Annotated in this window: 55 protein-coding genes (2 of these 55 cut by a window edge); 23 read left to right on the top strand and 32 right to left on the bottom strand. The window is 42.4% G+C overall.

Annotated features, from left to right (window positions below; all coding sequences use genetic code 11):
* On the bottom strand, positions 1 to 219 hold the start of the coding sequence (locus NSTC731_RS25075; RefSeq protein WP_445627296.1) for a thiopeptide-type bacteriocin biosynthesis protein. The gene continues 624 nt to the left of window position 1, outside the view; only the first 219 of its 843 coding nucleotides appear in the window; the start codon lies at positions 217 to 219; the stop codon falls past the left edge of the window.
* A 104-nt stretch (positions 220 to 323) separates the two neighbouring features.
* Here NSTC731_RS25075 and NSTC731_RS25070 point away from each other — a divergent pair, with 104 nt between their 5' ends.
* Positions 324 to 1,331: a cupin-like domain-containing protein gene (locus tag NSTC731_RS25070; protein ID WP_445627295.1), complete on the top strand. Its 1,008-nt coding sequence runs from the start codon at positions 324 to 326 to the stop codon at positions 1,329 to 1,331.
* Positions 1,332 to 1,417: 86 nt separating this feature from the next.
* Here NSTC731_RS25070 and NSTC731_RS25065 read toward each other — a convergent pair whose 3' ends face one another.
* The 3 genes from NSTC731_RS25065 to NSTC731_RS25055 form a co-directional block, all read right to left on the bottom strand.
* The gene (locus tag NSTC731_RS25065; protein ID WP_445632168.1) at positions 1,418 to 3,547 is read right to left on the bottom strand and encodes an NHLP family bacteriocin export ABC transporter peptidase/permease/ATPase subunit; all 2,130 of its coding nucleotides are present in this window, start codon (positions 3,545 to 3,547) and stop codon (positions 1,418 to 1,420) included.
* A 376-nt stretch (positions 3,548 to 3,923) separates the two neighbouring features.
* Positions 3,924 to 5,366 (bottom strand): NHLP bacteriocin system secretion protein, encoded by a 1,443-nt coding sequence (locus tag NSTC731_RS25060; protein ID WP_445627294.1) that lies wholly within the window; start codon positions 5,364 to 5,366, stop codon positions 3,924 to 3,926.
* Positions 5,367 to 5,505: 139 nt separating this feature from the next.
* Positions 5,506 to 6,534, bottom strand: a complete 1,029-nt coding sequence (locus tag NSTC731_RS25055; protein ID WP_445627293.1) for a cyclic nucleotide-binding domain-containing protein — start codon at positions 6,532 to 6,534, stop codon at positions 5,506 to 5,508.
* Positions 6,535 to 7,051: 517 nt separating this feature from the next.
* Here NSTC731_RS25055 and NSTC731_RS25050 point away from each other — a divergent pair.
* From NSTC731_RS25050 to NSTC731_RS25040, 3 genes are all read left to right on the top strand, one after another.
* The gene (locus tag NSTC731_RS25050; RefSeq protein ID WP_445627292.1) at positions 7,052 to 7,822 is read left to right on the top strand and encodes a DUF928 domain-containing protein; all 771 of its coding nucleotides are present in this window, start codon (positions 7,052 to 7,054) and stop codon (positions 7,820 to 7,822) included.
* 341 nt (positions 7,823 to 8,163) lie between these two features.
* A complete protein-coding gene (locus NSTC731_RS25045) occupies positions 8,164 to 10,440 on the top strand; it encodes a CHASE2 domain-containing protein (protein WP_445627291.1) in 2,277 nt (758 codons plus the stop codon).
* Complete coding sequence (locus NSTC731_RS25040; protein ID WP_445627290.1) at positions 10,433 to 13,150, top strand: NHLP bacteriocin export ABC transporter permease/ATPase subunit; 2,718 nt, start codon at positions 10,433 to 10,435, stop codon at positions 13,148 to 13,150. The genes NSTC731_RS25045 and NSTC731_RS25040 overlap by 8 nt, the downstream gene beginning before the upstream one ends.
* Before the next feature lie 103 nt (positions 13,151 to 13,253).
* Here the strand turns inward: NSTC731_RS25040 and NSTC731_RS25035 are convergent, their stop codons facing one another.
* From NSTC731_RS25035 to NSTC731_RS25015, 5 genes are all read right to left on the bottom strand, one after another.
* Positions 13,254 to 13,712, bottom strand: a complete 459-nt coding sequence (locus NSTC731_RS25035) for a cupin domain-containing protein (protein WP_445627289.1) — start codon at positions 13,710 to 13,712, stop codon at positions 13,254 to 13,256.
* Between the two features lie 55 nt (positions 13,713 to 13,767).
* Complete coding sequence (locus NSTC731_RS25030; RefSeq protein WP_445627288.1) at positions 13,768 to 15,363, bottom strand: glycoside hydrolase family 15 protein; 1,596 nt, start codon at positions 15,361 to 15,363, stop codon at positions 13,768 to 13,770.
* Positions 15,327 to 16,166 carry a hypothetical protein gene (locus tag NSTC731_RS25025; protein WP_445627287.1) on the bottom strand — a complete coding sequence of 280 codons (840 nt, stop codon included), beginning with the start codon at positions 16,164 to 16,166 and terminating at the stop codon, positions 15,327 to 15,329. The genes NSTC731_RS25030 and NSTC731_RS25025 overlap by 37 nt, the downstream gene beginning before the upstream one ends.
* A 73-nt stretch (positions 16,167 to 16,239) precedes the next feature.
* On the bottom strand, positions 16,240 to 17,178 hold the full coding sequence (locus NSTC731_RS25020) for a cation diffusion facilitator family transporter (RefSeq protein WP_445627286.1): 939 nt from the start codon (positions 17,176 to 17,178) through the stop codon (positions 16,240 to 16,242).
* 162 nt (positions 17,179 to 17,340) lie between these two features.
* Entirely contained in the window at positions 17,341 to 18,153 is an 813-nt protein-coding gene (locus tag NSTC731_RS25015) for an SDR family oxidoreductase (protein WP_445627285.1), read from the bottom strand.
* 756 nt (positions 18,154 to 18,909) lie between these two features.
* On the opposite strand from NSTC731_RS25015, the gene NSTC731_RS25010 reads away from it, so the two are divergent.
* The 9 genes from NSTC731_RS25010 (at position 18,910) to NSTC731_RS24970 (ending at position 26,835) form a co-directional block, all read left to right on the top strand.
* Positions 18,910 to 19,404 (top strand): DUF2231 domain-containing protein, encoded by a 495-nt coding sequence (locus tag NSTC731_RS25010; protein ID WP_445627284.1) that lies wholly within the window; start codon positions 18,910 to 18,912, stop codon positions 19,402 to 19,404.
* The gene (locus NSTC731_RS25005; protein WP_445627283.1) at positions 19,401 to 20,006 is read left to right on the top strand and encodes a DUF2231 domain-containing protein; all 606 of its coding nucleotides are present in this window, start codon (positions 19,401 to 19,403) and stop codon (positions 20,004 to 20,006) included. The genes NSTC731_RS25010 and NSTC731_RS25005 overlap by 4 nt, the downstream gene beginning before the upstream one ends.
* Before the next feature lie 32 nt (positions 20,007 to 20,038).
* On the top strand, positions 20,039 to 20,959 hold the full coding sequence (locus tag NSTC731_RS25000; protein WP_445627282.1) for a cytochrome c oxidase subunit II: 921 nt from the start codon (positions 20,039 to 20,041) through the stop codon (positions 20,957 to 20,959).
* A complete protein-coding gene (gene ctaD, locus NSTC731_RS24995; protein WP_445627281.1) occupies positions 20,949 to 22,610 on the top strand; it encodes a cytochrome c oxidase subunit I in 1,662 nt (553 codons plus the stop codon). Before NSTC731_RS25000 ends, ctaD begins: the two co-directional genes overlap by 11 nt.
* A gap of 112 nt (positions 22,611 to 22,722) precedes the next feature.
* Positions 22,723 to 23,388 carry a cytochrome c oxidase subunit 3 gene (locus NSTC731_RS24990; protein WP_445632167.1) on the top strand — a complete coding sequence of 222 codons (666 nt, stop codon included), beginning with the start codon at positions 22,723 to 22,725 and terminating at the stop codon, positions 23,386 to 23,388.
* Between the two features lie 38 nt (positions 23,389 to 23,426).
* Positions 23,427 to 23,672, top strand: coding sequence for a hypothetical protein (locus NSTC731_RS24985; RefSeq protein WP_445627280.1), 246 nt, complete (start codon positions 23,427 to 23,429; stop codon positions 23,670 to 23,672).
* Between the two features lie 463 nt (positions 23,673 to 24,135).
* Entirely contained in the window at positions 24,136 to 24,435 is a 300-nt protein-coding gene (locus tag NSTC731_RS24980) for a hypothetical protein (protein ID WP_445627279.1), read from the top strand.
* Between the two features lie 173 nt (positions 24,436 to 24,608).
* Positions 24,609 to 25,976, top strand: coding sequence for an NAD(P)/FAD-dependent oxidoreductase (locus tag NSTC731_RS24975; protein WP_445627278.1), 1,368 nt, complete (start codon positions 24,609 to 24,611; stop codon positions 25,974 to 25,976).
* A gap of 448 nt (positions 25,977 to 26,424) precedes the next feature.
* Positions 26,425 to 26,835 (top strand): peptidoglycan-binding domain-containing protein, encoded by a 411-nt coding sequence (locus NSTC731_RS24970; protein ID WP_445627277.1) that lies wholly within the window; start codon positions 26,425 to 26,427, stop codon positions 26,833 to 26,835.
* An 883-nt stretch (positions 26,836 to 27,718) separates the two neighbouring features.
* Here the strand turns inward: NSTC731_RS24970 and NSTC731_RS24965 are convergent.
* The 4 genes from NSTC731_RS24965 to NSTC731_RS24950 all read right to left on the bottom strand — a co-directional run bounded on the left by NSTC731_RS24965 (position 27,719) and on the right by NSTC731_RS24950 (position 30,604).
* Positions 27,719 to 28,354: a nucleotidyltransferase family protein gene (locus NSTC731_RS24965; RefSeq protein ID WP_445627276.1), complete on the bottom strand. Its 636-nt coding sequence runs from the start codon at positions 28,352 to 28,354 to the stop codon at positions 27,719 to 27,721.
* Positions 28,355 to 28,359: 5 nt separating this feature from the next.
* The gene (locus NSTC731_RS24960) at positions 28,360 to 29,517 is read right to left on the bottom strand and encodes an XdhC family protein (RefSeq protein WP_445627275.1); all 1,158 of its coding nucleotides are present in this window, start codon (positions 29,515 to 29,517) and stop codon (positions 28,360 to 28,362) included.
* A 400-nt stretch (positions 29,518 to 29,917) separates the two neighbouring features.
* Positions 29,918 to 30,091, bottom strand: a complete 174-nt coding sequence (locus NSTC731_RS24955; protein WP_445627274.1) for a TetR/AcrR family transcriptional regulator — start codon at positions 30,089 to 30,091, stop codon at positions 29,918 to 29,920.
* A gap of 114 nt (positions 30,092 to 30,205) precedes the next feature.
* The gene (locus NSTC731_RS24950) at positions 30,206 to 30,604 is read right to left on the bottom strand and encodes a hypothetical protein (RefSeq protein ID WP_445627273.1); all 399 of its coding nucleotides are present in this window, start codon (positions 30,602 to 30,604) and stop codon (positions 30,206 to 30,208) included.
* A gap of 342 nt (positions 30,605 to 30,946) precedes the next feature.
* Here NSTC731_RS24950 and NSTC731_RS24945 point away from each other — a divergent pair, with 342 nt between their 5' ends.
* The 6 genes from NSTC731_RS24945 to NSTC731_RS24920 are packed head-to-tail and all read left to right on the top strand — an operon-like array spanning position 30,947 to position 35,242.
* A complete protein-coding gene (locus NSTC731_RS24945) occupies positions 30,947 to 31,246 on the top strand; it encodes an ArsR/SmtB family transcription factor (RefSeq protein WP_445627272.1) in 300 nt (99 codons plus the stop codon).
* Positions 31,247 to 31,274: 28 nt separating this feature from the next.
* Positions 31,275 to 32,123: a phosphate ABC transporter substrate-binding protein gene (locus NSTC731_RS24940; protein ID WP_445627271.1), complete on the top strand. Its 849-nt coding sequence runs from the start codon at positions 31,275 to 31,277 to the stop codon at positions 32,121 to 32,123.
* Positions 32,080 to 32,958 (top strand): phosphate ABC transporter permease subunit PstC, encoded by an 879-nt coding sequence (gene pstC / locus NSTC731_RS24935; protein WP_445627270.1) that lies wholly within the window; start codon positions 32,080 to 32,082, stop codon positions 32,956 to 32,958. The genes NSTC731_RS24940 and pstC overlap by 44 nt, the downstream gene beginning before the upstream one ends.
* On the top strand, positions 32,951 to 33,805 hold the full coding sequence (gene pstA / locus NSTC731_RS24930; RefSeq protein WP_445627269.1) for a phosphate ABC transporter permease PstA: 855 nt from the start codon (positions 32,951 to 32,953) through the stop codon (positions 33,803 to 33,805). Before pstC ends, pstA begins: the two co-directional genes overlap by 8 nt.
* Positions 33,802 to 34,596 (top strand): phosphate ABC transporter ATP-binding protein, encoded by a 795-nt coding sequence (locus NSTC731_RS24925; RefSeq protein WP_445627268.1) that lies wholly within the window; start codon positions 33,802 to 33,804, stop codon positions 34,594 to 34,596. Before pstA ends, NSTC731_RS24925 begins: the two co-directional genes overlap by 4 nt.
* Positions 34,597 to 34,624: 28 nt before the next feature.
* Positions 34,625 to 35,242, top strand: coding sequence for a flavin reductase family protein (locus NSTC731_RS24920; RefSeq protein ID WP_445627267.1), 618 nt, complete (start codon positions 34,625 to 34,627; stop codon positions 35,240 to 35,242).
* Between the two features lie 354 nt (positions 35,243 to 35,596).
* On the opposite strand, the gene NSTC731_RS24915 is transcribed toward NSTC731_RS24920, so the two are convergent.
* The 4 genes from NSTC731_RS24915 to NSTC731_RS24900 form a co-directional block, all read right to left on the bottom strand.
* A complete protein-coding gene (locus NSTC731_RS24915; protein WP_445627266.1) occupies positions 35,597 to 37,168 on the bottom strand; it encodes an MFS transporter in 1,572 nt (523 codons plus the stop codon).
* Between the two features lie 168 nt (positions 37,169 to 37,336).
* On the bottom strand, positions 37,337 to 38,653 hold the full coding sequence (locus NSTC731_RS24910; protein WP_445627265.1) for a Gfo/Idh/MocA family protein: 1,317 nt from the start codon (positions 38,651 to 38,653) through the stop codon (positions 37,337 to 37,339).
* A 245-nt stretch (positions 38,654 to 38,898) separates the two neighbouring features.
* Complete coding sequence (locus NSTC731_RS24905) at positions 38,899 to 39,594, bottom strand: DUF4142 domain-containing protein (RefSeq protein ID WP_445627264.1); 696 nt, start codon at positions 39,592 to 39,594, stop codon at positions 38,899 to 38,901.
* 138 nt (positions 39,595 to 39,732) lie between these two features.
* The gene (locus NSTC731_RS24900) at positions 39,733 to 39,885 is read right to left on the bottom strand and encodes a twin-arginine translocation signal domain-containing protein (protein WP_445627263.1); all 153 of its coding nucleotides are present in this window, start codon (positions 39,883 to 39,885) and stop codon (positions 39,733 to 39,735) included.
* A 593-nt stretch (positions 39,886 to 40,478) separates the two neighbouring features.
* On the opposite strand from NSTC731_RS24900, the gene NSTC731_RS24895 reads away from it, so the two are divergent.
* Entirely contained in the window at positions 40,479 to 41,051 is a 573-nt protein-coding gene (locus tag NSTC731_RS24895; RefSeq protein ID WP_445627262.1) for a DUF3611 family protein, read from the top strand.
* Between the two features lie 141 nt (positions 41,052 to 41,192).
* Here NSTC731_RS24895 and NSTC731_RS24890 read toward each other — a convergent pair whose 3' ends face one another.
* Both NSTC731_RS24890 and NSTC731_RS24885 read right to left on the bottom strand, forming a co-directional pair.
* Entirely contained in the window at positions 41,193 to 41,318 is a 126-nt protein-coding gene (locus tag NSTC731_RS24890) for a hypothetical protein (RefSeq protein WP_445627261.1), read from the bottom strand.
* Between the two features lie 51 nt (positions 41,319 to 41,369).
* Complete coding sequence (locus NSTC731_RS24885) at positions 41,370 to 41,507, bottom strand: hypothetical protein (protein ID WP_445627260.1); 138 nt, start codon at positions 41,505 to 41,507, stop codon at positions 41,370 to 41,372.
* A gap of 369 nt (positions 41,508 to 41,876) precedes the next feature.
* Here NSTC731_RS24885 and NSTC731_RS24880 point away from each other — a divergent pair, with 369 nt between their 5' ends.
* Positions 41,877 to 42,248: a hypothetical protein gene (locus NSTC731_RS24880; protein ID WP_445632166.1), complete on the top strand. Its 372-nt coding sequence runs from the start codon at positions 41,877 to 41,879 to the stop codon at positions 42,246 to 42,248.
* A 238-nt stretch (positions 42,249 to 42,486) separates the two neighbouring features.
* Here NSTC731_RS24880 and NSTC731_RS24875 read toward each other — a convergent pair whose 3' ends face one another.
* From NSTC731_RS24875 to NSTC731_RS24830, 10 genes are all read right to left on the bottom strand, one after another.
* Positions 42,487 to 43,404 carry a cation diffusion facilitator family transporter gene (locus NSTC731_RS24875; RefSeq protein ID WP_445627259.1) on the bottom strand — a complete coding sequence of 306 codons (918 nt, stop codon included), beginning with the start codon at positions 43,402 to 43,404 and terminating at the stop codon, positions 42,487 to 42,489.
* 157 nt (positions 43,405 to 43,561) lie between these two features.
* A complete protein-coding gene (locus tag NSTC731_RS24870) occupies positions 43,562 to 45,775 on the bottom strand; it encodes a xanthine dehydrogenase family protein molybdopterin-binding subunit (RefSeq protein ID WP_445627258.1) in 2,214 nt (737 codons plus the stop codon).
* A complete protein-coding gene (locus NSTC731_RS24865; protein WP_445627257.1) occupies positions 45,772 to 46,755 on the bottom strand; it encodes an FAD binding domain-containing protein in 984 nt (327 codons plus the stop codon). Before NSTC731_RS24865 ends, NSTC731_RS24870 begins: the two co-directional genes overlap by 4 nt.
* The gene (locus tag NSTC731_RS24860; protein WP_099103683.1) at positions 46,742 to 47,365 is read right to left on the bottom strand and encodes a (2Fe-2S)-binding protein; all 624 of its coding nucleotides are present in this window, start codon (positions 47,363 to 47,365) and stop codon (positions 46,742 to 46,744) included. Before NSTC731_RS24860 ends, NSTC731_RS24865 begins: the two co-directional genes overlap by 14 nt.
* 678 nt (positions 47,366 to 48,043) lie before the next feature.
* Positions 48,044 to 48,385, bottom strand: a complete 342-nt coding sequence (locus NSTC731_RS24855) for a cupin domain-containing protein (RefSeq protein ID WP_445627256.1) — start codon at positions 48,383 to 48,385, stop codon at positions 48,044 to 48,046.
* Positions 48,386 to 48,506: 121 nt separating this feature from the next.
* The gene (locus tag NSTC731_RS24850) at positions 48,507 to 49,676 is read right to left on the bottom strand and encodes a zinc-dependent alcohol dehydrogenase (protein WP_445627255.1); all 1,170 of its coding nucleotides are present in this window, start codon (positions 49,674 to 49,676) and stop codon (positions 48,507 to 48,509) included.
* A 166-nt stretch (positions 49,677 to 49,842) separates the two neighbouring features.
* Positions 49,843 to 50,232 (bottom strand): hypothetical protein, encoded by a 390-nt coding sequence (locus tag NSTC731_RS24845; protein ID WP_445627254.1) that lies wholly within the window; start codon positions 50,230 to 50,232, stop codon positions 49,843 to 49,845.
* Between the two features lie 62 nt (positions 50,233 to 50,294).
* A complete protein-coding gene (locus NSTC731_RS24840; RefSeq protein WP_445627253.1) occupies positions 50,295 to 51,464 on the bottom strand; it encodes a zinc-dependent alcohol dehydrogenase in 1,170 nt (389 codons plus the stop codon).
* Positions 51,465 to 51,564: 100 nt separating this feature from the next.
* A complete protein-coding gene (locus NSTC731_RS24835; protein WP_445627252.1) occupies positions 51,565 to 52,263 on the bottom strand; it encodes an SRPBCC family protein in 699 nt (232 codons plus the stop codon).
* A 143-nt stretch (positions 52,264 to 52,406) separates the two neighbouring features.
* On the bottom strand, positions 52,407 to 53,504 hold the full coding sequence (locus NSTC731_RS24830; RefSeq protein WP_445627251.1) for a DJ-1/PfpI/YhbO family deglycase/protease: 1,098 nt from the start codon (positions 53,502 to 53,504) through the stop codon (positions 52,407 to 52,409).
* Positions 53,505 to 53,987: 483 nt separating this feature from the next.
* Here NSTC731_RS24830 and NSTC731_RS24825 point away from each other — a divergent pair, with 483 nt between their 5' ends.
* A complete protein-coding gene (locus NSTC731_RS24825) occupies positions 53,988 to 54,386 on the top strand; it encodes a DUF6335 family protein (protein ID WP_445627250.1) in 399 nt (132 codons plus the stop codon).
* On the opposite strand, the gene NSTC731_RS24820 is transcribed toward NSTC731_RS24825, so the two are convergent.
* Together NSTC731_RS24820 and NSTC731_RS24815 are read right to left on the bottom strand one after the other, a co-directional pair.
* A complete protein-coding gene (locus tag NSTC731_RS24820; protein ID WP_445627249.1) occupies positions 54,387 to 54,803 on the bottom strand; it encodes a response regulator in 417 nt (138 codons plus the stop codon).
* A 906-nt stretch (positions 54,804 to 55,709) separates the two neighbouring features.
* Positions 55,710 to 56,513, bottom strand: a complete 804-nt coding sequence (locus NSTC731_RS24815; RefSeq protein ID WP_445627248.1) for a peroxiredoxin-like family protein — start codon at positions 56,511 to 56,513, stop codon at positions 55,710 to 55,712.
* A gap of 264 nt (positions 56,514 to 56,777) precedes the next feature.
* On the opposite strand from NSTC731_RS24815, the gene NSTC731_RS24810 reads away from it, so the two are divergent.
* Positions 56,778 to 56,975 (top strand): NblA/ycf18 family protein, encoded by a 198-nt coding sequence (locus NSTC731_RS24810; protein WP_445627247.1) that lies wholly within the window; start codon positions 56,778 to 56,780, stop codon positions 56,973 to 56,975.
* Between the two features lie 520 nt (positions 56,976 to 57,495).
* Here NSTC731_RS24810 and NSTC731_RS24805 read toward each other — a convergent pair.
* Positions 57,496 to 57,671 carry the 3' portion of a GFA family protein gene (locus NSTC731_RS24805; RefSeq protein ID WP_445627246.1) on the bottom strand. 259 nt of this gene lie beyond the right edge of the window, so 176 of the gene's 435 nt are visible here — the last part of the coding sequence; its start codon lies beyond the right edge, outside the window — the gene reads right to left on this strand; its stop codon occupies positions 57,496 to 57,498.

The raw sequence follows: 57,671 nt of genomic DNA, 5'->3' as shown, positions 1-57,671 counted from the left end.
CGCCCGGACATCTGGCGGTTTTCTCATAAAGAAGAAACAGCGCAACAAATCATTACTTTGCCAGTGAGTAACTAACGGTTCCAGTCGGGCAAACAGGGCACGGGCACTCGATAGTGCATTACCCTGATGCCTGACGAGTCCCACATTAAGTTGCACCCAATTCCCATTTTCCCAGTCTTGACTACTAGCTTGTGTAGTTGAAGTTGATTCGTCGGTCATGAAATAACTTTTACCACAGTTCACTGATGTTAAATCAAGAAAAGAAAGGTTGACAATAGAAGCTGGCCTAAAGCAGCATTACGGCATATTAGCAATCAAAAAACGTGGTTCTCGACAACATCGACCGTATCGAAGCACCTCCAGCAGATATCTTTTACCGAGAGTATATTCTGCCCCAGCGTCCAGTGATTATCACCAATCTCTTTGAAAATTCACCACTGCGTCCAATGGATACCCTTGAAAAGGTAAAAACAGGGCTGACTGACATCCCACTTGAAATCTGTGCAAATTACATCGCCAATCTGCTAAATTCGACATCCGCTGATATTCCCCGAATGATGAATTTAGGTGAATATCTTGATTTCCTACAAGCACAACCCACAACTCTTGATATCTGTGTTGAATATCCTACGCCCCAAAAGTTACTTCAGTTATTGCCCCTGAATTCATACCAACATTTAAATGATGAAAGCGACTTGTACTCCAATATGTTTGTCGCTGCCAGCAATAATTATGCTCATTTGCACTATGATGCCGATCAACGTAATGTTTTGTTGTTTCAAGTTTTTGGCACAAAGCGATTTGTATTGATTCATCCGCGTGAAACTCAAAAGCTAGATGCGATCGATCGGCTTAATCTCTGCCGTACCAGTGGTATCTTCCTGGAAAATTTCTCAGAAGCCGAGAAAACGGATTTTCTCCGATATACCAACGCTTATGATGCGGTACTTTATCCTGGTGAAACTATTTTCATGCCGATGATGATCTGGCACTACATAGAGTACTTGGAACCAGCCATGTCAATTGCTTATCGTTTGGGACGCAACGCTTATAATCGGCGATTGGCTAAACTTTTTCCAGCCCCCTCGGTTGATGTTCAGTCTTTATCGCTGTTGCTGCAAGACGAGACACAAGCGCGATCGCATCATCTAGAATGGTTAAATAAACTAGAGGCTGTAAGCGATTCATGGTCGGGGAGTGAAAGCGATCGCAGGGACACTTTAAACTACCTTTGCCTAAGAATTCGGGGGCAATATCTTGGTCTTGAGCCGATCAAGAATATTCGAGAGTTGAGAAGACGTGAAGCCATGCTAAGTAAGTCGGTGAAATAAACCAAAATATGTTGGGAAACGTAAATGGGCTTAAAACCCTTACTAATGACAGCCTCCGCCAGTTAGCTTTAATTGCGCCGACCTACTTAAACACTTGCCTGCTCTGACCGAATCAATCGTGCATAGGAACCATCAAGCTGCAACATTTCATTGTGCGTACCGCGTTGCACTACTTTACCCTTTTCTAGAACAATAATTTCATCACAGTCGCGGATGGTACTGAGACGGTGAGCCACAATAATGCAAGAACAGCCCCGATAGCGCAGATTTCGGTCAATAATTTTTTCCGTATCAGCATCTAAGGCACTGGTTGCTTCATCCATGATCAGAATTGTGGGATCGTTGACTAATGCACGGGCAATTTCTAAACGCTGGCGCTGTCCGCCACTGAAATTAGCAGCACCCTCAAGTAAGTTACCTTCATACCCTCCAGATAAAGCTAAAATCACTTCATGAATAACTGCATCTTTACAAGCTCGGACTAATTGAGAATTAGACACTGTATCATCCCACAAAGTCAAATTATCTCGGACACTGCCAGCGAACAGAAAAATTTCCTGTTCTACCATTGCCAAAGAATTAGAAAGTATCGCCCTAGTAATTTGCTCTCTAGGGATACCATCAAAGAGAATTTCTCCCGACCAAGGTTGATATAGCCCCGCTACCAATTTGGCAACTGTTGATTTACCAGAACCACTACTACCAACTAGGGCTACCCTCTGTCCTGGTTTCAGTTGAAGACTCAGGTCTTGAATTAGAGGCCCATCTGTCCGTGAGTAGCCAAATGTGACATTTTTTAATTCGACATATCCCTTAAGTTCGCAAGCTGAAGCATACTGTGAGGTATGTAAATTATGATTATCCAATTCGGAATCGGTTGCGTTTTGCAATACATCATCGAGGCGATTTAAGTCTCCTTCTAGTTCCTGTAAGGTACTGCCGAAATTGACTAGAGAGTTGACTGGAGTCAAAAAGCTAGTCATTAAACTTTGGAAAGCAATCAACATCCCAATGCTGAGATGCCCATCCATGACTCGTAGACCACCAATAACTAAAACTGCTAAGGAGCTTAAACTAGTTAAGAAAACAGGTAAAACACCTAGTACTTGATTAGTAATACCTAACTCTTGCTGACCGTTAATAAATTTTGTATAGTAACCCGACCAACGGGAGAAAAAATCAGATTCCAACGCTGATGCTTTCAGAGTTTCCATACTTTGAAGGGCAGCAATTTCTGTTCCGGCAACTTTGCCTCTATCTTGGATGATTCGCATATAAATATCTGTGCGCTGTCGGGAAATCCACTGCAAAGTCAAAATATTAATCGCAGCAAAACAGATACCGATCGCAGTCAGCACTCCATCATAAGCAAACATGACTAAGGCATAAAATACTACCATGACGGTATCAATTACAGTCCTGGCTAACTGTCCGGATAGCACTTCGGCAACTTTAGTATTGATATTGATTCGGCTGCTAATTTCTCCGGCAAATCTTTGGGCATAAAACGCCACTGGCAAGCGAAGAATATGGTGGATGAATTGCCCTGACATTTCCACCGATAATTTAATATTTAGTTTTCTCAAAAAACGTCTTTGTAGTAATGTCAGTAACACCTGAATAATCACTGTAATTGTCATTCCCAAAACCAATGGACGCAACCAGTCTGTGCGATTTTCTACCAAAATGTTATCAACAAAAATTTGATTAAAGACTGGTAAAACTAACCCTGGAATGACTAGAAAAAATCCTGCTAATAAACAATAGAGAATAGCTCCCCAAGAACCCCGTAAACGGTCAAAGAGTGCGCCTATTAAGCTCGGTTTGCGACCCCCACGTTGAAATTCTGGGCCTGGTTCCATTACCAGAACAACCCCTGTATAGGCTTCATCAAATTCTTTAAAGGAAATTCGTCTTGGCCCGGTAGCTGGGTCATTGAGATAAACCCAATTTTTTTTAAATCCTTCTACTACTAAGAAATGATTAAAATTCCAAAACACAATGTATGGCGGACGAAGTTCTTGTAATTGTGCCAATTGCTTTTTAAAACCTTTGGCTTGCATTCCATAGTTTCTCGCAGCTTTGATCATGTTAGAGGCTTTGCTACCATCACGAGAAACACCGCAATTTTGCCGCAGTTCTGCTAAAGGCACAATTTTACGATGGTAGGCCAAAATAATCCCGAAAGCTGCTGCTCCACACTCTACAGCTTCCATTTGTAATAGAGTGGGAGTTTTGACGCGAGAAAAGATGTGAGTTTCTGCGGTTTCTAAATCTAATAATGGGGGTTTTTGGCGGAAGGGATTAAGGTTTTGAATTAAGGATATTAACTGCTGAATCAATTGCACAAGAGCATTCTCCTAAGAGGTTGTTTGAAAAGTATTTTGCTGTGATTTTAGGCACTTATTGATCCCCCCTAACCCACGCCAGTCGCTTATGGGGGAAACCACGCCAGATGCTCCATTTGGGGAAACCCCAGACGCTCGCGGACTCGCTAACGGGGAAGGGGAAAAGGTTCTGTATTGTCCCTTTCCCCTTTAACCTTTACCCTTTTCCCCAAGAGTGCAAAAAGCACAAATGCCAAGAGGTCTTTTAGTTAATGCCAGTAAATTCTCTAAGAATAGGCAAGACATAAGTAATTGGTGCTTGCTCTGCTACTTTAACCCGGACGCTGGTAGTTGTTCCGGGAGAAATGTTTAATTTTGGCCCTTGGGAAGAAGACCAGCGATAACCGCTAAAGTTGGATGGAGCTAGTTCCATTTCTGTTCGCACTTCTATGTCTCCGCCTCCAGTTAGCAAGATGTTTGTGACTAGATCGGGATTGCCAATCACAGACTTTGCACCTTCTTTAGTCACAGGTAAGGGGGAAACAGAGGTAACTTTACCGACAATACCGCCAAAGCGTTCTCTTTTCACGGAAGTGGGGGTAATTTGCACGAGCATTCCTGGTTGAATTTGTTTACCATCTTCGACACGAAAGTAGGAGACGGCAATTAGTGAAGTCTTTTTGTCACCGACGTTCAAGGTGACGAGCGGAGTTTTCGGACTAGTAACTTGTCCGACAAAACCAGCCACTTCTAATACACAGCCGCTACTAGGGCTAAGAATTTGACTATTTTCTAATATTTGTTTTTCTAGTTGCGCGATCGCTCGATTAACTTCTTGAATTTGATTAATTTTGGTATTCAGATTTTCTACGTTTTCTTGATCGATACGTTGGCTCTTAGTCTCTAAATCTTTTAACTGCGCTTGCAGTTCGCCTACAGAACTCAAATTTTGTAAGTATCTCTGCTGGGCTTCTGTTTCTTCTACATCTAATTGCTTGAGCTGCACTTTGATATCAGACACGGTTTGCGTTGCCTGTTTATATTCTTGCTCTGCTTGTAAATATGTATCTTTGGCAATGGCTCCCACATCTACGAGTTGCTGGCGCTTGTGTAATCGATCTTTGAGTATAGGTACGACAGTTACAGCATCATTCAGGCGTTGCTGCAAACTAAGGCGCTGTTCGCGGATGGCATTTAAGCCTTTTTCATAAAATGCAGGCGTGAGAGTTTGAGTATCCCGCAAACGTTGAGTATAATTAGCTTTAGCAGATGCGATCGCCTCTTTTTCTTTAGCGGTACGTTGTCGCTGAAGCAGGGATGAATTTTGTTCTTGTGTTTGTAATTGCCCCAGTTTTGAGCGTTGCAGTTGCAATTGCTGTTTGAGATCCGTCGGATCGATCGTTGCTATGACATATCCTCGATCTATACATTGTCCTGTTTTCACATTCAGACTTTTTAACTGTCCTGAGATTGGCGACTCAAAAGTGACAACTTGATTGGGTTGAATAAGTATTCCCTTTCCTGTGACTGTGACGGGAATACGTCCAACAATACTCCAAATTAATCCCAATAAAACAAAAGTACCCAGCGTCGCCAAAGGTAGCCAATCTACAGGATTGACTACTTGCATTAACCGATCCAATCTTTCTGGAGAAGATAAACGCTCCAGCGATTCTTTGCGAAATATACTATCTTGTTCTTCAGCCATTCATTTGTTAATTCGTAATACTTCGACTGCGCTCAGTACAAGTTCGTAATTAAGACTGGAATTAGAGACTAATAAAGCTATTTCCTACCTACTTTCTGCCTCCTGCCTCCTGCCTTCTGCCTCCTGCCTTCTGCCTCTTTCAAGATTGTCGATTCAAACGTTTAATCATCCAGTCAAATCTAGCACCTGCTAAGGCGGTGTTGTCTAATGTATCTAAGTTGAGTTCATCTTCAACTTCGATATCTTCTGCTAAGAGTCGATCTAGTTGGTAAGCCAATTTTCCAAATCCACGGCGGAACAGGCGATCGCGAATTCGATCTACTAAAACTACAGCGATCGCTCGATAAAAACGAGCTGTGAATCCTGTATTTTGCTTTAATTGTTTAGCTAGTTTCTCTTGTGGTAAAGCTAGTAATATAGAAGATTCTATCGCCTTGACTGTGGCAGAGGCAGTTGTTGCTTCTACAAAAGACATTTCCCCTAAAATTTCGCCTTTTACAGATTGAGCAATTTCTTTTTCGGCAACTTGATTCTGTGGGGTGGAAACAAAAATCCCTAACTTCCCATCTAATAATATATATAATGCTTCAACAGGTTTCCCTTCTTCAATTATTACTTTACCTGGATTAACTTTAGTTCTTACTCCTTGGGAAATCATCCAATCAATATCGCTATCGTTCAAAATAGCAAACACAAACAAAACCTTTCGCAGTGATTCTCCTGGAACTACTTTGTTTTTGGCAAGAAAATCAGTGAGTCCCCGCAACTGCTGTGACAGCAAAACAGCCATTTTTTGATAAAAATGCGCGGCGAATTCTGTATCTTGCTCCAGTTTTTTGAGTAATAATTCTCTTGGCAGTGCTAATATCCGTGAGGATTCTAGAGCGATAAAAGTAGTAGACGGAGGACGATTATCTATAAATGATAAAGTTTCTACAAATTCCCCTGGCGATACGCGATCGATTTCTTGTGCGTCTTTAACATTACCTGTGAGAGAGACACAAATGCTTAATGCTCCCTCTAACAAAATTTCTACTGTATCAATAATCTCTTCACCTTCTTGAATGAGAATTTGATTAGGAAGATACTCTTTACATCTGCCTACACTGAACATCCAATCAATATCACTTTCCCTAAAGGCAGAAAAATTGGGAGTATTAACCAGCATTTCTTTAAACATACAATTTAAGCTTGATTAGGAGTGAAATTCATTTTTTACAGCAAAATCCAGCCTTTTATTAGTTTTATAGAAGTTTTTAACCTGGCTGACAGAAGTAGTAAAAAGTCAGTAAAAACAAGGTTTTTCAGAAAAGAGGTGGACTTCTGTAAAAGGGTAAAGTTACTAGACAACTAGCTTCTTACTTATACTAAGTACACAATTTCGCAAATTGGTAGCCAATTTAGGTTTGAAATTTCAAGGCATAGACGCTTTACTTCCTCCAGGTTAGGGGTACAGAGTTTCGCATATCGGCGCGCGAAGCTTGTTTCGGTTAATTCGCTATGAATTCATAGAATAGCGTGCTAAGTTATACTTACTTCCATTTTTGGTAAAATCTTTAACAAAGTATTTAGACAAAAGTTAATATAGATTTTATCATTGGTAGTTAATTTAACTAAATATCGCCTTTTCGTGCGATCGCAAATATTTATCTTTGTTAGATACTTGAAAATTAATAGGACTTAATATGAGTTGGATACAAAAATTTGTAAACATGGCAGCAGTTCCTATATCTATGACAGTATTGGTAATGTCTAGTTTGCCCAGAATGGCGATCGCTGAATCACCAGTAGCACTCAAATTCCAAAAATTTCAGAATTGGCAAATCAGTCAAAAGTTTATCCCACCAAATCGAAATGCGCCACAAACTACCTCTGGTGGGGCGACTCGTCGCGGTTCCCGGTATTTGGAGAGTAAAGAAACTTTAACTGCCTTAATGCCTCTAAATAAAATAGGTTTAACCCTTGCAGAACGTCCCACATTTTACTGGTTTATCCCGCAGATACCAGTAGAAACTGCTCGCTTTTCACTTCTAGATGGTGAGGATATAGTTTATGAGACGACTTTTAAACTTCCTAAACAATTAGGAATTATTGGTTTTACTCTGCCAACAAAAGCGCCAAGTCTGAAAGTAGGTAAAAAATATCACTGGTATATGTCAATCGCTGACAATTCAGAAGAAGTAGGAGAAGGAATCACTGTCGATGGTTGGGTAGAACGAATCCAACCTACTAATGATTTATCAAAGCAGCTAGCCACAACAAATCCCAAGCAGCTTTCCCAAGTGTATGCTGCATCTGGGATTTGGTATGAAGTGTTACATACATTAGTACAGCAACGTCTTAGCGATCCGAGCGATCGCACAGTCATGGCTAATTGGCAAGCATTATTAGAGTCAGTGGGGTTAAAAGATTTAGTTTCCAAACCTTTAAGTAAATATCTGGAATGCCAAGACTAAATAATTCATCAAAAAAGATAGGTTTAAAACCTCGCCCCTTGTGGGCGAAAAAATCCTTGTCTCACCGAAGAGGCAGAGGGGAAGGGGGCAGGGAGCAGGGGGAGCAAGCCCTTCCAGCGTTGCGGAATATGGGTATGAAGCCCCGCCCTGGAAGGGCGCTTGACTGAGGCAAAGTACAAGCTCCTTCTCAGTTTCTCCCCTGCCTATGTTGACAAGACAGGTAGACACCCCACCCGCAAGTGGTGTGGCTGTATTTAATTTTGAATACTTCGACTCCCTTCGACTACGCTCAGGGCAAGTCGCTCAGTACAAGTTTTGAATTTTGAATTTTGAATTGATTCATGTGGAGTCATATCAAGCAACAACTTTGGCAATATCGCGGTATCTTCATTGCTGCTCCCAGTGCGGCGGCATTAGTATTCATCCTGCGCTTGAGCGGATTATTGCAGATGTTGGAATTGGCAGCGCTGGATCAAATGTTTCTGTTACGTTCTCCAGAACCTGTTGATGCGCGGATTGTCATTGTAGAAATTAATGAATCTGATGTGCAAAAACTTGGTAAGCGCGGTTATTGGCCTTTGCCTGACAAGTTGCTGGCACAAGTTTTAGAGAATTTAAAACAACAAAAACCCAATGCTATTGGTTTGGATTTATATCGAGATTTACCAGTAGGTTTTGGACATCAATCATTAGTTAAGGTGTTTGAGTCTACACCAAATTTAGTTGGCGTACAAAAAGTAGCCCAGAGTGAAGATAGCTCGGCGGTAGCACCACCACCAGCCCTGAAAAAACTCGATCGAGTCGGTGCAAATGATTTTCCCTTAGATGGGGATGGAAAAATTCGCCGCAGTTTGATGTATTTGGCAGATAAAAATGGCGAAAATGTGTTTAGTTTTGCTTTTAAACTTGCCTATCTTTATTTGAGCGATCGCCAAATTGATGTCGGACAAACAAAAGATTATTTGGTAAAAACAGGTAACGTTGTTTACCCATTATTTCAAGGTAATGATGGTGGTTATATTCGGGCTGAAGACCAAGGTTATCAAGTAATAATAAATTATCGGAGTTCTCAAGAAGAATTTCAGCACATATCGATTATGGATGTGTTAGATAATCGAATACCCAAGGACTTAGTAAAAGGGCGAATTGTCTTGATTGGTTCCACAGCCGAAAGTCTCAAAGACCTATTCTATACACCATACAGCAGTACTATATTAACAGCGCCTAAACGAATGGCTGGTGTAACTATTCACGCTCATGCTATCAGTCAAATTTTAAGTGCTACTTTAGATGACCGCCCGTTAATCAGAACATGGACTAAATTAGAGGAATGGTTGTGGATTTTTCTTTGGTCACTGATTGGTGCAATACTAATCTGGCAACAAAGATATAGCGGCAGTTATAAAATAAAATCATTATTACCTTTGATTAGTATTTTGCTAGCTGGATGCTGTCTTGTAGGTAGTAGTTATCTAGCTTTTATAGCAGGTTGGTGGATTCCTATTGTCCCACCATTACTGACATTAATTGGTTCGGCAATTGCTGTGACTGCTTATATTGCCAGAACTGCGGGAGCAATTCGCAAGACCTTTGGTCGTTATCTCACCGATGAAGTCGTCGCTAATTTATTAGAAAACCCTGAAGGTTTAAAACTTGGTGGCGAACGTAAGAAAATTACTATTCTCACTTCTGATTTAAGAGGTTTTACAGCTATATCTGAGAAATTACCTGCTGAAGAAGTAATTAAAATAATTAACCTTTATTTAGGATATATGGCAGATGTTATTACTCAGTACCAAGGCACGATTGATGAATTTATGGGTGATGGAATTTTAGTTTTGTTCGGCGCTCCCATCGCTAGAAAAGATGATGCGACAAGAGCGATCGCTTGTGCAGTGGCAATGCAATTAGCAATGGAATCAGTGAACAAAAAAATCCAGCAAATGGGATTTCCAAAGCTAGAAATGGGTATTGGCATTAATACAGCAGAAGTAGTTGTCGGTAATATTGGTTCGGAAAAACGAACTAAATATGGAATTATCGGCGATCAAGTTAATTTAACCTATCGCATTGAATCGTATACAGTCGGCGGACAAATTTTTGCTTCGCAATCAACTATTAATGAGACTGGTTATATTGTGAAAATTATTGGACATAAAGAAGTGCAAGCAAAAGGAGTGAAACAACCGATAAAAATTTATGAAGTAGGTGGAATTACTGGAGAATACAATTTATATCTTGTTCAAGACGAAGATAAAGTATTCTTGGAACTGCCAGAAGCAATTCCCTTAAAATATACAGTTTTGGATGGAAAAAATGTAAATAACACTATCATGGAGGGAAAGTTAGTAAAGCTGTCAGCTAAGGGAGCGCAAGTATGTTATGACTCTCAAGTAAATTATCTAGCTTTACAGCCCTTTACTAATCTAAAACTGAACTTATTGATGCAAGGTAATGCCGAAATAAGTGAAGATATCTATGCTAAAGTCTTAGACAAAACGACAGAACCAGATAATTTTTATATTCGTTTTACTAACATTCCATTAGAAGTAGAAGAGCAATTTAATGCCCTACGCCTTTGCCAAAGAACCATTGCACCTTTAACTCCAGATGAGTAATTCCAAGTTACTGCTTACAGATAATCAATTCCTAGTATTAGATAATCCCCTAACAGTTTGGCAAATTGAATCCGGTGCGATCGCTGTTTTTGCTATTCTGATTGAGCAAGGTATTGAGGGTACTCGCCGTTATCTATTTAGTGTCAATGCGAAAGAAGCATTGTTTGGGATATCGGCTAATAATCATAAACTTTTGGCGGTATCCATAGAAGATACTGTGTTGTTGCAAATACCTACACAAGAATGCGAGCAATGGATAAGTCAGGAGAAAGACGAGGCAGAAAGTTTTATTAAGTTAGTGCAGACTTGGGAGCAAAATATTCAAAGTTGTTTAGGCGATACCTTTTCTACAAGACTCTACGATAAGCTGCGCGAACGCGAACGCTTTTCGATTGTGCCAGTTTTTTCCCACACTGAAAACCTTCCCGACTGGAACGAGATCCAAGTTACTCTCGGCGAATTACACAGCGATTTTTGCGAAATTCTGACTCAAATAGAACAGGAAGAATTGGCAGCAAAATGGACTCAATTCCAAGCACGGCAACAACTTAATTCTCAGGTAAAAGTTAATGCTTTCGGAAATTTAGCCTCAGTCCTCAAACCCAAGCAAGCCGAATTGATGCAGTCAGGTACACCGTTGCTGATTGCCGCAGGTGCAGTGGGAAGGGCATTAGGAATTAAGATTTTGCCACCTGTGCGTTCTGAAGACATGAAGCGGATTAAAGAACCATTAGAAGCGATCGCCCGTGCATCCCGAATACGCATCCGACGGGTATTGCTCAATGACCGATGGTGGCAAAAAGATAGCGGTCCTTTATTAGCATATACTAATCAAGATAATTTTCCTGTTGCATTGCTACCAGCAGGGGTAGGAAAATACGAAATCTTTGACCCAGAGAAGCACGTCCGCATACCTGTAAACAATCGTACTGCTCAACAACTAGCTCCCTTTGCCTATGTATTTTATCGTCCCGTACCCGAAAACAATTTAACTGCGATCGCCTTACTTCTGTTTGCCTTTAAGGGGAAAATTCGAGAACTGATTGTTATCTTCCTTACAGGCGTTGTGGGTGCATTGTTGGGAATGTTAACCCCTTTGGCAACTGCTATCCTCATCGATTCCGTTATTCCTGATGCAGATAGAGAGTTGTTAGTGCAAATCGGCTTGGGTTTGATAGCCGCCAGCTTTGGGACGATAATTTTTCAAATCGCCCAAGGTTTTGCCGGTCTGAGATTAGAAAGTAAAGCCAGTTTAGACTCCCAAGCAGCCTTATGGGATAGATTGTTTAATCTGCGCGTATCTTTCTTTCGTGAATATTCAATTGGGGATTTGCAATCTCGTGTTTCCGCCATCACTCAAATCCGTCAGAAACTCAACGACACAGTGCTACGCACAATTTTTACTAGTTTTTTCTCTCTACTAAATCTGGCACTATTGTTTATCTACAGTTCCAGTCTAGCTTTAGTTGTCGTCGCAGTAGCGTTGATAGCGATCGCCTTCACTACCATCTCAGGCTTACTTAGCCGCCAAAAGTTGCGTTCTTTAGAAGAAATAGAGGGAGAAATTTTTGGTTTTACTGTACAGATGGTTGCTGGTGTGTCCAAACTTCGAGTCACCAATGCAGAAGACCGTGCTTTTGCCTATTGGGCAAAAAAGTATAGTCAGCAGCTACAATTCAAGCTGAGTACAGAGGTAATTGAAGATATCTTAGCGATATTTAACACTGCCATGCCAACCGTCAGCTCGATAATTATCTTTTGGCTAGCAGTTACGTTAATCGCACAAGCCCCATCTGAAAGCGGAACAGGATTATCTACAGGTACATTTTTAGCATTTAATTCCGCCTTTGCCATATTTATCGCTGGGGCAACTCAGCTGAGTAATACCATAGTCAGCATATTAGATATCAGCATTTTTTGGGAACGTGCAAAGCCTATCTTTCAGGCTCAACCAGAAATCGACCTGAGCAAAAGCGATCCAGGACGATTAATGGGTAAAGTAAAAGTCGATCGCGTGACTTTCCGCTACCGCGAAGATGGCCCGCTCAATTTAGACGCTCTGACAATTCAGGCAGAACCAGGAGAGTTGATTGCTTTGGTAGGGCCTTCTGGTAGTGGCAAATCAACGATCATTAGGCTGTTATTAGGATTTGAAACGCCAAAAGATGGCACGATTTACTATGATGGTCAGGATTTATCGGGGTTAGATATATCGGCAGTGCGTAGACAAATTGGTGTAGTACTGCAAAATGGTCGCATCAATAGCGCTTCAATTTTTGAAAATATTTCTAGTGGCGCATTAGTGACAATGGAAGAAGCCTGGGAAGCAGTACGTATGGCTGGGTTTGCCGATGATATTAAGTCAATGCCAATGGAAATGCACACAGTTATTTCGGAGGGGGGTACAAATCTTTCTGGTGGGCAACGTCAAAGGTTATTAATTGCTCGTGCTTTAGTCTTAAAACCGAGAATTATAATTTTTGATGAAGCTACCAGTGCTTTAGATAATCGTACTCAAGCGATAGTTAGTAGCAGCTTAGACCAGTTAGGAGTAACGCGCATAATTATCGCCCATCGCCTCAGCACTATCCGCAACGCCGACCGAATTTATGTGATTGAAGCCGGTCGAGTTGTTCAACAAGGTAAGTTTGAAGAATTAGTGAATCAAAAGGGCTTATTTGCTAATCTGATGGCACGACAAATGGCGTAAGCGCAAGGGAGGTTTGCAGCTTTTATTACCATGAATATGGTGCAATTTAAATGACGATTAGCTTATGCATAGTTTACTTCACCAAAAAAGTATACTAACTTACTTACCTAAATCGACAAGATTGGTCTACAGTCGGAGTCTTTTCAAATTGCACCATTATTAAAACAGCTGGCGCATCGCCTACTGTTCCAGATAAGTGACCCTTATGGCCTTGCGCATCTGTTTTCGTACCCTGATCTTCTCCAAAGGAAATTTCGCCTTCCCCCATCTCGACTCGCTGACCGTCCATAGTCTCCACAAACCAGCGTCCCGACAAAGGTACGATCCACTGGGGTTTTGGGTTTTCATGCCAGTTACCAACCCATCCCACAGGTAGCACAGTAAAGCTAATTGTAGCACCGGACTGCTTCAAATTAGAAAGCCACTGCGGTGAGGTATCCGGGGCTATGCCTTTTTCGATAAAGTCTTCAATTTGACAACGGGATTGATGACTTATACCGTCGTTGTCAGTCCAGACGTGCCAGTATTCAATTGTTGGTTTGGATGATGAGTTATTCTGCATAATAATGGCTCTTTTTGATCCGAAATGTATTGAAAGGCAAATTAGAAATTAAGAATTACGAAATTCTAACCGTATAATTGTGTCCTTCCCATTTGCTGCTTTCAATCCAGAAAAAGGTAAAGTTGATTGATTGTTGCTGATTATCAGAAATAGAAATATCTACAAAATTCACTCCTAACTTTGTAGAAGTAGAAAGCATATCTTGTGTAGTTTGCCAATCATCATCTGACCAGTACAATTGAAAAGATGCTAAAGCGTCAATTCGCAATGTTTGACCTTTTTTTACTTGGCTGATTTGTCGGTTAAACTTCCAAATTTCCAATGATTTACACTGCTTTCTTTCGCCTAGATAGCGATTTGCCACTTCTGGAATAAAATCAAACACCTGTCCGTCATCAGTTGACCGTAGCAGCTTGATATACTCTGCGTGTGCCCACATTAAAGGCATCGCTGAACCTGTTGGTTTTCCTAAAAACATATAGACATCAGGTATATCTGCCTCATCCCAAACCTGTTCTGGTAGCAAACAAGTATCTGAAGCAAATCCTTCCATCGCCTTAATATATGTTTTGACATCGCCGCCAGCAGCTAGTTCATAATGTCCTCGTTCTCCTGTCAAGAGAGGCCAAGCGCGTCCCTTACCCCAACTAGTATAAGGACTGCCGTCTTTTTGCTGTCCGTAGCCGTCGTGGTTGTAACGATGCCAACAAGGCCCAACGGGTGTATCTACTTTTAAAACTGCATCAATTACTTTGACAGAATCAACAATAATCGGATCGTCTGGTTTGCGAATTCCATAGCGTACTAATTGGAGAAATCCGCCATCGACAATTTCCTTGGCCGGAAATTCTGCTGGTTCACCAGGAGGTTGACTGCTGATGAAAAGAGTTCCTTGGTTAGGATTTTCGTCGGCTTGAGGATTATTAATATCTGAGGGAGTAATTCGGATATAATGCCGTTTGATCCCAGGAACTAAAGTTCCTTCAGTAGTTACTGTCCAAGCTTCAATGTGACATTCTAAAAAATCTGCGTATTCTTCGATAAACTTTGCTGTTGCTTCATCGCCACGTTGACGAACAAATTGAGCAGCACAGATTAAGGCGGCAATACTGGATGCTAGGGTTGATGGTGAATAACCGCTATTTTCTTCCCAGCGTTCTTGTTGAGTAACCGGGCCGTTACGAATTAAATAACCCGCTGCCCGCAGAACCATTGGATAAATATCGAATTTTAAACAAGTCTTCTGCTGGTGCAATAGCCATGCTAGAAGAATCGGAAATGCCACTTCATCTAGTTGAATACCTTTCCAGTAAGGTTCGCCATCAACCCAGAAATTTTGAGCAAAACCGCCATCTTCCTGCTGGCTGGTTGCAAGATAAATTAGCGATCGCACTGCTGTTTCTGTTTCACCAGCAGCCACTAAACCTGATACACTGCTAACCATATCCCGCGTCCAGACAAGGTGATATCCGCCTTCGTCTTGGTCGTTTTTGGCTTCACCCCAAGGAATCGCCAGGGATGCAATCAATGCACCTGGGTAAAGTTTGTCTTCATGTGCTAACAACAAACTAATGCTGTTGTGATACAACTTCCCATCATTGTATGAAACATCTTCTAGCGGTCGGATATTGCGGCGCGATATCGCTTCCACTGTTCGTTGTATTGCTGCTTCTGCTGTTCAAAAGGAATATTCAGCGACTGAAATAGTGTAGAAATTGCATTATGCAAGTTTGTACCAAATGCCAATCCTAAAGTAAACTCTTTAGTACTATCTAAATCTAGTTTTCCAGTCAAAGCAAGATTGCCATCTACAGCACGATCGAACTCCCAATCCATCTGGAAATTATCAGCTAAATCTGTCCAACCATCGCTTTCACCAACGTAACCACAAGAAAGCCGGCTAAAGGGAACTGTTGCACCCAGCGCTAGCCATGTTCCTTGTTTCTCGGCTATCAAAATACGATGTCCAGCAACTTCTACAGCGTAACCATTATTACCCATACCTTCAACATCCAGATGCGGCGCACACAAAGCATATAAATGGAGTTGGGAAATAAAATCGCTCTCTCCTGTTAATGTGGTGTGCTGTAAGATACAGGGAAAATGCGGGTCGGCAATCACTTCTTTGATTACGGCATAACGTCCTTGGGGATCGGAATTAGTGATGCGGTATCCTAAACCATGAGTCCACATCGGTTCCACTTTGGATTCGAGATGGCGTTTCTCTTCGTGGAAAAAGCTTTTCCCATCAGAAATTAGATACTGCAAATCCCGAATTTGAGGTTTGTCTACTGTGGGATGGTAGATTTCAGTGACAATACCGCTCCAAAGAGTAAACCAAATGTTACTAGAGGTAGAGTAAGCTGTTCCGACTCCATCTTTATTCGCATGAGTCCATCGAGGCTCAATACCTGGTGAGCCAAAAGCTTTTGCTCGATCAATAAACTTTACCATAGTGCATTGTTGTGCCGATAAGCTTTGAGTGCATTTAGAAAATGCTGTGTTTGATATTTATGCGATTAAAAATTTATTGAGAAGTTGACGAAAATTTCCGAGCGGCAGTTAAGGATTTTGCTTCAATAAAAATTTGTTTGATTTCCGGATGCTTTTGGCGAATTTTTACTTCTAAACTTTCTACAGTTAAGGCTATTTCCTCACCTGTAAGATTTTGAGCAAATTGGATTTCTAAGTTAAGTAGTACTTCTTTGGGAGCAAGCTGCATTGTTAGTACCCGAATAACTTCTTTCACTCCTGGTTCTGTTTTGGACAAAGACCGGATATTGGCTATAGTTTGAGGATCGGCACTTTCACCAACTAATAATCCTTTACTTTCTCTGGCTAATACCACTGCTACTATAGCCAAGATAATGCCAATAATAATCGAAGCAATGCCATCCAAATAAACATTGTTAAATAAATGTCCGAAGAAGATTCCGATTAAGGCTACGAATAAGCCTAAAATTGCCGCCGAATCCTCAAATAATACTGTAAATACTGTGGGGTCTTTACTATTTTTGATTGCTTGCCAGAAATTTTGTTTACCCTTAGTCGGCAAAAACTCTTTTAAAGCTACAGTCCAAGAAAACCCCTCCAATAATATTGCAATACCTAATACAATATAATTCCACATTGGGTTTTCTAAAGGGCTGGGATGAATTAAATGAGTGATTCCTTCATAAATTGACATCCCGCCGCCAAGGGCAAAGATCAGGATAGCAACGATAAAAGTCCAGAAATAAAGTTCTAGACCGTAACCAAAGGGATGCCTATCGTCTGCTGGCTTTTGGCTTCTTCTAATTCCCAGCAAAAGTACTAGTTGATCGCCAGTATCTACCAGCGAATGAATCCCTTCAGAGATCATGGCGGAACTGCCAGTAATGGAGGCGGCGATAAATTTAGTAATAGCGATCGCTAAGTTAGCGCCCATCGCTGCAAATATAGTTTTATGAGATGAATCAGATGCCATGAGAGTCAATAATAATTATGCAGAAACTTCTAATTCACCATCTGGATGGGTAATTTCCCATTGGGTTGGTTTGACCTTGTGCCAAAACGTCTCCTCCAGCTAAATTTAATCGTTGATTGTTATCAAACCAGGGTTAACAGTAACTTTTTTAGGCATTATCAATTAACCATTGTCTGCAAAACCTGGATATAAGGTCATACCGCCATCTACAAATAGAGTTGTACCATAGACATAATCAGAGTCATCAGAAGCCAACCAAACTGCTGCTTTAGCGATATCTTCTACATCACCCACACGTTTTGCTGGAATCAGTTTTAATAACTTTGCTTCTGCTTCTGGAGTATCCCAAGCTGATTTATTAATGGGGGTTTTGATTGCACCAGGCGCAATACTATTAACGCGAATTTTATGGGGTGCAAGTTCTTGAGCAATACTTTGCATCATCATATTTATACCGCCCTTACTTGCAGCATAATTAACATGACCCGCCCAAGGAATTACCTGATGTACTGAACTTATACAAATAATCTTACCTGCGGCAGATGAAATATCAGGCTGGACACCCCGACGTAAGAATTCCTTTGCAGCTTCTCTAGCACATAAGAATTGTCCTGTCAGATTCACCTCAATAACTCTATTCCATTGCTCGAGGGTCATATCTACAAACGGTGAATCTTTTTGAAGACCTGCATTGTTTACCAAAATGTCAATAGTGCCGAATTGCTCGATTGTCTGGCTAAACATCGCCTTTATTTCGTCTTCTTTGCTAACATCAGCTTGGATAGCAAATGCTTCACCATTAGCCGCTTTGATGTCATCAACAAGTTTTTGGGCTGATTCAGCTTCCGAACGATAGTTGACGGCGACTGCTGCACCCGATAAAGCTAAATAGCGAGCGATCGCTTGACCAATACCAGAACTAGCACCCGTCACAAGTGCTTTTTGACCTTTGAGCAGGTAAGGGGAATAGCTCATAATGCTTTCGATGTTTTTAAAACTTGTATTCGTTGTGAATATCTCAATATTTCCAAGACCTTCATAATATTTTTGCTTTTTGCGCGTAGTATTATCCTGACAATTTTAATTTTTTAATCAGGAAATTATGGCTCAAAAAAGTTTTGCTTTTTTAAATGATTTTAAAAAGCTTTAGTATTTTTCTAATCTATCTAGAGAAAGATAACCAGCATATTTTTTAGTAAAAAATATTGAAATACTTTGTCATTTCTGTGACAATCGTATGTTTTTCTTTTTAAGATTTGTAAAAATGTGGTTTTCAAGCTTATGTCAATCTCAAGCAAGATTTATGGTATATTCAAAGCAAGTTTGATTATTGATGAGAGTAAATTTTTTAGTTAATCAGAGAACTACATAAAACGTTAAACATTTTTTAGGCGACTCTCAAGCGTCTGATTAAACTTGCTATTAGCAATCCCATCTAATCAAAAAGAAAATTTTTAGTTTTTGGAAATATTAATCAAGATATGATACCAATCAAAAATGTAGTTGTTTTAGTTAGTTTTGACCTTTGGAGAAAATAATTACTGAAAAATAGTAATTATGTATTTTATTTCAAAAGCTACTTGAAAAATTGCAGTATATCGGAAATTGTCAATGTTTTTTAATTGGTCGATCTGTAACGTTAGCGCAGTATTCTGGAAAATATGAATGGTGCGTTAAGCGGATGGCAATTCCATGCAACGCATATATATTTGACCCATGAAGGAGAAAGCGATGCCTGCTCTGTCTCTGAATAACCAAAATTTACCATACCCTGACCCTCTACATCCGATCGTTGTTCACTTCGTAATTGCGATGGTGCTTTTTTCTTTCGTGTGCGACGTGCTGGGTTATTTTACCCGCAATGTGCGGTTATTTGAGGTGAGTTTCTGGAATATGTTTGTGGCCTCAGCAGCTATTTTTTTAGCGGTGATTCTTGGTCAGTTTGAAGCAGGTCTGGCGAACATCTACCCAGCAGTCCAACCAACACTGAATTTTCATACGGTGATGGGTTGGTCGCTGGCGGCTATTGTTGTTGGCATTACAGCTTGGCGTTTCGTGATTCGCAAACGCACTCCCCGGAAAGTACCACCGGCTTACCTTGGTGTAGCAACCTTTTTAGTCTGCTTGGTGTGCTTGCAAGTCTATCTAGGAAGCAAGCTGGTTTGGGTGTATGGGTTACATATCGAGCCAGTTGTGCAAGCAATGAAGCAGGGAGTTTCGCCATGAACTGGCAACTGATTGACCAGTTGAGATTGAGGCTGAATGCTAACGGATTACCTTATGAGATTCCCATACATCCGCAACTGGTGCATTTTACATTGGGTTTGTTCATTCTTGCCATTATTTTTGATATTGCCGGAGCGCTGTTTGCTTTAGAAAAACCAATCTTCAAATTTTTAGGTCTGCCTGCCCTGCGTTCTGGTTTCTTTGATGTCGGCTGGTATAACCTCATAGGAGCAGCTTTTATCACCTTTTTCACTGTTGCAGCTGGTTTTTTCGAGTTACTGCTAGCAAATCCACCAATCGATCAAAAGAGCGTTTGGGGGTTAACTGCTGGTTGGACGATGCTTTTGCATGGCTTGGGTGGCATTTCATTGTTGGGGATCGTTGTTGCCATGACAATATGGAGAGGTTTACAACGTTATCGCTGGCGCAAGGATGCTTCTAGGCAGGTGCAGTGGAGTTACTTATTAGCAGGTATTGCAATATTGGGCATCTTATTTGTCCACGGAACTTTGGGGGCGCAATTGGGAGAAGAGTTTGGAATTCACGTTACGGCTGCGAAGTTACTCCAAGAAGGTAAAAACCCAAATTTACTACTCAAATAATCAAGCGGGAACTACTCTTAGATGAAATTGTGATGTTTAGTGTTTTTGAATATGTACTGATAGCGTTTTATGTCGCAGGGCTGCTAATTGTCAGTCGGTGGATTGGACAACAGGCATTTTCTTGGATGCCTCCCCAGGCGACAGCAGAAGCACAACGGGTAGATGATTTATTTAGCTTTTTAGTCTCAATTGGAGCATTTATCTTGCTGGGGCTGGTTGGTGTGATTGTGTATGCCATAGTCTTTCATCGCGCCCCCCCGGAAGACTACACTGAGGGACACCCTTCTAGAGGTAATGGAAAGTTAGAAATATTGTGGACAGCGACCCCAACTTTGTTAGTAATATGGATTGCCTTTCAAAGCTTCAATATTTATCAGCAATTAAATATTCTCGGTCTAAACCAAATTGTGCATTTGCACGCGCCCCTAGAATCTGCACCCGCCTACGCCGCCACTGTTAGCGATGTCCCCAAACCTGCGTCTGAAACAATTGATGTTTTCGCTAGGCAGTGGGATTGGTCTTTCCACTATCCAAATAATCTTACCAGTAAGGAATTACACTTGCCGAGCGATCGCAGCACTCGCTTAAATATGCAAGCAGAGAAAGTAATCCACGGCTTCTACGTTCCTGAGTTTCGCTTAAAGCAAGATATTGTTCCAGGACGCAACATTGACATTGTGATTACACCCACTCGCCCAGGTAAATATCGACTGAAAGATTCTCAATTCAGTGGTGCTTATTTTGCCTTGATGGAGGCAGATGTATACGTTGAATCCCTTGATAAGTATAATCAGTGGCTCGCGCAAACAGTCTCTAGCGAAACGAACCCTCAAAATCAGGCAATTGCCGAAAATATTCAACCACCAAAGACATTATTCAAAAGCGGCTGGTACACCGTTGCACCTGCTCAAAGAGCTGTAGCCAATCAAAGGAAGATAAATAATGACACATGATTTGAGTGAAGCTATAGCCAACAATAGAGAACCTGAGAATAACTGGCGGGAATATTTCAGCTTCAGCACCGATCATAAGGTAATCGGTGTTCAGTACATGGTGATGACCTTCATTTTCTTTCTTCTTGGCGGGCTGTTGGCGATGATTATCCGGGCTGAATTGCTCACCCCGGAAGCAAACTTAGTTGACCGCCCCCTCTACAATGGTTTATTCACCATGCACGGGACAATCATGATTTTCCTGTGGGTTATTCCCTTCAATGCAGGTCTTGCTAACTACCTAGTACCGTTGATGATTGGAGCGCGGGATATGGCTTTTCCCCTGCTCAACGCCATCTCTTTTTGGATTTTGCCACCAGCCGGTCTTCTACTACTGTCTAGTTTCTTACTACCAAGCGGGACTGCACAAGCTGGTTGGTGGTCTTATCCACCAGTTAGTCTGCAAGTTCCAGCCGATCAGTTGATTAACGGTCAGTTTATTTGGATAGTTAGCCTAGTACTAATCGGCATCTCTTCAATTATGGGGGCTGTCAATTTTGTTACCACTATCTTTTGGATGCGATCGCCAGGGATGACATTTTTTAGAATGCCCGTCTTTGTGTGGTCAGTTTTTAGCGCCCAGTTGTTGCAGCTGATTAACTTACCTTCTTTGACAGGTGCATTGATACTCCTGTTGCTTGACCTTTCCTTCGGGACACAATTTTTTAAACCTGAAGGAAGTGGCGATCCGATCATTTACCAACATTTATTTTGGTTCTACTCTCATCCCGCAGTGTATATCATGGCGCTACCAGCCTTCGGTATTATTGCGGAAGTTCTCCCAGCCTTTTCTCGCAATCCTCTATTTGGCTATCGATCAGTTGCTCTTGCTTCTTTAGGTATTGCTGTAGTCAGCATCTTCGTTTGGGCGCATCACATGTTCGCCAGTGCTACCCCCGGCTGGATGCGGATGACCTTCATGGCCACATCAATGTTAGTTGCCATACCCACGGGTGTTAAGGCATTTGCTTGGACTGCCACAATCTGGAGGAGCAAGTTGCACTTAGAGACACCAATGCTATTTGCAATGGGAGGTGCAGCGATGTTTATTTTTGGCGGTGTCACTGGTGTGATGCTTGCCGCCACGCCATTTGATATCCACGTCAATAATACTTACTTTGTTGTGGGTCACTTCCATTACATTGTTTTTAATACCATCACAATGGCAATCTTTGCCGGAATTTACTATTGGTTTCCCAAAATCACTGGCAGGATGTACGCGGAGGGTTGGGGTAAACTGCATTTCTGGTTGACCTTTATTCCTGCCAATATCACCTTTTTCTCTATGCATCCATTAGGTTTGCAGGGGATGTTACGCCGAATATCCTCCTACGATCCCCAGTATCAAGGTTGGAATGTTATCGCTAGCCTGGGATCGTTCTTGCTGGGAGTCTCCACACTGCCCTTTATTGCTAACATTGTCGGTTCTTGGCTATATGGAGCCAGAGCAGTTGATAATCCCTGGCACGCGACAGGATTGGAATGGACAACTTCTTCACCACCTCCGCGAGATAACTTTGAAGAGATTCCTGTTGTCAACAGACCTCCTTACGACTATGGCGATCCCAAATATTCATTCGTGGAAAATTCTGATAATGATGAGTCTCACTAGAAAATGGGGAGCAGGGGAGAAATCAATTCAAAATTCAAAATTCACGCATTCAAAATTGAAGATTCAATCCTAATGCCCAATGCCCAATTCTTAATTTCCAATGACCAAAATCATGCAACGTCCCAGAATCCATATAGATGAAAGTCCGATCCGTTTCGATCGGTGGCGGCGACGCTTACCGAATTGGTTACAGCGCTTTCTGCCAAGTGGTGGCGGAAGTCATGAAGATCATCATGGCAAAGGGATGTTTGGGTTTACTGTATTCCTGTTGTCGGAAAGTATCATTTTTTTGAGTTTTATCTTTACTTATGTTGCTTTACGACTGAATACCAATAACTGGCTACCACCTGGGGTTTCTGGGCCAGAATTGTCTAAGCTCGTGATTATTAATACGGTAGTTTTACTTTCTAGTAGCTTTGTAATTCAACCAGCAGAAAATGCCCTCAAACGAAATCAATTGAGTAAATTTCGCTGGCTCTGGTTGATAACGATCGCAATGGGAATCTACTTTTTAATTGGTCTATTAATTGAGTGGAAAAATCTCGATTTCAAGCTGACTACGGGATTAGTTGGTTCCACATTCTATTTGCTAACAGGTTTCCACGGTTTACACGTTTTGGCGGGTGTAGTGCTTCAGATAATTATGCTGATTCGCTCATTCATTCCAGGCAATTATAATAAAACTCACTTCGGTACAAGTGCGACAACTCTATTTTGGCACTTTGTTGATGTAGTTTGGGTCTTCCTTTTCTCGCTTCTCTATCTTTGGCGGGCATAAAAATTTTCAGTTTACCAAGTATTTACAGGAGTAACTTTATGAATTTATTCATTCAAGAATTACCAGCCTCAGAACTCGCGCCAAAAGCAGTTCAAGAAACTCCCGCACCAGGTAAAGACCCACTCATTGCACGTGGGTTACAAAAAGAGCAATATATTGGCATTATTGGATTAGCGATCGCTCTAATTGCTGCTGTGGGATTTTTTAGTCGTAGAGTCGAATACGCTATTGCTTTCGCTTTGTTCCTCAGCGTCTTTTTAATTGCCTTATTTTTATTTATATAGTGAATTAGTCATTTGTAAAGACAAAGAACTAATAGAGGTATAAGTAAAAATAAATCATGACTTACGCAAACAATAGCCAAAATCCTGATTTTTAGGTAACGGCAATTCATGAATTGTCCCTACAACGTGTAGTTTTGCGTAAGTCTTATAAATTCGCACTTAAGCTTACCCCTTAATGACGAAACCCCGGCACGAATTACAAAAGCAATTGCAAATTTAAACCACATTTCTTAGTGCCATTCACTTCAATTGTACGCTAATGCTGAAACGAATATGGGGTAATCTTTCTAGCAATAGCATCTTTAGCTATAACAGTAGTTATTTAGTCAAGCAGGAAAAGTAGGAAAAGTAGGAAAAGTAGTATATTTTGCAGTAAACCTTCATTATCCTGTTAATAAGATTTAAATTAGTAGGTAGTAGATGGTTAAATTCAAATATTGGGAATTAATGAACGAAGGAAGTTATGACAAACAACAAAATTGCCGACTTGGAAACTAGCTTGTTAGAAGAATTGAGTGATGCACAATCAATGCTAGTAGTAGGAGGAATTGGTAATGATAATGGTATAAACACTGTGATCGGTAATGGAGCCAGTGAAATATTCAACATTCAAGTTAATAACGGCGACTTATCTCCTCAGTCGGGATTGATTCAAGGAAATTTGAACTTCAACACACAAGCGCAAGGAAATCAACCCCTGGCAAATCCATTAGGATTAGTTAACATACCAGATTTGTCTGTAAATGCTTCTCTCGGTAGCTGAAACGTAGATGCAATATAGCTAAATAAGAAATAATTTTTTTATCTATAGAGAAAGTGGTCGCCATAGTCGATCGCTTTTTCTATTGGTAAAAGTTTAGACTTTTTTAAGTTTTACCTTAACAAAAGGAGTAATTATATAAAAGTGAGTTATGAATTTGGTAAAAGAGATATTTTATGAACAACCCAGTTTATCAAACTGTGATTCTTGGTGGTGGCTTCACTGGCTTATTTACAGCCTTACACCTAGCTCACGAACATTATCCTCGCTCTGTAATTTTGATCGATCGAAATGAAAGTTTTTGCTTTAAGCCCTTACTCTACGAATATTTCAGTGGCGAGATGGATGCTTTTCAAGTCGTACCGCGTTTTGTAGAATTGCTTAAAGGTAGTGGTGTAATTTTTGTTCAAGATGTAGTGGAATCGATTGACTTGCACCAACAACAAGTCAAATTAGCTTCGGGAAACTCATACAACTACAGTAACTTAGTCTTAGCTTTAGGTAGTGTTACTGCTTATCATCATCTGGAAGGTGCTAAAGAACACGCTTTTCCTTTTTGGACAGAAGCAGATGCGATCGCTCTCGACCGGCATTTAGGCGATTGTTTGCAAAAAGCAATCAAAACTGAAGATCCAGAACAACGTCGTCAACTGCTAACAATAGTTATAGTTGGTGGTGGTGCAAGTGGTGTAGAAATGGCAGCTACCTTAGCTGATTTACTCCCACATTGGTATAGCGCTATGGGAGGAAATTCTAGTGAAATCCGGGTGGTATTGCTCAATCACGGTCAAGAAATTCTCAATGGTGATATTAACAATCCTCTGCGCCCAATTGCTGAAAAAGAATTACAAAAACGCACGATTCCAATTGAAATACTTACGGGAGCAGAAGCCACTACTATTCATGCCAATGCGATTGAATATAAGCGCAATGAGCAAATTGAAACATTGCCAACATACACCGCAATCTGGACAGCTGGTACTTCTATTCACCCACTAATTAAAGATTTACCAATTTCTCAAGAACATCGCGATCGCCACAACCGCCTCTTAGTTACTCCCACAATGCAACTACTCGACTTTCCAGAAGTATTTGCAGGCGGGGATTGTGTCGCAGTTCAAGATAATTCACTACCGCCAACAGCCCAAGTTGCTTATCAGCAAGGAGCCAATATTGCCCAAAATTTGAAAGCATTAGCTTTAGGTGGAGACTTCAAACCATTAAAGGTAAATATACGCGGAACTCTCTTGAAATTAGGGTTAAATGATGCTGCTGCTAATTTATTCAATGTTTTTGAAGTTGCAGGAGAATCCGGGCATTTAATTCGTCAAGGAACTTATTTAACACTATTACCAACACCAATTCATGACTTTAAAGCAACAACTGAATGGGTGGATGAAGAGATTTTTCATCACCATCTCGATCCTCATGATGTGGGCAAAAAAGTTGTTCAAGCAGTGGAGGTGGTTGGCGCAGGAGTTATGGGCGTTTTAGCTGCTAGAAAATTATTGAAAATGTTGGGTTCTGAGGATAAAAGAGACTAGTACAAAGCGGCGGAAATAAACCACGCATTCAAAACCGAATGGCACGCTTGTAAAGCCCAAAGACTTATTGTATCCTCGTTCCCAGCCTCCAGGCTTTTAACCAGTTGGGGCAAAGGCTGTATCTTAACAAGCGTGCCATTCCATTCAAAATCAATGAAATGCTTACGCCGTATTAATTTTTAATTTTTAATTTTGAATTCCGCCTTGCGGTACTAGCGCAATTTCGTGCGACATAAATTTTAATACATTTAGTCATGGTTTTGTCACAATTTCGCAATAGCTTTGTCAATACGACGTGTGATGCTATAGCTCTGGCTTCGGAAATAGTCTCAGACTAAACCCACACACCAGAATCTACAGAAGAAAATCACTTAAGGCACAGTACCTTATGAAGATGATTCTTCAAATAGAAATTGCAAAATCTCATACAGTTGTAAGGAACAAGAAAATGAATTGGAAAGTACTTGCTTTGCTCCCTGCGTTGACTCTAGCTACTGCTGTACCTGCTTACTCTTTAACTAATAATAAAAGCCAAAATTCGGCTACTGCTACCCACATTGCCCAAAGTACTCAGCCAGGCAATACCATGAAAAAGCCTAATGCTGTACCAAAGGTTAGTGCCAAGCACAAGTCTAATCGTGTGGCAAAGCGTAGTACTGGTACTGTACTAACAGTAGGCAGCAGAGGAGAGACAGTGAAAACTGTTCAGAATTCTTTAAAACAGCAAGGATTCTATACAGCAAGCGTAAATGGTGTGTTTGATAATAAGACTCGTGCAGCTGTAATCAAATTTCAGAAATCTAAAGGATTAAGAGCAGATGGAATAATTGGACATCGAACTTTAGCCGCTCTTAAATAAAATTGTTTACTAATATCCTCATTGCTAAAATGCTTTAAAAACAAAAGGCTAGGAAAGAAATTCTAGCCTTAGAGGTTGTTTTAAAATTGGTTAGCTGTGACTTTAGGCACCTATCGATCCCCCCTAGCCCACGCCAGTCGCTCCACTTGGGGAGGGAACAAGATTTCTTATTTCCCCCCAATATATCGGGGGGATTAAGGGGGGTAATTCGACTTATGTATACACCGTAGCCTTAACAAGGGGGGATTAAGGGGGGTGATACCTGGATAAGCGGAGGGTTTTGTCTATGTGACGCATTCTTTTGTTGATTTGGGGTTCGCAATTGCTGATTTGGTGTACGCAATTGCTGATTTGGGGTTCGCAATTGTTGATTTGGGGTTCGCAATTGCTGATTTGGCGTACGCAATTGTTAATTTGGAGTTCGCAATTGCTAATTTGGAGTTCGCAATTGTTAATTTGGAGTTCGCAATTGCTGATTTGGAGTTCGCAATTGCTGATTTGGCGTACGCATTTGTTGATTTGGCGTACGCATTTGTTGATTCGGCGTGTCCATAACGCACCCGACGAAACTACTAGAATTGAAACTTATGCTGGTCATACTTGTGTGTACACTCTAGCCCTTAACAAGGGGGAGTTATATCATGTCCGCCTAATAAGTTATAATTCCCGTATCTGTGCAAAAACCAGGAAACCCTCTTTCCCCCTGCCTCCTGCTCCCTGCTCCCCTGCCGTCTTCATGATAAGTCTTTAACCAGACACGATATTAGAGGGGGTCAGAAGGACTTGTGTGTACACCGTAGCTTGAAAAGGGGGGAACTAGAATCAAGTCCCCCAATTTATCAAGGGATTGAGGGGGATATAAGTTCGCTTTTAGCGTTTTTGTTCAAGATACTTCAAAAATTCTTTTAGTAATTGATAGCAATTGTTCGTAATCCTTTGGTGTATCAATATCGATATCCCCTAATGGAAACGGAATAGAAAACACTTCATTAAGGTGATGATTAATAACTTTTTTTGCTCCTGAAGTTTCTTTTAAAGTGGCAAGTTCTGAAAAAAATGTCTGACTAAATAGAGCAGGTACACCTAATGTATCTCCATATTCACAAGCAACGATCGGTTTTTTTGTCGAATAATATGTATCAACAAGTTGATTGATAATTTGGGTAGAAACAAATGGCTGGTCGCAAAGTGTAATAACTACTGCTTCTATTTTTTGCGGAAGATTATTTAACAATTCAATACCACTCTTGATTGAGGTACTCATTCCACAAACCCAATCCGAGTTTTTAACTACTTTAACGGGAAGTTGTTTAATTTGGGGATGAATCTGTTCTGCGTTGGCTCCAAGTACTACTACCACAGGTTGACAAACTGAAGCGATCGCCATGTCTATAATATATTGCAGCAAACTACGCTCTTTGTAAAGCAATAGTTGTTTCGGTGTACCCATCCGTGTAGATGCACCAGCAGCAAGAATCATAATGGCTATGGTTGATTTCTCATTGTCTATAGGAGTCATAAAAACTAGGTGGTAAGTAGCAAGTTTGAGTTGCTTTCATCACATTGGTGAATCGGTTGATTGCGATTTCTTAAAAAATTACCATTGCGGTTTGTTAGCACTGCTTGAATTTCTGCAATAATCGCGATCGCTATTTCTTCTGGTGTATCTGCTCCGATATCAATCCCAATCGGGCCATGCAATCTGGTTAATTGTTCGGTAGTATAAACTATTCCTTGCGAACCTAAATCTTCAAGCAATCTTTCAGTACGCGCCTTTGGCCCTAAAACCCCTATGTAGCGTGCGGGAAATGGCAGCAACATTTTCAAAATTTCCAGGTCATCAAGATAATTATGCGTCATCACTACAGCAACTGTGTTGACATCTATAAATACCTGTTTTTGTACAATTTCTCGCCGAGTCAGAATCACATCACAAGCTATTGGAAATCGAGCTTCAGTAGCCTCATTAGCTCGACAATCGACTACAGTAACATCCCAACCTAATGCTTGAGCAAACTGTGCTACGGGTATAGCGTCATAACCTGCACCAAATATTACTAAAGGTGTAGGTGGTTGGATGACTTCAATAAAAACTTCTGCACTGCCTAAAGGTAACTGATAGTTTTTTACACTAGACTTTTGATTAGTAAAAGCTGCTTGAATATCTATTTGCAGAGATTGAATTAAATGTGGATCTTTGATGTCAGCGATCGTTTTACCATCAGGATACATCAGTAAGCGCGCTCCAAGTTTCACATCTACCTCGCCTTCAAAGGCAAAGACTGTAGCAATGATACCCAAATGTTTTCGATCGAAGCACTCTTGCATAAAAGCGATCGCATTCAGTAAACTTTCTTTTTCAAGACGTTCAATCAAAACTTGCACTGTCCCATTGCACCCCAAACCAAAGCCCCAAAGAATATCTTCCGAGGCGGTGTTATCGTAAGTAACAACAATTGGTTCGCCGTCCGACATTCGTTGTTGAGTATGCTCAAATACGTCGTTTTCCAAGCAACCAGCGCTGATTGTTCCGATCGTCCGACCTGTATCTGTCATCAGCATTTTAGCACCCGGTCGGCGATAGGTTGAACCTTGAGTTTTGACTACAGTAGCAAGAAAAGTAATTTCACCATTTTTTTGACTTGACTGGAAGCCTTCTAAAATTGCTTGTAATTCGTTCATTTGTTTCTGTTTTTAGCAGTTTCTAAACTTGAGTAGGCAGTCTCAATGGAAACAATAGACTTATTGCATAAGTCGGGAAAAGGTTGTGTATTGTCCCCTTCCCCTTTAACCTTTACCCTTTCCCCCCTCTTGCAAAAAGCACTTTTGCAAGAGGTCTAATGCGATCGCTGTGCCATTGTGCATCGCTGCTAGTGTCAAACACTCCTTAGATTTGCTGCCTTTTAGCGATTACAGTATGATAGGTTAGATTGAGGTGCGTTGTTTACCGCCACAGGCATCGCGGTGTTCTGCTATCCAAGATAAGCGAAAACACCACTGAAATCATGCCCCACAGGATAGTTGCCAACTTTAATCATTTATCTATCATGAAAGTTAGCACGGAATACTGATTTTCCCTAACTTACAGTTTTGGCAATGACTTTAAATGATTGTAAAACGACATTTTAGCAACGCCAGATTCAGCAACGATTTTGTCAATACCGACATTGCGAATTTCCTCTCGATAAAACAAACATGATGCTGTACTTAGGATGCGATCGCGAATAGATTTACGGGTTGTTTTCGATTTAGTCATTTAAATCGCATCCTTGAATAAGGTGTAAATCTTAAATACTTCGTCAATAATACTGACAAAATTTTTCCCAACTTCACGATTATTTAAACCTGATACTTTACTAGCTTTTTGAAGTTAGGCTGTTAGACCTAACCCCCAGCCTCTTCCCTTATAGAGAAGGGGAGTAAGATTCAAAGCCTCTCTCGTTTTAGGAGAGAGGTCAATAAACGACTGCCCGAATTCAATAAACGACTGCCCGAATTCAATCAACGGCTGCCCGAATTCAATCAACGGCTGCCCGAATTCAATAAACGACTGCCCGAATTCAATCAACGGCTGCCCGAATTCAATCAACGGCTGCCCGAATTCAATAAACGACTGCCCGAATTCAATAAACGGCTGCCCGAATTCAATAAACGACTGCCCGAATTCAATAAACGACTGCCCGAATTCAATAAACGACTGCCCGAATTCAATAAACGACTGCCCGAATTCAATAAACGACTGTCCAAATTCAATATAGGAACTTAGCAAACTTGCTTTTATTAAACACAAAAGCGATGGCTTTGCCAACGCCTGCCGTAGGATGCCCGTTCGCGTAGCGTGTCATCAAGAAAAAGTGAAACCCTTACGAGTGATTCTAGTTTATACCAATAAAAACTCAGTAAACCTCACGAGATGGGGTAAACATCAAGCTTTGGTTAAAAAATTTAATTTTAATTGTAGAGCGTGACACTTTCTACCTTAAAATATGAATCGAATTTCATATGAATTGCTATTTATTTGCGATCGCAGCAGTTGTTAATTTTCGCTGAACACGAGAGTATTCGCTGCCAAGTAACTTCGGAAACAAGAAAAACCTATTCCTTTAGAGCAATGAAAAACAGCAGCAAGAAGCAGGTTAACTGCGTAGAAAAGCTGAAGGTGCTGGCAGATGAAACTCGTCTAGCAGTATTAGAACTTCTGATCGACAGTCCCAAACACGTGGGGGAGATGAACGCAATTTTGGGCTTGGAACAAAGCCTGCTCTCGCATCATTTACAAGTTCTGCGTCGCTCCCAGTTGGTTGTGCCCTTGCGTGATGGGAAAACAATTCTCTACCACCTGGCTCCAGAAGTGGAAGTAACTACAGGCAAAGCTTTGAACCTTGGCTGTTGTGTCCTCTGTTTTAACTAAAAACCCAATTTCGGGTTGAAAAGCAATAATGAAAAATTCTCAAATTTTACCTCTGGCGATTGGGTTGGCTTCCTGCGTTTGGTTACAAGGCTGTTCATCAGCGAATCGAGACGCAAATAATACAAATAAGCTTCAGGGAAAACTAGTACTTACAGGCTCCAGTACAATTGCACCGTTAGCAGCTGAAATTGGCAAGCGTTTTGAATCTCAGCATCCAGGTGTGCGAGTTGATGTGCAATCAGGGGGGTCTTCCCGTGGGGTTTCTGATGCTCGTCAAGGCGTCGCTAATGTTGGCATGGTTTCTCGTGCCTTGAAGCCAGAAGAAAACGATTTAAAAGCATTTTCTATCGCCCGTGATGGAGTAACGGTAATTCTCCATAAAGACAATCCAGTAAAATCGCTCAACGACAAGCAAGTTGTAGATATTTACACAGGTAAGGTGACGAACTGGAAACAAGTGGGAGGTAAAGATGGAGCAATTACAGTTGTTAACAAAGCCGAAGGACGTTCTACTTTAGAATTATTTACTCACTATTTCAAGCTGAAAAATACAGACATCAAAGCCCAAGTAGTAATTGGTGACAATCAGCAGGGAATTAAAACAGTAGCAGGAAACCCGAATGCAATTGGTTATGTATCGATCGGGTCAGCAGAAAATAGTGCAGCCAATGGAGTAGCTATAAAGCTGCTACCTGTAAATGGGATAGCTGCAACAACAGCCAACGTTCAGAATGGGACTTTTCCGATTTCTCGTCCACTTAACTTAGTAACTAAAACCCAACCTCAAGGATTGACAAAAGCATTTCTTGATTTCGCGCAATCACAACAGGTAAGTGACATTGTTCAAAAGCAAAACTTTGTCGTCGTCTCCAAATGACTTTTGGTTAATTTGGATACTGCGTTTTTTAGGGGTAGTAGCAGGGGCGATCGCACTTTTAATTATCGTCTTTCTGATTCTGGAGTCTTTACCAGTCCTCAATCATATAGGAATAACACGTTTTTTTACAGACTCTTCTTGGAACCCAACCGCCGGATTATATAATCTCTTCCCGATGTTACTGGGTACATTTTTAGCAACGGTTGGCTCAGTAGCGATCGCCACACCAATCGGAATTCTATCTGCGGTTTTTTGTCAATTTTACGCCCCACCTGCAATGGCTCGGTTATACCGTCGCTTAATTGAACTATTAGCAGGAATTCCTTCTGTAGTCTACGGTTTTTGGGGATTAGTGGTGCTGGTTCCGATGATTGGTAAGATACATCCACCGGGGCCAAGTCTACTCGCGGGTATTGCCATTCTCACGGTGATGATTTTGCCAACAATAGCGCTTGTAGCCGATGCTAGTTTAGCGAAAGTCCCAATTTCTTACCTTCAAGGAGCAGCAGCTTTAGGATTATCCCGTTGGGCAACTATCTCTAGAGTGGTGCTTCCTGCTGCCAAATCTGGATTATTCACAGGCTTAATTTTAGAAACAGGTCGAGCAATTGGCGAAACAATGGCTATTTTGATGGTGTGTGGCAATGTGGTACAAATGCCAAAAAGTATATTTGACCCCATCCGCACGTTGACGGCTAATATTGCTCTGGAAATGGCTTATGCCACAGGAGATCACCGGTCGGCGTTGTTTGTTAGCGGTTTAGTCTTGATGGGAATGATTGTGCTGTTAGTTGCGGTTGCGGAAATCATCAGTCAAGGAAAAATATATGGGTGAACCTGTTGTAAGTCCTAAAGATTGGTTGCCAACAATGATTGTTTGGACAACTGCTGCCCTAGTTACTGGTATCTTCCTTTGGATACTCAGTGATATCCTTTGGCATGGGATAGGACACTTGACGTGGGAATTTCTGACGACTGAGCCGGAAAATGCTGGCAGAGAAGGGGGAATTGCCAGCATTCTTGTTTCCACTTTTCTAATTATGGCAGTGTGTATGGCGGTTTCTATCCCTATTGGTGTTGGTACAGCCGTTTTACTGGCAGAATTCACCCCTGTGGATAGTTGGTTTGGTGGGTTGGTGCGGCGTAGTTTAGATGTACTGGCAGGAGTCCCCTCAATCGTTTTTGGGTTGTTTGGCAACATCTTCTTTTGTCAAGTTTTGGGGCTGGGATTTTCTATTTTGTCGGGAGGATTGACCTTGGGATGTATGGTGTTACCAATCTTGATTCGCTCTACAGAAGAAGGATTTCGCGCTGTTCCCAATGAGTATAGATTAGGAGCCGCAGCCCTTGGTTTTTCTCGCACGACAACGTTATTTCAACTATTGTTACCTGCTGCTGTCCCTGGTTTGGTTGTGGGATTGGTGCTGGGTATTGGTCGAGCGATCGCAGAGACGGCAGCTTTAATTTTTACTAGTGGTTACGTAGATAGAATGCCAGAATCACTGCTAGATTCCGGGCGTGCCCTCTCGATTCATATTTTTGATTTATCAATGAACGTCTCTGGGGGAGATGCCAATGCTTACGCCTCAGCATTAGTCTTGCTAGTATCACTGCTGCTGATTAATGGTACAGCAGCATGGATTGCAGATAATTGGTTGCACAGGAGAATTTTTTCTGGATGAAATCGGCAAATATCGCTATTGGAATTGTTGAACCGTTGATTGAAACGGAGAACTTAACTCTGCAATACGGGCAAAAAACTGCATTTGCTAATGTTAATTTGAGTGTGAATCTGGGGGAAATTTTGGCATTGGTGGGGCCTTCTGGTTGTGGAAAAACTAGCTTTTTGAGTTGCTTAAATCGGTTGACAGACATGATTCCTCATTGTCGAGTCCAAGGGCGGATTCGCATAGGTAGTTTAGACGTGCTAAATGCCAAAACGAATGCGAACGCGCTGCGGCGGCAAGTTGGGATGATTTTCCAAAAGCCTAATCCTTTTCCTTTATCAATTTGGAAGAATCTGGAATTACCCCTGCGAGAACATGGTATCCCTAAAGAACAAATCGATGCGATCGTTGAGACAAGCCTGAAAGATGTTGGACTTTGGGATGAAGTCAAAGACCGACTGCAAACCTCTGCCTTAGCACTTTCTGGCGGACAGCAGCAGAGGTTGTGCATAGCTAGAGCCTTGGCTTTGCAACCAGAAATCCTGTTATTGGATGAACCTTGTAGCGCCCTCGACCCAATTGCCAGTGGAATAGTTGAAGATTTAATTACTAGTTTGCGTCAGCGTTATACCTTGCTAATTGTGACGCATAACCTAGCGCAAGCCAAACGTATCGCGGATCGAGTTGCTTTGTTCTGGGTGCAGTCAGGTGTTGGGCAATTGATTGAGTCAGGTTCAGTAGAGCAAATTTTTGAGTACCCCCAACATCCCTTGACAGCAGCTTATGTCACAGGTGCAAGGGGTTGATTTGAAAAATATAGAAATAGAGAATTTTATGTTATCATTTGTGCCGCAGGAAATGAAAGACCCTGCTCCTTATCATCTATTGACAAGCATCGTTGCTCCTCGCCCAATTGCCTGGGTGTCTACAATTAGTGCCTCTGGAATTTCCAATCTTGCCCCGTATTCCTTTTTCAATGCAGTAGCAGGTTTTCCACCAACTATTATGTTTTCAATTGCATATCGTAGACATGAGCCAAAAGAAAAGGACACGTTACGCAATATTCATGAAGTTGATGAATTTGTGTGTCATGTGGTGGATGAAACACTGTCTCAGGCAATGGCTCAAACCGGAACAGAATTTCCCTATGGAGTTAACGAGTTTGAAAAAGCAAACTTAAAAGCTATTCCTGCTACAGATGTCCGACCATTGCGGATTGAAAGCTCACCAGTGGCAATGGAGTGTAAAGTCACACAAATAGTGACAGTGGAAGGAACCAATAATGTGATGGTATTGGGTCGAGTGTTACGATTTCATGTGCGTGAAGACCTATACCGCCAAGATTTGGGGTTAGTTGATACTGTAAGGATGCGGCCGATTACGCGCTTAGGTGGGCCAGTTGAGTATACAAAGATTGGGAAACTATTTGAGATGACAACTCCAAAGGTATGAGCGGATGTAAATTTATAGGGGTTGCGCGTAGGTTTTTTGTAGCTTGTAAAATTCACCCTTAACTTATATTCTAGATTCGCCATTGTTGAAAATAAGCCTATTGGTTTTCAAGCCAATCTGGACATTCAACTTGTTTAACGTGAGTTCGACGAGTGCTATTTTGACCTCTCCCCCAGCCCCTCTCCTACAAGGAGAGGGGAGCAAAAACTCTCCTTACGTGTACTCTATTTCAGATTTGTGTATACACCGTAGCGCCTTTTAAGAAAAAGAGGCTGGGAGAAAGAGGTCTGTCGAACTCACGTTTGTTTAAGAATATCCTGTTTTCAGTCTTTTTTAAGCTCGTGCTTCTTGGGATTAGCGAGCATAAATCATGTGAGAAATAACTGGGGGTTTATCGCCTTGATGAAAGGCAAAAACCCTTTCGCGAATTTCTCGATCTGCCACTGTAAACCGCTCATATTGACGTAAATGATCTACCCAAGACTCGACGATAAACGTCTCTAAGTAGCGATGCGGCACAGATGTATCATGAAAGATGCCCCAGCGAATCGCACCATCTCGTAGCCGCACCACGCGCAGGGCATTAATTGCCGCAATGAATTCTTCTGCTTGAACTGGGTCAATACAATATTCAAGTGTGACTAAAACTGGCCCTTCTTCTGGTTGCAATTCAATTACTACCAGCGGTTCTGCTCGCCGTAATGCTGGGCCTAAATCCAGTTTTCCTGATAGCAAGCGATAACGCCGCGCTGTGAACGTTCCCCCGACTAAGCCGATCGCAGCAATGAATAAGGCAGTCTGCATACCCCAATGCTCTGCCGCTGCACCCCAAACAATACTACCAATTGCTGAACCTCCTTGAAATACCATCTGATAAGTTCCTAGTGCCCGCGCCTGCACCCAAGCGGGAACCGCAAGCTGCACTGTAATATTCAAACTGGATGTCATACTTGTCCAGGCAATTCCCGCCGCCAGCAAAGCCAGCAACACCAAAGGTACGTTGTGAATGAATGCCAGAATTAATGTGGCAACTGCAAACACCAGAGTTCCGGCAATCACAACTCCATCGGCTGTGAGACGTTGACGCAATCGTGGCAGCAAAATTGCACCGAAAATCGCCCCTAATCCAAAGCAACCGAGTAGTAAACCATACCCACCTGCTCCTTGTCGCAAATCTTGTTGTGCTACCAAAGGCAGCAAGGCTAACAACGCACTCGTGCAACTAGTCAAAACAGCCGCACGAATTAACACGGCTTGCAGGGCGGGAGAAAAACGGACATAGCGAATACCAGCTCGCACAGAACCCAATACTCGCTCTGCGGGCAGGGCGCTTTCATAAAGCGGTTGGCGCTGCCAACGATAGAGGATGTAAATCACCCCGATAAAGGAGAGGGCATCAATCAAAAAGACGACTCCCGCATTTGCCGCCACCAATATAAAACCTGCGATCGCAGGCCCAACTGCTCGCGCAATGTTAAACCCAGCACTATTTAAAGCAATGGCAGCCATCAGTTCCGATCGCGGTACTAATTCTGGTACAATAGCTTGCCAAGCTGGGCCATTCATTGCCGCTCCCACGTTGAGCAAAAACGTCAGCGCCAGCAGTGACCACGGTGTAATCTTACCTGCAAAAATCAATCCACTCAAGATCAGTGCCGCAACCAGCATCCAGACTTGCCAAAACAGCAGTAACCGACGGCGATCGAAAATATCTGCCGTTGCTCCGGCTGGTAATCCTAACAGCAGCACTGGCAAAGTTGCGGCTGTTTGCATCAGTGCCACCAACAGAGGAGAGGTGGTAAGAGAAGTCATTAACCAAGCTCCCGCCGTGTCCTCCATCCAACCGCCAATGTTGGAGACAATCGAGGCAATCCAGCGATCGCGAAACAAAGATTTACGGAGCGGACTCCAAGCAGAGGTTGTCATGACTGCGGTATCTCGGATTTATCACCACATCTCTCAAAACCTTGTGCTCTTGAGCAGGGGAGCAGGGGAGCAGGGGAGCAGAGGAGAGTTCTTGTACAAGTTCTTTCCCCTCTGCCTCTGAAGCACCTCTGCACTCAAGCTTGTGAGAAATGCGGGGGTATGCACATATTACTTCAGCATTCGAGGAGCGGGGCCACGAGTGGTATCTAATCCTGACACACGAGGTAAGGTAATCGTTTTACCTGTTTGTGCCGCTTCGTAAATCAACGCCATTAGTTTTTGGTCTTGCAAACCTTCTTCACCAGGCGTATGGGGTTGTTTATTCTGAATCACACAATCTGCCATGTGATCGATTTCTAAGGCAAACTGATTCTTCTCGCCTATGCGCACTTCGCTAATATTTTCTGCCATGCTGTTGGTTGGCGATTTGCGCGAAATCATCATTCGCAAACCGTTGTAGGAGAACGCCGGATCGAGTTGTCCCCAAGCATCAGAGCCGAAAACGCGAAACCGACGCCCTTCGTGAAAGCCGTAGCTAGTGGAGCAAATCCCTAGTATGCCACTGGGAAACCGCAACTGGAAGGTGACACTTTCTTCAACTTCTTTGAAGCGCGGATCGCCAGGAGTGCTGAAGATTTGGGCGCTAATTGCGATCGGTTCCTCTCCTGTTAAATAGCGAGTTGCATTCAAGCAATAAATTCCTACATCCGGTAAGGAGCCACCTCCAGCTAAGGCGCGTTTCAATCGCCACTGATTTAAGTCACCTCCCTGGTTTTGTCCGTTATCTGCCTGAATCACCTTCACAGTTCCCAATTCTTTGCTACGGATCATCCCAATCATGGCGCGATGGTGCGGCTCATATTGGCAGCGATAAGCAATCATTAACTTGCGATTCGCTTGTTTGCACGCGTCGATCATCTGTTGAGCATCTTCGACTGTGGTTGCCATTGGCTTTTCACACAAAATATGCTTTCCAGCTTTTGCACCCCGCACCGTATATTCCCGGTGCATACTGTTAGGCAGTACAATATAAATCACATCAACGTCTGGATTGTTGCGGAGATTGTCGTAATTCTGATAGTTGTAAACGTTCTGCGGTTTAATGCCATACTGCTGGGCAACAAGATTTGCTTTGGCAGCATCACCACTAACTAATGCAGTTGGCTTTGCTAGTTTACATTCTGCAAACGCAGGCATGATTTCTTCTAATGTCAGTCTGCCAAGTCCAACGATCGCAAATCCCAAACGTCGCTCTGGAGGTAATGCAGTTGGTGGGCCACCTGTATCAACCTCAGTTTTTTCTGAGATGGGCGCAAACTTAATCTGAGGCGGCAACTCGCCTCCGCGGGGAGTGGCTTGTGCTGTTGGCTGTTGGGCAGTAACCTCTTCGCCCATACTACCAATTGCGGCGGCTGAAACGGCTCCTAATCCAGTTGTAGTCAGAATCTGACGACGAGAAATTTTTCCTTTAAACAATTTAGACATCGTGGTTCCTTAAAATTCTTCTTAATAATTAAATTTTGGGCTGACAGCAGTTTTCATGTATTTGAACCACATCTCTCGTCGTTGCACATCATTGCTCATTGGTCAATTTAAGCTCAAACGTTTGTCCCACATACGCTTTACGCCACTCCTGCTCTACAAAACGCTACGCGTAGCTTGCTTCTTTGCAAGAGTACGCGCAGCCGATATAAAGAGAAAGAAGAAATGCTTAACTGAACTCTATTGCCTTACGGGGTAGTGGTTGGAGTTGGGGTGCTAGTTGGAGTTGAGGTGTTAGTTGGAGTTGGGGTGCTAGTTGAACTTCCAGGATTAATAAGGGAACGAACTTCTTGCAAGTGGTCTTGGAGAATTGGTAGAGTTTGACCGGCAAATGTTTTCACGTCTGCATCTTGTCCTTGTTCAGCTTCAGTTTGAAATAGAGAGACATCTTTTTCATGATCTTGAAGCATCTGATTCAAATATTGGCGATCGAACCTAGCACCAGAAAGTTTGGATAAACGTTGCTTTACTTGCTGATTTTTGGTGCCAATAGTAGTTGGCAGCGTGATACCTTTTTGAGTCGCTAACTGTTTGAGTTGATTATTTGCCAGGGTATGATCTTGAACCATACGCTGTCCATACTGTTTTACCGCATCGCTAGTTCCACGTTGTGATGCTAGTTGTCCTAGTTGGACTTCTGCTAAACCACCTTGAGCGGCTTCAGTTATGAACTTTCTGTCTGCCGAACTAAGGTTATTTTGCCCTGATGGAGTTGGTGAGGTAGTTGGTGATACAGTTGGGGATGGACTCTCAGTTCCTTGTACAGGTACAGCAGCTGGAACTTCAGATGTAGTCTGGTCGTGCGGAGTAGTCGGTGTGCAACCAGTCGCCAGAGATAAAGCGATCGCTACCATACCAGTAGAAAATATTTTGAAATTGGACATAATTAGTGTTCTCCTTGGATAAAGTTATATTTTGAAACGTTGAATGAAAAACTAAGCGCGATCGCACAGTTGAGTAAACTACAAACAAAGCCGATTAATGTGAAGCAGATGCCGCTGGTGCAAATTGTGTAAATGGATTCAAGATTTCTCGATTGAATGCAGGGATATTATCTGGTTGAGTTCTGTTTGGGCGAGGAGTGGTTGCAAAAATCCTTCCGAAACTGCAAGTCCTGCTGCCACTAATCCCGAAGCAGAAGCAGTTTTTAACAAGCTGCGTCTACTGATTTCCATAATTGTCTCCTACAAGCACCAACAGGAATGAGCCGTATATTATCACTGCTAGCTAATGCAGAGACTCTAGCTAAGGTGTGCTTTTAAATATATTCCGCAAGATGCATTCACAATACAAGCCGATGCATTCTTAATGCAAATAGATGCATTCATAATGCAAGTTGATGTATTCCTAATGCAAGCCAATGCATTTACAAGGGTGAACGAAAAAAGGTGTGGGAGAATAGTTAGTGGGCGTTATCCGCTAACTATGCTCAAGGTGCTGGGTATAGTGACTTTGGCACTACCGCAGACAATAGAGTAAAATCCGCATTTCTCACAAGCTTGAGGGAAGGGGCAGAGGGGCAGAGGGGAAAGAACTTGTACAATAACTCTCCTCTGCTCCCTGCCCCCTGCCCCCTGCCCCCTGCCCCCTGCCCCCTGCTCCCTGCCCTCTGCCCCCTGCCCCCTGCCCCCTGCTCCCTGCACAAGCACAGACCTTGAGCATCGGTGAGAAATCCGGGTAAAAGCCTTCTTCGATAAGTATCTACGTAGGCAGCGCGTAGAGGTTTCGATTGCAACGATCAATTGGCGTAAGTTTTAGGAGAACAAAGATGACAAATGACCTAAATTCATACTTACCTGTACCAACCAAACGAAAATTTGCAGCCACTTTCGGTGTAGTAAGACCAATTAGCTTTTGGGTACAGTTAGCATTAGGCACTGTTTCTATCTTGGCTTTGTTACTGGCTATATTTAGCCGTAACGTCGCTGCCCAAACAACGACAAATTCGGTTATGGGTTTTGGAGTATTTTTGGGCATTATTGGAATTTTAGTGCTGTGTTTCCGACTCTACTGGATGAACCGCTACAGGCGTTTAAACAAACTTTTACAGTTGCCTAATCGAGAATTACATCCAAGTAAACAGGATGTAATTCAAGTATTACAAATTGGGCTAATTGTTAGTTTTATAGGGCTATTTTTAGCTTTTCTAGCATCTGAAGTGACTGTTATTGCTGTATTAGCGAAAACGCTAGCTCTGCCTCAAACAATAGGAGTCTATAGACCTGAAAATGTCATTCGGTCTCTAGATATTTTTGTGGTTTTGGCCAATGTCAATCTGATTGGCGCTCACTTTGTCGGAGGCGCTACTTCACTTGGGCTGCTTAACTGGTTAGAGCAATAGTCACCAAAGCAAAAAGTCAGTTGCGATGGCGTAACCGCCTGCTGGAAGGGATCGCAAGTTAATCAACTTAATTGAGTTTAGAAATTAGCGATCGCCAATCGCATGATTGAGGTTTCATCGTTTCGGCGATGCCTACGGTAGTCACTGAGCGTAGTCGAAGTGCTGGCTACGCTTACGCATTCGCAGTATTCGGCGTTGCAGTTTATGAGAGATGCGATCGCTCCTTATTCTATCTTTACTTTGCGCTCTTTGCGGTTCGATTTTCATGCCCCCTCATATCTAAAGTACAGTAAAGAATAGAGCGTAGGGGTAGCCTGTTTATGTACTTGACACTACTTTGCGGGGCGCTAAAAAGCCAAGGACGATCGCTACTAAGAACAATGCTGGAACATCACTAAACAGGTGTCCCTGTTCAACAGGGTCAAAAACTGCATAATTTTTTGATTGTATTCCCACTAGTGACACTTCAGCTTTAGAGTGTTAGAAATTTTAATGCTCCTCGTGGTTTTTAGTGTCGTCTTACGGTTTTGTAATTGCATCGGTCTGCAATGCCAATACATCGGTCTGTTATGTTAATACATCGGTCTGTTATGCCAATACATCGGTCTGTTATGCCAATACATCGGTCTGTTATGCCAATACATCGGTCTGTTATGTTAATACATCGGTCTGTTATGCCAATACATCGGTCTGTTATGCCAATACATCGGTCTGTTATCTTAAACTATCCTTTCTAACCTTGCCCTATCTGAAAATTTCATCTTACTGATAGCTTTTTTTGTTGTAATGGGTACATTAAATGTACAACTTACTAAGTATGCAGATATGCCTCCCCAAAATACAACAAACCGTTTGCGTCCTCAACTGATTAGTCAAGATATTGACTCATTCCACGGTTTACAAACCGTCAGCACTTACAATACAACTCGTGCTGATGCCTCGGCTGCTAATTTACAGGAAGCTTATCAAGCAATGTTGATTTCTCAACAAACCGAAACCGAGAAACTAGCTTTATACCGTGCTGCTGCTGATGCTGCGCGATTAGCAGAGTGGGAATTTCATAATGCCGTATTAGCGATGAAAGAAGTTGTACGCGGGCAATATGGCTCAGATAGCGATCAAGCCCAAGCTGTGGGACTGAAGAAAAAATCAGACCGCAAGCGTCCTTCGCGGAAAAAGACAGTTGCGATCGCGTAACTACCTGCTGGAAGCGATCGCAAGTTAATCAACTTGATTGAGTTTAAAAATTAGCGATGCCTACGCATTTGCAGTATTCGGCATTGTAGTTTATGTAAAGATGCGATCGGCAGCAATTAATCTCTTATTTCATATAGCGGTCGCCAGGTAGGTTAGGACATAAACTGAATATAGAACCAGACACCAAGAGACTTTCAACCCTGTCCTCTGTCACCTGTTCCCTGTCCCCTGCTATATCTTACATTTGCTGATTGCTCGAACGCTCTAACTCCAAATCTTCCCAAGAAACTGGATCTTCTACAGGTTCTAGATGAGTTGTAACGTGGGTTGAAGGTAGCACACGAACAATAGCCAGCTCAATTGCTTCGCATAAATCATGCCCTTGTTGCACTGTCCAAGATCCAGGCACAAGAACATGAAAGGAGACAAAGCGGCGGGTTCCAGCAGTGCGGGTTCGCAAGGCATGAAACTGGATGTCTTGACCTTGATACTCGTTAAGGATGCTCTTGATTGCGTCAATTTCTTTTTTAGGCAAAGCTGCATCCAGTAAGGCGCTACTGGTTTCTTGCAGTAAACGAAATCCTGTCCAAGTAATATTTGCTGCTACTATCAGGGCGACAATTGGATCGAGTACGAGAGTGCCTGTTACTTTGACGAGAAAGATTCCAACTACTACACCAGCCGAAGTTACCACATCGGTAAACAGATGGTGAGCATCAGCTCTGAGTGTAATGGAACGCAACCGTCGCCCTGCTCGTAGCAAGATAAAGGCAACAACGCCGTTGATTGCGGTTGCAAATAAGGAGAGTGCCAACCCCAATCCCAGCTGTGTTAATGGTTCTGGATGCAGCAAGCGCCCCCAAGCTTCAACAGCAATGCTAATGGCTGCCACTATAATCAACGCACCTTCTGCACCACTGGAGAAGTATTCGGCTTTAGAATGCCCAAAGGCGTGTTCGGCATCGGCTGGTTTCTCAGCATAGGTCAATGCCCAGAGAGCAACCAATGCTGCCACGAGATTTACAATTGATTCAATAGCATCTGAGAGCAAACCTATTGACCCGGTTAGCAGGTAAGCGCCAAATTTTAGGGCAATAGTGATGATTGCTGCTGCAATCGATAAGAAAGCGTAGGATCGGGCTGTTCGACTACTCATCTCGGTCGCGGACGTAATTACAGTGATTCCGAGATAAGAGTACCAAATTTTACTTGACTGGTCATCAATCTTGAGTCTTCTACTGATTGGTATTTTAATACGCTATAAATTCAAGACGCGATAAATCGCGTCTCTACAAGTGTTGCGATCGCCATATTTACAGCAGTTTGTCTAAGGTAATTGGCAAATCGCGGATGCGCTTACCTGTGGCATGATAGACAGCGTTAGCGATCGCTGCCGCAGTGCCGGTAATGCCAATTTCACCAATTCCTTTGACACCAAGCGGGTTGATATGTGGATCGCGTTCATCGACAAACAACACCTGAATATCGGGAACGTCTGCATTCACTGGTACGTGATACTCAGCTAAATCATGGTTGACAACGCGTCCTAGATTGGGGTCTGTTACTGTGTGTTCCATTAGCGCCATGCCAATACCATAAATAATCCCACCAATCAGCTGACTGTTGGCTGTTTTAGCATTGAGGATGCGTCCAACGCCAAAAGTTCCCACCCAGCGCGATATTCGCACTTCGCCCAAATCAGGCTCAACGCGTACTTCGGCAAACTGCGCTCCAAATGAGTGCATTGAGAACTTTTCTTGTTCTTCTCCCAGCTTGGCATCTGCACGCGCTTCAATCATTTTCTTTCCATGCCGTGCCAAGATTGCCTGATATGTTTCGCTGGCAGAGGATTTATTCTTTAAGAAAAAGCTGCCATTTTCGGCAATCACATCCTCAGCATTTGAACTATAAAGGGGTGATTTTCGATCGGCAAGTGCTAGTTGCAAAAGCTGACTGCGAGCTTGATTTCCCGCTAAATGCACGGCTGAACTGACACTGGCGGCGGTTTGCGAACCACCAGAAACGGGGGTTTGTGGCATCTTGGTATCGCCTAGTTCAAACCGAACTTTCTCAACTGGTAAACCGAGTGCTTCAGCTGCAACTTGAGTCATCACAGTATAAGTTCCCGTACCAATATCTTGCGAACCGCTCTGTACAACGGCTGTACCGTCTGCCATAATTCGGGCGATCGCTGATGCTGGAGAACGGTTAGTAGGATAAGTAGCTGTCGCCATCCCCCAACCAATTAAATAGTTGCCATCTCGCATCGAACGAGGCTGAGGATTGCGCTTTTGCCAGCCAAACTTTTCTGCTCCTAATTTGTAGCACTGGATGAGTGACTTGCTCGACCAAGGCAGTCCTTTACTAGGATCGACATCAGCATGGTTACGCAAACGCAGTTCCACCGGATCGATATTAAGTGCATAAGCTAGTTCGTCCATTGCCGATTCTAAAGCGAACGACCCAGAAGCTTCGCCTGGGGCGCGCATAAAGGTAGGTGTTCCTTGATCGATCTGAACCAGATGGTGGCTAGTTTCGATATTTGGGCTAGCGTAAAGCATCCGGGCGCTTTTACCAACAGGTTCGATAAATTCATCGAAAGTTGAAGTTTGCGAAATCCCGGTGTGTCGCAGAGCAGTCAATTTGCCATCGCGGGTTGCACCTAAAGAAACCTGTTGAATTGTCTCCGGTCGAAAGCCCACAGGCCCATACATCTGTATGCGTCCCAAAACTAATTTCACTGGGCGATTAACCTGCCGTGCTGCCATCGCCGCTATTGGCACATGCGACCAAGCCGATCCTTTGCAACCGAAGCCACCGCCCACAAAGTAAGACATAATGCGGACTTTCTCAGGCTCAATTCCTAATACCCCTGCAACTTTTTGTTGAGCCTGAAAGATTCCCTGAGTTGCGTCATACAGCAGCAGCTCGTCCCCTTGCCAAACTGCTGTTGTGGCATGAGGCTCCATCGGATTGTGATTTTCTACTGGGGTGGTATAGGTTTGCTCGACGCGGACAGCCGCCGCCGCTAGTCCCTGGTTGACATTGCCATGCGCTAAATCGGGCGGTTCCTCTCTAGGGATTTTACCTTTAGGCAAGTATGCCTTAGTGAGATTTTCCCGCATATTGATGGTTGGTTTCTCTTCGTCATAGCGGACTTGCACTAGCGAAGCAGCATACATTGCTCGTTCAAAGGTATCGGCAACCACAACACCAATATGCTGACCGCTATACAGGACAATGTTATCTTGCAGCACTTGCAGCTTGCGACCGCCGCCCTTTTCTCCAGAAGCTTTGGGCGCGTTCAGGTGGGTAATTACTGCTAATACGCCCGGTACTTGTTCCGCCGCCTTGGTATCGATTTGGGCAATTTTACCTTTGGCGATCGCACTTTGAATTGTCACGCCATAAGTCATTTTTGCGATCGGAAACTCAGCCGCGTAACGTGCGCCACCAGTCACCTTCAGGTATCCATCAACTCGATTTAGCGGTTTGCCGACAACTGTATTTTTATCCCCAGTATTCATGCCATCCCTCCCACCGTTGTCAGCGCTTTCACAATTGTGCGTTTAGTCAGTTCGACTTTAAAGCCGTTGTATTTTTGAGGTTTAGCTCCAGCGATCGCAGCGTCCGCGGCTGCTTGAAATGTTGCCTGGTTTGCAGGCTTGTTCAAAAGTGCTTTTTCTGCTTCCAAGGCACGCCAGGGCTTTGTGCCCACGCCACCTAGTGCAATGCGTGCCGAGCGAATAATTCCATTTTGAATATCTAATGCTGCCGCAACCGATGTCATTGCAAAAGCATAGGAAGCGCGATCGCGGACTTTTAAATAGTGCGATCGCCTTGCGAAGTTTAAAGCAGGTAAATCAACGGCAACAATTAACTCTCCGTGTTCTAGAACCGTCTCTCTTTCTGGAGTTTCGCCAGGTAGAAGATGAAAATCTACCAACGGAATACTGCGCTCTCCTCTCGGCCCGCGTGTTTGCACAACGGCATCGAGTGCCACCATTGCCACCGCCATATCAGAAGGATGGGTGGCAATACAGCGATCGCTACCGCCAAGAATCGCATGAATGCGGTTATAACCCTCAATTGCCGCACAACCTGAACCGGGAACGCGCTTGTTACAGGGCATTGAAGTATCGCGGAAGTAGTAACACCGGGTACGTTGCAGCAAATTTCCGCCTACTGTTGCCATGTTTCGCAGTTGCGGTGATGCCCCAGACAGCAATGCCTCTGATAGCATCGGATAACGCTCTTGAATGAGCGGATTATAAGCAACATCGCTATTGCTTGCTGTTGCTCCAATCCGCACACCGTTACCCTGTACTTCTATCTTGCTCAGTGGGAGTGGGTTAATGTCAACCAACTCTCTTGGGTTCTGGACATTCAGCTTCATCAAATCGATGAGGCTAGTACCACCAGCTAGGTACGAGGCTTGGGCATCTGGAGTAACCAACGCCACAGCATTTTCTGCCTGTCCTGCTTTTTTATAGCTAAACGGCTGCATCTTTTTTTCCCTCTAAGACATCGCGGACAGCAGCCACGATGTTTGGATAAGCACCGCAACGGCAGATATTGCCGCTCATGAGTTCGCGAATGTCGGCATCTGACTTGGCGTGTCCCTCGTTCACCAAACCCACTGCCGAACAAATCTGTCCTGGCGTGCAGTAGCCGCACTGAAACGCATCGCGGGACAGAAACGCGGCTTGCATCGGATGCAGATTATTTCCTTGTTCCAACCCTTCAATAGTTGTGATTTTTGCGTCGGTGTGCATAATTGCAAATGTCAGGCACGAATTAATTCGTTGTCCATCAACCAGTACCGTGCAAGCACCACACTGACCATGATCGCAACCTTTTTTAGTACCAATTAATCCTAGATATTCCCGAAGTGCATCAAGTAAGGTAACACGCGGTTCAATCTGTAAACTATGTGGTGTTCCATTCACTTGTAGCGTCACCTTCACAGTTTCAGAAGTGGAAGTTGCCAACATAGGAGTAGTTTTTTTTACTTGAGTTTCTGCTACCGCTTTCTCTACAAAATTAGCGATCGTCGCCGCTACTGTGCTGAAGACCATCAATTGACCCAGCTTGCGGCGTCTTAAGACAAACCTCATTTGTTCGCTCCATTCTGTTTTTGTTAAAAATATTGAGTAATTATCTCTACTGAAATTATTGATAGAAAACCAGGCTTGCCAAAAAGCATTTTCTCTAAAAAGACATTGTTAATAGAATACAATTTCGTCTTGTTATGTCTCTCTATCAGAAGATTTATGCCATAAGTATTACTTATAATTTTCCAAATAGAATTAATATCAAGTCCGGGTAATTAGTTATGATTCCCCCAGTCATTGCACCCCACCCTAACCCTCACGCCACTTGACGGCAGTTGCTCCACTTGGGGAGACCCCAGACGCTCGCGGACTCGCTAACGCTACGCTATCGCCCTTGGCGTCTCCCCTTGGGAGAAGACCGCATTGCCTCCTCCACTTGGGGAAACCCCAGACGCTCGCGGACTCGCTAACGCTACGCTATCGCCCTTGGCGTCTCCCCTTGGGAGAAGACCGCAGTGGCTCCCCGATATATTGGGGAGGGAACTAGAGATTTCTTGTTTCCCTCCTTAGAAAGGGGGGATTAAGGGGGTAGAAATGTGATAAAATCCAGCCAAACACTTTAAAACAACCTCTAAGCTGCAAAGCACAGTAAAAAGGAGAACAATATTCTTGTTCCCCTACGAATGCTTTATATTCCATGTCATTGAAAGCGGCTATAGGTTTTTAGGGAGCGATCGCAAATCAGTTTTCGTCTCGCCCGTGAACTTGAGCAGGTGGACTAGTTGCTTCAACAGCAGTAAATGATTCTAAAATTTTATAGGTGTGACTAGCTCCTTTTGCTACTACCCAAGAACTCCCAGGTTCTAGTAAAATCGTTTGCCCTTCAATATGCAATTCTGCACGACCAGCAATTACATAACCAACAGTTTCATATTCCCGTGCTGTTGGCTCTTTAGGTTCGTTCGGTTCCTCATTTTCCCATAGGCGCATAGAAATGGTTTTGCCAGATGCAAGATATTTCTGACCGAGTTGGCCTTTAGGGGAATGGCTAGAGTCTACTTTGATAACGGTTGTATCAGACATATTTTCTGCCTCTTTCTACTTTTAAACTTTGATTATTTAATCAAACATCGAAGGTTAGGTATTAGCTATTGGAGAGTAAAGATTAAGCATTAGACATTGAAAAACTATTCCCTATTCCCCATTACGGTTTGAGTACAACTTTGATACAGTTATCTTTCTTGTGCTTAAAAATCTCGTAACCGTGGGGCGCTTGTTCTAGAGGTAAAGTATGGGTGATAATAAAAGTTGGATCGATTTCACCGTTTTGGATGTGTTCTAGCAAAGGTTTTAGATACTTGTGGACATGGGTTTGTCCCATTTTGAAGGTTAATGCCTTGTTCATGGCAGCACCCATTGGGATTTTATCTAAAAAGCCACCGTACACACCCGCAAGTGATACGTGACCACCTTTAGCAGCAGATACTATTACTTGCCGTAATGCTGTCGGCCGGTCTGTTTCTAAACGTACTGCTTGCTTTACCTGGTCGTACATCGCCATAAAATCTGTGCCGTGTGCCTCCATTCCCACTGCATCAATGCAAGCATCGGGGCCGCGACCGCCAGTCATTTCTTTGAGTGCTTCGCCAATATTCACTTCTTCGTAGTTGAGAACTTCTGCTTTGCCGTATTCTTTAGCCATTTGCAAACGTTCGGGAACGCGGTCAAAAGCGATTACCCGTTCTGCACCTAGCATATATGCGCTTTTGATGGCGAATTGTCCGACTGGGCCACAACCCCAAACGGCGACAATATCCCCAGGTTTGATGTTGCAGTTCTCGGCTGCCATGTAGCCTGTGGGAAAAATATCTGTTAGAAATAGTACTTGCTCATCCGTTAAACCATCGGGAATTTTGAACAAGCCTACATCGGCAAAAGGTACTCTTGCATACTCTGCTTGACCGCCAGCGTAACCGCCGAATAAATGAGAGTAGCCAAATAGACCTGCTGGCGAATGTCCCATTTGTTTTTCTACTAACCAAGCATTGGGGTTAGAGTTATCGCACAACGACCATAAATCCCGATTGCAGAAAAAGCAGTTACCGCAAGAGATGGTGAAGGGAACAACGACGCGATCGCCTACGTTCACATTTTTAACTGCACTTCCCAGTTCTACGACTTCCCCCATGAATTCATGACCAAGGATATCGCCCTTTTGCATGGTAGGAATGTAGCCGTCATAAATATGCAAATCTGAACCACAAATTGCCGTCGAAGTAATTTTAACAATGGCATCGCGTGGGTTAAGAATTTTGGGGTCGGGAACTGTATCTACCCGCACATCGTTTGCTCCATGCCAGCAAACTGCTTTCATAATATTTAGTCCTTAGTTATAATTCCTGGCTCGTTCGTATTAAGATAAATCCAGGATTTATCTTAATTTTGAGACGCGATAATAACTATCGCGTCTCAGTAACCGCTAAAAAGTTATTCAAGTATTCGACTCAAGATTTGTTAACCGTTTAGCTGCTATCTCTGATTTAGTTACTAGAAGGAGTGCGATAATAACCTTCTCTACTTCCTTCATATGATGAAGTTTTATCTGCGCTTCTATTTGTACTAGGATCGAAAAACTCTTTTGTAGCTTCAGGAGGTTTTTCATCCAAGTTTAATTTTTCGCGGATATTATCAACAGCACCTTTTATTGGATTTTGTGATTTTTGGGTATTATTGATTTGGGTATCGTTTCTAATTTCACCTTGCTCATTTGGCGCTCCTTTGTAATAAATACCCTCTGGAGTTTTTAAATCAGCTAGTGCTATGTTAGTGTAGCTAAAAGCCTGACCCAGTAAGAACATAAATCCTACGAGGAAAACTACAACGATTTGGGAAATGCGAATATTTTGCAGCCATGAAATTACTCGATTCATAAAAAACCTCAATTAGATTATGTTAGGTGTACAATTCAAAACACTGAATGACTATTCCCCATTCAGGGTTTAAGAACAACTTTGATACAGTTGTCTTTTTTTTGTTGAAAGATGTGGTAGGCGTGGGGTGCTTGTTCTAAAGGCAATTGATGGGTGACAACAAAAGATGGATCGAGTTTTCCATCCAAAATCATCTGCAATAACGAATGCATATATTTTTGTCCATGCATTTGTCCCATCCTAAAGGTTAGACCCTTATTAAAGGCTGCACCCAATGGTATTTTGTCTACAAAACCACCATAAACACCCATAATTGAAAGAGTCCCGCCTTTACGACAGGCGACCATCATTTCCCGCAAAACATGGGGACGGTCGGTTTCCAATCTGAGCTTTTGTTTTGTCTGGTCGTAGAAGTCTTCTAAACCAACACCATGTGCTTCTAACCCCACTGCATCGATGCAAGCATCGGGGCCACGACCACCAGTCATCTCTTTCAACGCTTCGCCAGCATTAACTTCTTCGTAGTTAATCACTTCTGCTTTGGCAAACTTTTTCGCCATTTCCAGGCGTTCGGGAAAGCGATCTATAGCGATCACTTTTTCGGCTCCCATCATGTAGGCGCTAATCATGGCAAACTGTCCAACAGCACCGCAACCCCAAACGGCTACAGTATCACCCGGTTGGATATCGCATAACTCTGCACCCATATAACCTGTGGGGATAGCGTCGGAGATGAATAACAACATCTCATCCGGCAAATCTGGCGGAACTTTGACGACACCCACATCAGCAAAGGGTACACGGATATATTCTGCTTGTGCCCCTGCATAACCACCTAACATGTGGGAGTAGCCATAAATAGCTGAGGTGATATTGCCAAATAATTTTTCTTGAATCCAACCGTTGGGATTGGAATTATCGCACAATGACCACATATCACGTTGGCAATAATGGCAATTACCACAGCCAATTGTGGAAGGAACAACAACGCGATCGCCTATTTTTAAATTGTTGACTCCTCTACCAACTTCCACGACTTCTCCCATGAATTCGTGACCAATAATGTCACCCTGTTGCACTGTGGGAATATAGCCGCCATAAATATGTAGATCGGAGCCACAAATCGCCGTGGAAGTAATTTTAATAATTGCATCACGCGGGTTAAGAATTGTCGGATCTGGTACCGACTGTACCCGCACATCATTAGCACCGTTCCAGCAGACTGCTTTCATAATTATTAGTCCTTAGTCATTAGTCATTAGTCATTAGTCATTAGTCATTAGTCATTCGCTTTAAACAAAGGACAAATGACAAAGGACAAAGAACAAATAACTAGCTACGTCCAGAGGGTTGCCCTTCGGTGGTGGCAATTTCGCCTGCTTCCATTAGCATTTTGAAGCGGCGCAATTCATCACCAATTTGCTGTTCTGGTTCTTCGCCAAAAAGTTTAGCTACGGTAGCTGCCAATGCTCCACCGGGGGGGTTATACTCTAAAACAACCTTGACTTCCGTGCCGCGATCGCCTGGTGCTTTTTTAAAGCGAACAAAACCAGAATTATCAACATCTGCACCTTCTACAGAAGCCCAAGAAATAAATTCATTTTCTCGGTCTTCGAGAATATCTGCATCCCATTCCACGCTGTTACCCAAGGGTGCATTGGCTATCCAGTGAGAACGTTTTTCGTTATACACTTTGACAGACTTGAGATGCTTCATAAATGTGGGCAAGTTCTCAAAGTTATGCCAAAAACGATACAATTCTTCTGCCGATTTATTAATTGTTACCGTCTTTTCAACTTTGATGGGTTGGTTTATCCCGATTGCTTCCTGTGCTTGCTGGATTGTACTTTGTTTAGTTGCACCTTGATAAATCAAACCACCACCAGCCAATGCCGTCAGCGCTCCCCGCAATGAACCTTGCCTTAAACCCATCAGTACCATAGCGCCGCCACCGATGAGAGATGCCCAACGCTCTACTTCACTAGCTTCAGGCTGGTTTGTACTTAATTTATCCCCTGATGTTGAGGCCACTTTTTTATATCTCCATCACAGTAAATTTCCCACAGAGGCACAAATACTCTCTTTTTTCTATCTCTGGGTTCTTGTTTAGAAGACGCTACGTGTAGCTTGCTTCTTTGTAAGAATATGCGCCTCTGCGGTTTGTTCAAAAAACCTTACATTGACACAGCAGCTCCTGTAGTCGGCTTAGGAGGCTGAATCTGAGTGCTTATCCGCGTCCGATACAACTCTACTAATCGCTGTTCGTATTTCGATAAATCGTGGTAAATTTCTTTGAAAATAGCTGTTGCTACTGGGTCAGTGTACATTGCACACAAATTGCCAATATCGCCGATACCAGTTTGCACATCCCCCAATGCAGAACGTAACTGATATATATCGTCACTTCCTGTCAAGGCAGTTTTTACCTTGGCATACTGATTAGCAATATTTGCTCCTAAAGACGGTTTTTCACCCAATAACTGAAGATAAGTTTCCAGTTTTTGAATGTGGCGCTGTTTATTAGCAATTATTTCTTGAAATACTGATTTTACTTCGCTATCTGATTCCTTTTCAAAGTAGTTTTCAAATGTTTCTAGCGAATAACGTTCACCAGTAAGGGCAGTATTTAAACCTTTGGTGATTTCACCTTTAGTTGAGCCACCCCAAGCATCAGCCAGCTTCCACCATTCAACACTTGTGTCTTTTTCATTTGGTAATGCCGCATCTTTGCCACCATAACCCAAACGACTTAATATAGCTGTGGTAAAAATTGGCAAGTCTCCAGGTTCGCGAGATGTAATCAAATTCCCATCAACTACCAATGGCTCATCTAGATATTTTGCGCCTGCGTTAATCATGTCTTTGGCAATAGCGTTAAAGCCAGTGGCTTGTTTACCTTTGAGCAAGTCGCCTTCAATTAAAACTTGTGGCCCGTGACAAACAGCAGCGACTAATTTTCCTTGTTGGATAGCTTCTTGGACAAAACGTACTGTGTTGATGTTCCGCCGCATTCTATCGGGAGCCATCCCACCGGGAATCACCACTGCGTCGAATTGGGCTGCGATCGCTTCCGTTGTGGTACCGTCGGCTTCTATACTAAGTTTGCCTTGTTTACCCTTATATTTTTCATTCATTCGGGAACCAAGGACTACTACCTCTATTCCTGCTTGTTTTAATCCATTATATGGAACTGTAAATTCTGCATCCTCTACTGCTTGTTCAATGAGGATAGCAACTTTTTTCTTGCCGGAGTTATTGTTTTGTTCAGTCATAAAATGGGATTAGGTTTTTACTTCTCTAGTCTTTCAACTAACTACAACAAAAGTTAAACAGACAGATTAGTTTTTTAATAAATAATTTTGAATTACTTATCAATCATATTATCTGCCTTCACTACTCAAATAAGTTTGAGTGTTTAATTGTTTGTTTAGCATTTATGTATTTAAAAAGTATGAACACGAGTTAAATGCTAAACTTAGTCATCAAAATTTAATTTTTGTTTGCCTATTTTTGCCAAACAAGAAATAGTTATGAGTGAAAAGTTCGCCAATGAATAATTTCGGTTTGATAACTTTTCACTCATAACTTCAACTACAAGTTCCTTGACCATGAATTCATAGCTACAATCTTATGGTGCGATCGCTAGTTTTGCGTCGTACCCAGGAAATAGATTATTTTCTTAGCTATACACCTCTAGTTAGACAAATTTGTAACGGAAAAACGTTATTCTGATAATGCAGAAAAGGGCTAGTATCATGGCAGAAAAAAATCATCCTGACAAAATTAAAACCAATGATTTGCCACAAGAGATTACTGAATCCTACGGTACTGGTGTGAAAGACTTGCCAGGATACAATATTGGCGGACGCTCAATAAAAGTAGAAAGAGACGAGTACACAGAAACTAGTCCTGAACTGACTGGTGGGGATGTTGATGCTTATTGGCAAGATGCAGATGCAGTTGGAGATGAAGCTGTTGGTGGTAGTACTTCCACTCCCGATCAAAATGTCACAGAGGACTTAGAAGCAGCAGTGGGGCTAGAAATGGCTGATTCTGAATTTCTGCATACCAACGATATTTTAGAGGATCGTGATGGCGATCGCTGGGAGTTAGATCCAAAGTCTTCTGAAGATTATCAAGACCGAAGAGAATAATTACCAATTACAAGAAGCAACCAAATTAGCCACGATCTCAACTAGTTCTTCTGGAGCGATCGGTTTAGATACATGAGTGTCAAAGCCAGCTTCCAAAGCACGGATACGAGCCTCACTATCAGCAAAGGCTGTTAAAGCAATAGCCGGGACTCGTCCACATTTATTTGCTTTAAGCGCACGAAATTTGGAGATGAAAGTGTAGCCATCTTCCCCAGGCAACCCGATATCACTAATTAAAACATCGGGTTGCAATTCAGACAATACATTGCGTGCATCTGCTGCTGATATCACTGCTATAACTGTTGCTCCATCCATTTCCAAGACAGTAGTGATAAAAAAGCGAGTATCGTCATCATCCTCAACGACTAAGATATCTAAACCAGTAAGAGTTCCAGAAGTTTGCATAATAAATGACATTTTATCTATCCTTACTTGCTATATGCGTAATTCGTAATTAAGAGAGTACAGAGCAAGCAGTGATTACAACTACGAATTACGTTAGCGAGTCCGTAAGCGTCATTATCAATTACGAATTATTTTTTACACCCATTAGAGCTTCTTTTAGAGCAGATTTTAGATTTACAAAAGTAGATTGATATGCTCGGAATGTTGATGAGATACCGAAGCAGGCTCTTTTAATAAGAAATGATTTAACACCATGATTTCAAACATATAGCTTGATGGTTACTACTCCTTTATCTATTTTCCTACTGGAAGACCACTTCGTACAAATGAAATTCAAGCGTCTTTAGAAAGTCTTTACTTATCTCAATTTTCAGCATAATTCAGAATTAATGAGTCAAAACTCATTCTGAATACTGATTGACAAAATGCGCTTTATCTTATTATACTCTCACCGATGCCCCATACTACAGTCGGTTTGTATCCCAACAAACTACTTGTCTTCTTTAACCGAAGATTGGGTTATCAGTCTTCTCGATTCAGCATCAATCGCCTGATAATAATATTTCCTTATTTGATTTTGCGATGCCTTGCATCCGACGATTGTGACCTCCCACCAGCAATTAGGAGAAACCGATTTGTCTTTGTCTTTGCATATTTAGACGATTTCACAAAGCGTTTAGAGATGGTAACAAATGGATGTCTGACGCCAATAACTAAAACTAACTGGTTTATCAGTTCTTCTTTGGATCTGTAACTATCGTCAGGAAAATCATATTGGGGAATAGATGCAAGCTCAGGATAAAATAGTGAGGTTACGATTGATCGGGATAGAACACTTTATTTAAGCATACAAAAAAAGCCAATAATCTTATTGAAGAGGTTTTCAAATATGTTGATACTGTAAAACTACAGCAGAGATTAAAATTGATTCCCAAGCCCAGCTAATTCCGTTTCGATCGAGGATAAAAATGATAGGGGACGACTCATATTACTAGCAAAACCTAGAATTCCTGGATCTCGATGTTCGTAAAGTAACTGGCCTTTGGTATCAAACAGAAAAGTTCCACCACGCTGAGTTAAGTAAGCAGAATTAGGTACATAAGTATGCCAATTGCTGAGAACTTCAACCATATTCCGTAGCCGTAGAGTAGCCAATTCAAAGGGACGTTGAAACCCACTTCCGCCAGCTAATTGGAAAAACGAGCCTTTAAAAGCAGGTAGAGGAGTACCTTGAATAATTTCATCATCTTCAATGAGTTGAGGAGCTTGACGATCTCCCCTGTATCCCCGAAAAACTTCTCTTAGTGTTCCAGGACTTCCAAAGCCTGCACACATTAACACTAGATTTAGCCAAGCTTTCTGAGCAGGAGAAAGTCCAGGGAAAGAAAAATTGAGACCTGAATAAAGTTTGAGTTGGTGATGTAGTTCTCCATCAGGTTCAACAAATAAATTTTCCGGTGGAAATCCTGTATATTCACAAAATCTTATTCCAGAGGCGCGATTACCAATTCCCACTGCACGAATAGCGAGTTTTTCATCTGACAATTTTTTAGCTTCGCGCTGTAACCACCACGCATATTCAAGACTATCAAAATCCCCAAGTTGGGGCCAGACTAAAACAAGGATATATGAGGCAGGCTCGCAATTTTCTAGTAGGGGGCGGGTTATGCCATCACTAACACGCTGAAGTCCTGTCTGATTAAGGATAGTGTAAGGATTCATTACAAATGATTACTCGGATATTTAGGGTATCAGTGACACAGGATGTACTAAAGCATTAATATGCCATCATCTCAGATTTGTGAATATTTTGTTATACTAGTTAACAGAAGTTCATATTTAGTTTGATACTGCTAACTAAGGCAATACCCAGTAGGTCGCTTGATGAGTGTATTACTGCTAACAGCAGCTAGGTATGAAACCTTCTTCTCAAGATTGTCAACATTGACCCTTTAGTTTTCGCCTAGTTGGGCGATCGATCCTGCGATGAATCAACCCATTACATTATCTTTAGAACAAGAATTTCGCCTTAGAACTTTTGCAGACGTTGTGCAACAAATGTCCCGCGAACAAGCTCAAGAGTTTTTGCTTATGCTCTATAAGCAGATGATAATCCGGGAAACGACTTATCAAGAATTGCTCAAACATCAGTGGGAACTTGATTCAGACTCAATTTTGGGCTAAAGCATACAAGCCAATAAATGTTTTAAATTTTTAGCAGCGACAAAGAAATATTGGTAGAAATCCTGTGTCGCTGCCAGCTTGGGAGAGTCCTGGAATACACTAGCAGAAATCCTTAGACTTCTTGGCATTTGTCGGGAAAAGGCTCTGTATTAGACTTCTTGCAGAAGTGGGGAAAAGGGGAAAGCGGCTCATAAAAACCCTTTTCCTTTCTCCCCTCTTGCAAAAGTTACTTTTGCAAGAGGTCTATTGTCCTTTTTCCCTTTAACCTTTACCCTTTTCCCCTTCTTGTAAAAAGCACAAATGCCAAGAGGTCTCTTTTGTACTCCAATTGACTTGATGTCTGCGTAAAAGTGACCTTACAACAGTTTTCATGTATTTGAACCACACCTGTCGGGCGCAAGGCCTTGCGCCCCTAGCGCGTGGTCTATTTATCTGAAAATAGCTGTAAGGCATTTACCAAGGCTTTCCTGACAATAATTGCTCAGACAATCACAGATATGCTAAAAAGTAACTCCAATCTTTACTGCTGTGATTGCGGTGCAAACTGTGCAAATACCTCCGCCCCTGTTAGGTTCTTGGTTTCATTGGCAAAACAGTAATATTTGGGCTTTTCATCTATGAATATCTGACGATGGAAAACAAGACCTTCACAGCTATCGAATAGTCCAACGGGTATGAAATACTGGTTATTTTGTT

The organism is Nostoc sp. DSM 114167 (genome assembly GCF_052692655.1).
The sequence above is the reverse complement of the archived record's forward strand: the minus strand, read 5'-3'. Positions and strand labels throughout refer to the sequence as shown.

Excerpts from the sequence above, each read along its gene's own strand:
- NSTC731_RS25065 (WP_445632168.1), bottom strand. The coding sequence starts at position 3,547 with ATGGAAGCTGTAGAGTGTGGAGCAGCAGCTTTCGGGATTATTTTGGCC.
- NSTC731_RS25060 (WP_445627294.1), bottom strand. The coding sequence starts at position 5,366 with ATGGCTGAAGAACAAGATAGTATATTTCGCAAAGAATCGCTGGAGCGT.
- NSTC731_RS25055 (WP_445627293.1), bottom strand. The coding sequence starts at position 6,534 with ATGCTGGTTAATACTCCCAATTTTTCTGCCTTTAGGGAAAGTGATATT.
- NSTC731_RS25050 (WP_445627292.1), top strand. The coding sequence starts at position 7,052 with ATGAGTTGGATACAAAAATTTGTAAACATGGCAGCAGTTCCTATATCT.
- NSTC731_RS25045 (WP_445627291.1), top strand. The coding sequence starts at position 8,164 with ATGTGGAGTCATATCAAGCAACAACTTTGGCAATATCGCGGTATCTTC.
- NSTC731_RS25040 (WP_445627290.1), top strand. The coding sequence starts at position 10,433 with ATGAGTAATTCCAAGTTACTGCTTACAGATAATCAATTCCTAGTATTA.
- NSTC731_RS25035 (WP_445627289.1), bottom strand. The coding sequence starts at position 13,712 with ATGCAGAATAACTCATCATCCAAACCAACAATTGAATACTGGCACGTC.
- NSTC731_RS25025 (WP_445627287.1), bottom strand. The coding sequence starts at position 16,166 with ATGGTAAAGTTTATTGATCGAGCAAAAGCTTTTGGCTCACCAGGTATT.
- NSTC731_RS25020 (WP_445627286.1), bottom strand. The coding sequence starts at position 17,178 with ATGGCATCTGATTCATCTCATAAAACTATATTTGCAGCGATGGGCGCT.
- NSTC731_RS25015 (WP_445627285.1), bottom strand. The coding sequence starts at position 18,153 with ATGAGCTATTCCCCTTACCTGCTCAAAGGTCAAAAAGCACTTGTGACG.
- NSTC731_RS25010 (WP_445627284.1), top strand. The coding sequence starts at position 18,910 with ATGCCTGCTCTGTCTCTGAATAACCAAAATTTACCATACCCTGACCCT.
- NSTC731_RS25005 (WP_445627283.1), top strand. The coding sequence starts at position 19,401 with ATGAACTGGCAACTGATTGACCAGTTGAGATTGAGGCTGAATGCTAAC.
- NSTC731_RS25000 (WP_445627282.1), top strand. The coding sequence starts at position 20,039 with ATGTTTAGTGTTTTTGAATATGTACTGATAGCGTTTTATGTCGCAGGG.
- ctaD (WP_445627281.1), top strand. The coding sequence starts at position 20,949 with ATGACACATGATTTGAGTGAAGCTATAGCCAACAATAGAGAACCTGAG.
- NSTC731_RS24990 (WP_445632167.1), top strand. The coding sequence starts at position 22,723 with ATGCAACGTCCCAGAATCCATATAGATGAAAGTCCGATCCGTTTCGAT.
- NSTC731_RS24985 (WP_445627280.1), top strand. The coding sequence starts at position 23,427 with ATGAATTTATTCATTCAAGAATTACCAGCCTCAGAACTCGCGCCAAAA.
- NSTC731_RS24980 (WP_445627279.1), top strand. The coding sequence starts at position 24,136 with ATGACAAACAACAAAATTGCCGACTTGGAAACTAGCTTGTTAGAAGAA.
- NSTC731_RS24975 (WP_445627278.1), top strand. The coding sequence starts at position 24,609 with ATGAACAACCCAGTTTATCAAACTGTGATTCTTGGTGGTGGCTTCACT.
- NSTC731_RS24970 (WP_445627277.1), top strand. The coding sequence starts at position 26,425 with ATGAATTGGAAAGTACTTGCTTTGCTCCCTGCGTTGACTCTAGCTACT.
- NSTC731_RS24965 (WP_445627276.1), bottom strand. The coding sequence starts at position 28,354 with ATGACTCCTATAGACAATGAGAAATCAACCATAGCCATTATGATTCTT.
- NSTC731_RS24960 (WP_445627275.1), bottom strand. The coding sequence starts at position 29,517 with ATGAACGAATTACAAGCAATTTTAGAAGGCTTCCAGTCAAGTCAAAAA.
- NSTC731_RS24955 (WP_445627274.1), bottom strand. The coding sequence starts at position 30,091 with ATGACTAAATCGAAAACAACCCGTAAATCTATTCGCGATCGCATCCTA.
- NSTC731_RS24945 (WP_445627272.1), top strand. The coding sequence starts at position 30,947 with ATGAAAAACAGCAGCAAGAAGCAGGTTAACTGCGTAGAAAAGCTGAAG.
- NSTC731_RS24940 (WP_445627271.1), top strand. The coding sequence starts at position 31,275 with ATGAAAAATTCTCAAATTTTACCTCTGGCGATTGGGTTGGCTTCCTGC.
- pstA (WP_445627269.1), top strand. The coding sequence starts at position 32,951 with ATGGGTGAACCTGTTGTAAGTCCTAAAGATTGGTTGCCAACAATGATT.
- NSTC731_RS24925 (WP_445627268.1), top strand. The coding sequence starts at position 33,802 with ATGAAATCGGCAAATATCGCTATTGGAATTGTTGAACCGTTGATTGAA.
- NSTC731_RS24920 (WP_445627267.1), top strand. The coding sequence starts at position 34,625 with ATGTTATCATTTGTGCCGCAGGAAATGAAAGACCCTGCTCCTTATCAT.
- NSTC731_RS24915 (WP_445627266.1), bottom strand. The coding sequence starts at position 37,168 with ATGACAACCTCTGCTTGGAGTCCGCTCCGTAAATCTTTGTTTCGCGAT.
- NSTC731_RS24910 (WP_445627265.1), bottom strand. The coding sequence starts at position 38,653 with ATGTCTAAATTGTTTAAAGGAAAAATTTCTCGTCGTCAGATTCTGACT.
- NSTC731_RS24905 (WP_445627264.1), bottom strand. The coding sequence starts at position 39,594 with ATGTCCAATTTCAAAATATTTTCTACTGGTATGGTAGCGATCGCTTTA.
- NSTC731_RS24900 (WP_445627263.1), bottom strand. The coding sequence starts at position 39,885 with ATGGAAATCAGTAGACGCAGCTTGTTAAAAACTGCTTCTGCTTCGGGA.
- NSTC731_RS24895 (WP_445627262.1), top strand. The coding sequence starts at position 40,479 with ATGACAAATGACCTAAATTCATACTTACCTGTACCAACCAAACGAAAA.
- NSTC731_RS24890 (WP_445627261.1), bottom strand. The coding sequence starts at position 41,318 with ATGAAAATCGAACCGCAAAGAGCGCAAAGTAAAGATAGAATAAGGAGC.
- NSTC731_RS24880 (WP_445632166.1), top strand. The coding sequence starts at position 41,877 with ATGCCTCCCCAAAATACAACAAACCGTTTGCGTCCTCAACTGATTAGT.
- NSTC731_RS24875 (WP_445627259.1), bottom strand. The coding sequence starts at position 43,404 with ATGAGTAGTCGAACAGCCCGATCCTACGCTTTCTTATCGATTGCAGCA.
- NSTC731_RS24870 (WP_445627258.1), bottom strand. The coding sequence starts at position 45,775 with ATGAATACTGGGGATAAAAATACAGTTGTCGGCAAACCGCTAAATCGA.
- NSTC731_RS24865 (WP_445627257.1), bottom strand. The coding sequence starts at position 46,755 with ATGCAGCCGTTTAGCTATAAAAAAGCAGGACAGGCAGAAAATGCTGTG.
- NSTC731_RS24860 (WP_099103683.1), bottom strand. The coding sequence starts at position 47,365 with ATGAGGTTTGTCTTAAGACGCCGCAAGCTGGGTCAATTGATGGTCTTC.
- NSTC731_RS24855 (WP_445627256.1), bottom strand. The coding sequence starts at position 48,385 with ATGTCTGATACAACCGTTATCAAAGTAGACTCTAGCCATTCCCCTAAA.
- NSTC731_RS24850 (WP_445627255.1), bottom strand. The coding sequence starts at position 49,676 with ATGAAAGCAGTTTGCTGGCATGGAGCAAACGATGTGCGGGTAGATACA.
- NSTC731_RS24845 (WP_445627254.1), bottom strand. The coding sequence starts at position 50,232 with ATGAATCGAGTAATTTCATGGCTGCAAAATATTCGCATTTCCCAAATC.
- NSTC731_RS24840 (WP_445627253.1), bottom strand. The coding sequence starts at position 51,464 with ATGAAAGCAGTCTGCTGGAACGGTGCTAATGATGTGCGGGTACAGTCG.
- NSTC731_RS24830 (WP_445627251.1), bottom strand. The coding sequence starts at position 53,504 with ATGACTGAACAAAACAATAACTCCGGCAAGAAAAAAGTTGCTATCCTC.
- NSTC731_RS24825 (WP_445627250.1), top strand. The coding sequence starts at position 53,988 with ATGGCAGAAAAAAATCATCCTGACAAAATTAAAACCAATGATTTGCCA.
- NSTC731_RS24820 (WP_445627249.1), bottom strand. The coding sequence starts at position 54,803 with ATGTCATTTATTATGCAAACTTCTGGAACTCTTACTGGTTTAGATATC.
- NSTC731_RS24815 (WP_445627248.1), bottom strand. The coding sequence starts at position 56,513 with ATGAATCCTTACACTATCCTTAATCAGACAGGACTTCAGCGTGTTAGT.
- NSTC731_RS24810 (WP_445627247.1), top strand. The coding sequence starts at position 56,778 with ATGAATCAACCCATTACATTATCTTTAGAACAAGAATTTCGCCTTAGA.